Below are 56219 nucleotides of genomic sequence, written 5' to 3'. Positions count from 1 at the left end.
TGTCTCGCGTAACCACCTCACCCGCAGGTGCAGCTGCGCCGCGAAGGCGCGGGCGGCCAGTTCTTCGTGGAAGGTCAGCGCGCGCCGGCCAAGGCGTACGCGCCAGAAGGTCCAGCCGTCTTTTTCGAAGGGCTCGATCCGTACTTCAGCCATCTTTCCTCAGATCTCCCGTGCTCCGGGCCGGGCGGTCGCGGGTCTTCAACAAGGAGAGAATCACACCGCCGGCAAGTAGGCCGAAGGTTACGCCAAGGGATAGCACCGGGGGAATCTTGCCGATGAGTCCGTGCAGGAAAATCTTGCCGCCAATGAAGATCAGCACCAGGGCCAGGGCGTACTTCAGGTAGACGAAGCGGTGCATCAGAGCCGCCAGGGCGAAGTAGAGGGCGCGCAGGCCGAGGATGGCGAAGATGTTCGAGGTGTAGACGATGAAGGGGTCCTGGGTGATGGCGAAGATCGCCGGGACGCTGTCCACCGCGAACACCAGGTCGGCCAGCTCGATCAGCACCAGGGCCAGGAACAGCGGGGTGGCGTAGAGCAGGGGCTTGCTCTGGCCGGCCTGCTTCAGGCGTACGAAGAAGTGCGCGCCATGCAGGTCGTCGGTGACCCGGATATGCCGGCGGACGAACTTCAGCACCGGGTTCTGCGCCAGGTCCGGATGGGACTCTTCCCGGGCGAAGAGCATCTTCACGCCGGTGAACAGCAGGAACGCGCCGAAGACGTAGAGGATCCAGTCGAACTCCTTCACCAGGGCGCTGCCCAGGCCGATCATGATGGCCCGCAGCACCACCACGCCGAGGATGCCCCAGAACAGCACGCGGTGTTGGTAACGGCGGGGGATGGCGAAGAAGCCGAAGATCATGGCCATGACGAAGACGTTGTCCATCGACAACGACTGTTCAATCAGGAAGCCCGTATAGAACTCCAGGGCGCTCTGCGCACCCAGCTCGAACCAGACCCAGACACCGAACAGCACGCCCACGCTGAAGTAGCCGCCGTAGAGCAGCAGGCTTTCGCGCATCTCGATTTCGTGCTGGTCGCGGTGCAGTACCCCGAGGTCGAAGACCAGCAGGGCGAGGACGATGCCGAGGAACACGAGCCACAACCACGTGGCAGTGCCGAGGAAGTCGGCGGTGAGAAAAGCATGTAGAGCTGCCATGAGCCCCTCCTTCTGTCGTTATAGAAAGGTGACTCCGACATGGCGGCTGGCAAGCCGTCAGAGGGGCCCGGCGTCACAGAAGGAAGCCTAACCGCTGGTCAGGACATGGAGATACGGGGCCGGTGTAACAAATCGTTGCCCTTCCTGATCCGGAAGGACAGGTGCGATCCCGCACCCGGAGCCGGTAGCCCGGCCGTAGGGTGCGCCGCGCGCACCAGACAGGGATGTCCGCGAACCCGGCGTCAGGCGCAGGCATCGAACCCGGTGCGTATGGCGCACCTGTAGGAATTGGCGCGGGGTTGAGCCCGCGCGACAGTTCCAGGATCGGAGTCGCGGGTCAGTACACCCAGACTTCCACGCGGCGATTGCGAATTCGCCCTTCTTCGGCCGTGTTGGCCGCCACCGGCAGTTCATCGCCGAGGCCGGTGACCTCACGCAGGTTCACGCCGCCCTTGGCCAGTTCGCGGCGCACCGCCATGGCGCGCAGCTTGGACAGCAGCGCGGCGCGCTGCGGGTCTGCCTTGGGATCGCCGAAGCCCACCAGCACCGCCTTCTGCTCCAGCTTTCCGGTCTGCTTCAGGTAGTCCAGCACCCGCTGCACATCGCGCAGGGCCTTGTTGTCGAGATTGGCGTTGCCTTCCTGGAAGCGGAAGTTCACCGACAGGCGCTGGGCATTGGTGGCGAGTTCGCGATAGCTCGGTGGCATGTCCTGCTGTGCCTGGACCTTGATCGCCTGGATCTGCTGGGCGACGAAGCCGTTTTTGTCGACGATCGCCTGGCCCCGCGGGCTCTGGGCGAACTGCACCAGGGCCTTGGCCCAGCGGTTCTGTTCGCCCGGCTTCACATAGAAGAAGAGCCGGCGTGACAGCGGATAGTCTTCGGTGGCGATCAGCTCGGTCTCCGGCAGCATGGCCTGGGAGTCGCCGTCGGCGATGGCCAGGGCGCGGGCCTGGTTGATCGAGGCCAGGCCGACGAAGCCTATGCCCTGCGGGTCGCCACTGACGGCGGCGGACAGCTTGTCGTTGGACTCGAAGCGCTGGGCGGAGGTTGCCAGGCTCTTGCCCTGGCGGGCCAGAACCAGCTCCTTGAAGGTGTCAAAGGTGCCGGACTGGTCATCGCGGGCATAGAGGTGGATGGCGCCACCCTTGCCACCGAGTTCTTCCCAGGTCTTCACCTCGCCGGTGAATACCGCGGCCAGTTGCGCGGTGCTCAGGGCGCGCAGCGGGTTGTCCGGGTGCAGGATGATGGCCAGGCCGTCGATGGCGATCACCTGTTCGGCGTGCTGGCTGCGCAGGTCGCCGAAGGCGGCCAGGTCGTGGGCTTCGGCATCCTTGATCGGACGCGAGGAGGCGGCCAGGTCGGCGCTGCCGTCCTTGAGCGCGACGAAGCCGGTGGACGAGCCATGGGCCGCCAGTTCCACCTGCACGGCCTTGCCCTCGGCGTCGAGACCGAGGATGTGCACTTCGTTCTCGCGGTCCCCTGGCGACTGGTGAATGGCGCGCAGACCTTGCTCTTCCATCATGCCCTTGACCAGGGCCGGCCCCAGTTTGGCGCCAATGGTGTTGGAGCCCTGGATGCGCAGGACGGCGGTGGGCAGGGCGGCGAACACCGACCAGGGAAAGGCATAGCAGATGAAACCGAGCAGCAACATGCTGAGGGCGCGGCCCCACAGATCCTTGTCACTGGCGGTCATGGCGCGCGGCATGGGCAGACACCTTGTTCGAGGGGGGTGGAAGGAGCCGCGAGATTAAGTCAGCAGGGTGACGGAGATATGACAGAAAGGCTCTGTCACGAGGCTTTGAGCTTAGGCAGTGAAATTTCCCTGAAAGTTGATTGGTTTCTCCTACGGCTCGATAAGTCCATTCCTACAGCCCGGCAATTCCTGGCGGGGTAGGGTAGCCCGCTGCTGAATGCATCCATTCGGCGGTGCTTTCAGCCAGCGCTTTGCGCATTCCCTGAAATCCGTGAAGGAGTGTTGTGATGAGTGGTTGGTTCGAGCTGCGCAGGAACAATGGTGGCAGCTGGCGCCTGCGTTTGAAGGCGGCCGACGCGCAGACCCTGCTGGACACTGGTGTCTATGAAGACCGCGACGCGGCGGAGGAGGCCATGGCCCTGTTCCGCGAGAACTGCGTGCATGAGGAGCGCTTTGTGCGGCGCATCGATTCGTGCGGCAAGAACTACTTCAAGCTGCGTGCGGCCAACAAGGAGGTCATCGTCCGGAGCCACCTCTACGACTCCGAGCCGACGCTGGATAAGGCCATCGAGACCATCATGCGGGTCGGCGCGACCCGGCAGGTGAAGGAAGCCTGAAGCAGGCGATGACTGAAAAAGGCCCATCAGTGATGGGCCTTTTTCATGGGCGCGGAGTGCAGCGGGGAATCAGGCCAGTTCCAGCCAGATCGGCGCATGGTCCGACGGTTTTTCCATTCCGCGCAGCTCGTAGTCGATGCCGGCCTCCTTGAGGCGGGCCTGCAGCGGCTGGCTGGCCAGGATCACGTCGATGCGCAGGCCGCGCTTGGGCTCGTCCTCGAAGCCGCGGCTGCGGTAGTCGAACCAGCTGAAGCGATCATTCACCTCGGGGTTGAGGTGGCGGAAGCTGTCCACCAGGCCCCAGCTCTTCAGGCGGGCCAGCCACTCGCGCTCTTCCGGGAGGAAGCTGCACTTGCCGGTCTTCAGCCAGCGCTTGCGGTTTTCTTCGCCGATCCCGATATCACAGTCTTCCGGCGAGATATTGATGTCGCCCATCACCACCAGCGGTTGGCTAGGCTGGAACTGGTTTTCCAGCAGCACCTGCAGGTCGGCGTAGAAACGCTCCTTGGCGGGGAACTTGACTGGGTGATCGCGGTTCTCGCCTTGGGGGAAGTAGCCGTTCATCACGGTCACCGGGTTGCCCTGGGCGTCGGCGAAGGTGCCATAGATGAAGCGGCGCTGGGCGTCCTCGCCGTCGCCGGGGAAGCCCTTGGAAAGCGACAGCGGTTCCTGGCGGGAGAGCAGGGCGACGCCGTAGTGGCCTTTCTGGCCGTGATAGTGAACGTGGTAGCCGAGCTGGCGGATCTCCGCTTCCGGGAACTGGTCGTCGGCGACCTTGGTTTCCTGCAGGCCGATCACGTCCGGCTGGTGCTTGGCGATCAGCGCTTCCAACTGGTGGGGACGCGCGCGCAGGCCGTTGATATTGAAAGAAACGATCTTCATCGGAAGGCATCCTGGGAAAAGGCGGATGCTAGCCCAAGGATGCCTGTCGGGCCAGTCGCGTGGCCGCTCCGGACATCTGGTGCTAATTTCCTTCTTGGCCCGAGACAACCCATAACAAATGAGGTGCCGCGAATGCCTGGTTACATCCCCACTGCGCCGGTCGAGGTGCGCATGCTGGACGGCGGCTATGCCCGCGAAGCCCGCTCCCTGCTGTACCACGCCTATCGCCACGAACCCACCTTCGGCTACCTGTTCGAGGCCGAGCGACCCGGCTACGACCAGCGGGTGCGTGCCACGGTGCGCGAACTGGTGCAGCAGCACTTCCTGGAGGATCTGCCGGCCATCGGCCTGCTGATCGAGGAGCGGCTGGTCGGGATCGCCCTGATCGCGCCACCGCAGCGTCGCCTGGACATCACCGAAAGCTGGGGCTGGCGCCTGCGCATGCTGCTGACCACCGGATTCCGCTGCACCCGCCGTTACCTCGACTACCACGACGCCGTGCTCGCCTGCCTGCCGCCCGGCCCGTATCACGTGCTGCCATTGCTGGGCATCCACCCGGAATTCCAGGGCCGTCACCTGGGCGAGCAGCTATTGGAGGCGCTGCACAACTGGTGCGCCGAGGACGACAGCTCCCAGGGCGTGGTGCTGGACACGGGCAATGTGCGCTACCTGGATTTCTACAAGCGCCAGGGTTACGAGGAGGTGGGGGAGGTGGCCTTGGGCCCGCTGGTGGAACATGTGTTCTTCCACCCCAATCCGCGTCCGGTGATGCGCGCCAGCGGCTGACAGGCATTTACGGCGGAAGCGGTGGGTTGCCGTGTTAGCATGCCGCGCATGAATTTCTGCCATGGATTGCGCGGACCGCTGCTGCTGGGTCTGCTTTGTACGAGCGGCCTGGCGCTGGCCAAGGCCACGCTGGACGTGAAGGTCGACCCTGCCAATGCGGCGCTGAAGGCCAATATCGAGGCCTATATCGGCGCGCTCGGCGATCGCAACGAAGAGGCCCTGCGGCGTTTTCGGCGCTCCGCCGAGGAGCAGGCGCGCCAGGCCGCACAGGCCCTCGGCTACTACCAGGCCGAGATCGACAGCCGCGTCGACGGCGGCAAGGACCCGTCCCTGCATCTGCTGGTGGTGCCCGGCGAGCCGGTACGTTTGCGCAACGTCACGCTGCGGATCGAAGGGGAAGCCGGTGCGCTGAAGTCTTTCCGGGTGCCCGAGAGCAAGGCCCTGAAGACGGGCGCCCAACTCAATCACAGCACCTATGACGACGCCAAGAAGCTGATCCAGAACCAGGCCCTGCGCTATGGCTTCTTCGACGGCCATTTCACCCGCCAGCGCCTGGACATCGACCCGCGCGCCGGCGTTGCCGATATCGAGCTGGTCTACGAAAGCGGCCCGCGCTACAGCCTGGGCGACGTCAGTTTCGATGGCGACACCCCCTTCGACCCGGACCTGTTGGCGCGACTGGTGCCGTTCCCGGCCAACACGCCTTACGACTCCGACCAGGTCGCCAAGCTCAACCAGAATCTCCAGGCCAGCGGCTATTTCGACGAGGTACGGGTGGACGCCAGCCCGGTGAAGGGCGGCGGCCGGGTGATACCGGTGAAGGTCAGGCTGGCGGCGGTGCAGCCGCGCACCGTGGGTCTGGGCGTTGGCTTCTCCACCGACGTGGGGCCGCGCGCCCGCGCCAACTGGACCCGTCACTGGATCAACCCGCAGGGCCATCGCCTCGGTGCCGAGACCGAGGTTTCCCCCGTACGCCAGAACGTCGGCACCTGGTACGAAATCCCCCTGGACCCGCCGCTCACCGACACCCTGCGGTTCTCCAGCGGCCTGCAACGGGAAAACCTGGTGGACGTGGACAGCCGCCGCTTCACCATCGGCGGCCAGTGGCAATCCAGGCTGCCCAGCGACTGGCTGCGGGTGGTTTCCCTGCGCTGGGAGCAGGAGACCTTCGATTTCGGCGATGGCAGCGACGATGGCCGCAGCAACTTCCTGATTCCCGGCATCAGCTACGGCGTGACCCGCAGCGACCACAAGCTCGACCCCAATCGCGGCTATTCGCTGCAGTTCGATGTGCGCGGCGCCAAGGAGGGCATTCTCTCCGATGCCGATTTCACCTACGCCAGCGCCATGGCCAAAGGGCTCTATACCTTGCCTGGCGGCCATCGTGTGCTTGGGCGAGTGCAGGCCGGCGGCATCGCCACCACCGATTTCGACGCCATCCCGCCGTCGTTGCGCTTCTTCGCCGGTGGTGACCAGAGCGTGAGGGGCTACGACTACCAGACCCTGTCCCCGGAAGACAGCAACGGCAACAAGGTCGGTGGCCGCTACCTGCTGGTGGGCAGTGCCGAGTACCAGTTCCCGATCACCGCAAAATGGCGCCTGGCGGCCTTCGTCGACCGTGGCAACGCCATGGATTCCCTCAGCGCCGCCATGAAGACCGGCGCCGGCCTCGGCGTGCGCTGGGTCTCCCCGGTGGGGCCGATCCGCCTCGACCTGGCCAAGGCCCTGGATGATCCGGGCGGCTTCCGTATCCATTTCTCCATGGGGCCGGAGCTGTGAGGCGCGCGCTGAAGTTCGGCCTGTCGGGCCTGGCCGTCATCCTCCTGGCCCTGGTGGCGGTCCCGGCCGTCCTGCTGTTCAGCGAAGCCGGCGGCCGCTGGTTGCTTGGCCAGGTACCGGGCCTGGAGGTGGAGGGCTTCAATGGCAAGCTCGGCGGCCGCTGGAGCGCCGCGCGGCTGTCCTGGCAACAGGACGGTACCGCGCTGCAACTGGAGGCACCGTTGCTGGACTGGTCGCCGGCCTGCCTGCTGCGCCGCACCCTGTGCATCGACGAGCTGGCCAGCGAGCGCATTCGGCTCGACCTGCCGCCATCACAACCTGCTGAAGACGAAGGCCCCATCAGCCTGCCGGAGCTGCGGCTGCCGCTGGCCCTGCAGCTCGGCCAGGTGCGCATCGGCCGTTTCGTTCTCGATGGCGACGACCAGATGCAGCAGCTGGACCTGGTAGCCCGCTGGCAGGCCGACGGCCTCCAGGTGGAGCGCCTCAGCCTGCGTCGCGATGACCTGGCCCTGGAGCTGCAGGGCAACCTGCGTCCGCAAGGCGGCTGGCCGCTGACCCTGCAGGGCAGCCTGCAGCTGCCCGCGCCTGGGGAGGTCCCCTGGAAGCTGGCGCTCAACGCCAATGGCGATTTGCAGGACGTGCTCAAACTCCAGGCGGACAGCAGCGGCTATCTGAATGGCCGCCTGGAGGGCGAGCTGCGCCCGCTGGCGGAGAACCTGCCGGCGAGCGCCACCTTGCGCGCCGATGGCTTCAAGGCCAGTGCCGAGCTGCCGGATACCCTGACCCTCAATCAACTGACGCTGAGCGCCAAGGGTGACCTCAAAGCGGGTTACGCCGTGCAAGGCAACGCCAGCCTGCCGGGAGAAGGCGGGACGGTGGCCCTGGGGCTTACCGGCCGCGTCGACGCCAAAGGCGCGGATATCCAGCAATTGCAGTTGACTGGCGAGCCGCAGCAGACCCTCGCCTTGCAGGGGCGGGTCGACTGGCAGCAGGCCCTGGCCATCGACAGCCGCCTGCAATGGCGCGAGTTCCCCTGGCAGCGGTTGTTCCCCCAGGAGCAACCGCCGCCGGTGGAGTTGCACCAGCTCGACGCCGACGTGCGCTATGCCGAAGAACGTTACCAGGGCCGCTTCGACGCCAGCCTCAAGGGCCCGGCCGGCGATTTCAGCCTGGCCAGCCCGGTAGCCGGCGACCTTGCCAGCGTCACCCTCGCCGACCTGCAACTCAAGGCGGGGCAGGGCAGGGCGAAGGGCCAGGTGAAGATCGAATTTGCCAATGGCGTCGGCTGGGACAGCCAGTTGGCCGTGAGCGATCTGGACCCTTCCTACTGGCTGGCCGAGTTGCCGGGCAAATTGGCCGGCCAGCTGCAGAGCAAAGGCGCCTGGCGTGACCAGCGCCTGGAGCTGAATGCCGACCTCGACCTCAAGGGGCAGCTGCGTGGCCAGGCGGCCGTGCTCCAGGCCAAGGCAGCAGGCGCCGGCGAACGCTGGGACCTGAATACCCTGCAGGTGCGCCTGGGGGACAACAAGGTCGAAGGCCAGGTCCGCCTGGACCAGAAACTCAGCGGCCATGCCGATCTCGCCCTGAACCGTCTCGGTCAGCTCTGGCCGAAGCTATTCGGCAAGCTCCAGGGTCGCCTTGACCTGGCCGGCACCCTGCAGGCACCGCAAGGCAAGCTGGCGTTGACCGGCGAACGCATGGGGCAGGGTGACAACCGGCTCGACCGCCTCAAGCTGGATGCCCAACTGGATGCGACGCAGCGTGGTCGCGTGCAGCTGCAGGTGGACGGCCTGGCCTCCGGCGGCAACGAGTTCGGCACCCTTGCCGCTGAAGGCACTGGCGATCGCCTGCGCCAGCAGTTGGAACTCAACCTCAAGGGGCCGATGTTGAACCTGCTGCTGGCCCTGGGCGGCCAACTGGATCGCGGTAACTGGCGCGGCCAGTTGGCGCGGGGTGAGATCCAGGCCGGCGGCCAGGACTGGCGCCTGGAAGCCCCGGCGAAGCTGGAGCGCCTGGCCGACGGCAAACTCAATTTCGGTGCCCATTGCTGGCGCTCCGGACCGGCCAGCCTCTGTGGCGGCGAGCAGCGCCTGCTGCCGGAACCGAAGCTGGACTACCGCCTGCGTGATTTCCCATTGGCCAGCCTGGCGCGCTGGTTACCGGAGGATTTCGCCTGGCAGGGCCAGCTCAATGCCGACGTCAAGCTCGACCTTCCCGCCAGTGGCCCCAACGGACGCATCACGCTGGACGCCGGCAGCGGTGTGCTGCGCCTGAAGGAGGAGGACCGCTGGGTCGACTTCCCCTACCAGCGCCTGCTGCTGGATAGCACCCTGCGCCCGCAGCGCATCGACAGCCAGCTGAGCTTCCAGGGCCAGGGTCTCGGCCAGTTGCAACTGGACGCGCACATCGACCCGCGCCCGGCGAAGAAGCCGCTCTCCGGCCAGTTCCGCCTGGATGGGCTGGACCTCACAGTGTTGCGCCCCTTCGTGCCCAAGGTGGAGCAGCTGGAAGGCCGCTTGCAGGGGGGCGGCAGCCTCAGCGGTACCCTGCAGTCGCCCTACGTTCTAGGCAACCTGCGCCTCGCCAACGGTCGCATCGGCGGTGGCGACCTGCCGATGAACTTCGAGGCCCTGGGCCTGGATGCCCGCATCGCCGGCGAGCGCCTGGAGCTGTCCGGCCAGTGGCGCAGCGGCGAGCAGGGGCAGGGCAGTCTGTCCGGCAGCCTGGCCTGGGCGCAGGGCCTGGACCTCGACCTGACATTGCGTGGCTCGCGCCTGCCGCTGGTGGTGGAGCCCTACGCCAACCTTGAAGTGGCACCGGACCTGCGCATCGGCCTGGCCGGCGAGCGCCTGGCAGTGGCCGGCAAGGTGCTGGTGCCGCGCGGCAAGATCAAGGTCCGCGAGCTGCCGCCACAGGCGGTCAAGGTCTCGCCGGACGCCCGGGTGGTGGGCGAGCAGCAGGCGGAACAGCAGCCATTGCAGATGGATATGGACGTGGATGTGGAAGTCGGTCAGGAGCGTCTGCAATTTTCCGGCTTTGGCCTGACGGCGGACCTTCAGGGCCATCTCAAGGTGGGCGACAACCTCACCGGCCGCGGTGAACTGGTGCTGAAGAAGGGCCGTTACCGCGCCTACGGCCAGCGCCTCGACCTGCGCCGGGCGCGCCTGCTGTTCGCTGGCCCGCTGGATCAGCCCTACCTCGATGTGGAGGCGGTGCGCACGGTCGGCGACGTCATCGCCGGCCTGCGCCTGAATGGCCGCGCCGACGAGCCCACCACCGAGGTTTTCTCCACCCCGGCCATGAGTCAGGAGCAGGCGCTGTCCTACCTTATCCTCGGCCGCCCGCTGAACAGCGAGAGCGATGACAATGCCGTGGGCCGCGCGGCGCTGGCCATGGGCCTGTCCGGCAGCGCGTCGCTGACCAGCGAACTGGCCCAGCGCCTCGGCCTAAAGGACCTGCAGCTGGATGACGACGGCGCAGTCGGGCAGATCACCGAACGCCTGAGTATCCGCTATGGCCTCGGCGTGGTGGATTCCACCAGCGTGGTGGCGCTGCGCTACGAGCTGACCAAGCGCCTTTACCTGGAAGCGGCCAGCGGCCTGGCCAGTTCCCTGGACCTGTTCTACAAGCGGGATTTCTAGGAGATGGGCAGCTGCGCTGCCCTTGGCGAGTGAATTCGCCCCTACAAGGCTGTGCCGACCCCTGTAGGGGCGACTTCAGTCGCCAAGCAGGACGAAGTTCTGCCATGCAAGGGTGGGTAGCTACGTGGCCATGATCGAATGGGCTAGCATCCCGTAATTTTCCTCGCACCGGCTGACCCGAAAGTCAGGACATTTTCCGCGGCCCGTGATTAACTCGGCGTTTTCCTGCAACACCACCTAGAACAAGGACCCATGCAATGGCTCAAGTAACCCTCAAGGGCAATCCGATCAACGTCGATGGCCAGCTGCCGCAGAAAGGCCAGCAGGCACCGGCATTCAGCCTGGTCGGTGGCGATCTGTCCGATGTGACCCTGGCCAGCCTGAGCGGCAAGCGCAAGGTGCTGAACATTTTCCCGAGCATCGACACCCCCACCTGCGCCACCTCCGTGCGCAAGTTCAACGTCGAAGCCAGCAAGCTGCCCAACACCGTGGTGCTGTGCATCTCCGCCGACCTGCCGTTCGCCCAGAAGCGTTTCTGCGGTGCCGAAGGCCTGGATAACGTGGTGAACCTGTCCACCATGCGTGGTGCCAACTTCCTCAAGGACTACGGCGTGGCCATCGCCAGCGGCCCGCTGGTCGGCGTAGCCGCCCGCGCCGTGGTGGTGCTGGACGAGAACGACAAGGTCCTGCACAGCGAGCTGGTGGGCGAGATCGCCAACGAGCCCGACTACGCGGCGGCCATCGCTACCCTGTAAGGGATGATGGAATGAAGAAGGGAGGCCGAGGGCCTCCCTTTTTTGTGTGGGAGATTTCATGTCAATCGGCGCGTAGGGTGGAAATCCCTTTGGGGATTTCCACCATCGGTGTCTTGCTCGGCCTCGATGGTGGATAGAAAAGCGCTATCCACCCTTGCATGTCCGTGCCTGTCCCCACCTACAACGTCAATTTCAACCTCCCCACCAGTGCCCCCGGCAGCAGCGCCGACAGGGTCTGGCGTTCGCCGTAGGTGCTGCTGGACAGCTTCAGCTGGCGCTCCAGGGTCAGGGCTTCGAGCTGGTCACCGAGCAGGCTGAACAGGCTGTCGTCGAAGCGCATGCTGTCCACCGGCGCCTGGATCTGGCCGTCCTCTACCCAGAAGGTGGCGAAGCGGGTCATGCCGGTCAGGCGCGCGGCGGGCAGGTCGGACCAGTTCAGGTACCAGAGGTTGCCGATATAGAGGCCAGTGCCCAGGTGTTGCAGTACCTGGTCCAGGGGCAGGGCGCCGGCCCCCATCACCAGCGATTGAGGGGCTTCGTTGGCATCGGCGCAGTTGGCGGCGAGGCCGTATTCGCGAGCGCTGCGGGGGTAGACCAACTGCCCGGCCAATTGGCCGTCGCGCACCAGGGCCACGTCGCTGCGCGGCGCGCCTTCCGGGCCGAAGGCCGGGGCCAGGGCGCCGGCCACCTGCTCGTCCAGGTTCAGCAGGGGGCTGAAGCGGGCGCTGCCGTCCCGCAGGCGCTGCAACGGGCTTTCCTTGTCGGCCAGGGCGCGGGCGGAAAAACCGCCCCAGGCGAGCATTCCCAGTACTTCGTCCATGGCCGCCGGCGCCAGGTAGGCGCGGTAGTCGCCGGGCTGCAGGCGGCGTAAAGGCTTGCCCAGGTGCTCCAGCTGCTGGCGCGCGCTGGCGAAGCGGTTGGCGAATTCGGCCGCATCCCAGCGGGTGCCGGCGTAGTCCGCCTTCACCGCCTGCTGGTTGGCGTGGAACAGGCTCCAGTCGAAATTGAAGCAATTGGCGGCGTGCCAGCCGAAGGCACCGAAGCTGTTGGCAAAGCCACGGTAGAGTGGCCCGGCGGCGTAGATACCCACCAGGTCGAGGCCGCTGGCGGCGGCGTCGATTTCCGCCAGGACCGTGGCGCAGTCGGGCAGGCTGGTCACCTCCGCCGAGCGCCGGTGCCAGGCCGAACGCTCCAGTTGCAGGTAAGGGTCGGGCGGCAGTTGGCCAACGACCAGCCGCAGCTGCACCAGGCCATCGGCCAGGAGCTGGCGGTCGCTTTCCAGCTCGCCGCTGAGGGTGATGGCGAGTTCCGCGCTGCGCTCCTCGCGAAACAGCCGCAGGCGCCCGGTGGCCTGGGTGACATGGCCGGCCTGGCGCACCCGGGCGCGGTTGAAACGGATGAACTCGGACTCCTCGGCGCTGTACCAGAGGCTGAAGTCCTCGCCTGGCTGCAGGCTGGCGCGCAGGCTTGCGGCCAGGGCGGTGAAGCGGGATTCGGCGTCGGCCATCAGTGGTCACCTCCAAAGACTTCCACCTGTCTGAACACGCAGGCCGGTGAGGCATGGCCCACGCGCACCACCTGGTTGGGCTCGCCCTTGCCGCAGAACGGTGTGCCATGCACCTGGACGGTGCTGGCATCGCCCACCGCCGCCAGGCTGCGCCAGAAGTGGGCGGACACGCCCCGGTAGTTGGGGTTCTTCAGCACACCCTTGAGCTCGCCGTCCTCGATCAGTCGGCCCCATTCGCAGCCGAACTGGAACTTGTTGCGCGCATCGTCGATCGACCAGGAGCGGTTGGTGCTCATCAGCACGCCGCGCTCGATGCCACCGATCAGCTGGGCCAGGCTCTGGCCGCCCGGCTCCAGGTTGAGATTGGCCATGCGGTCGATGGGCGCGCGGTTCCAGCTGTTCGCCCGGCTGTTGGCGACCCCCGCCAGGCCGCTGCGCAGTTGCGACAGGGCGCCGCCCAGGGGGCGCAGCAGCAGACCGTCCTTGATGAGCATTTGCTTGTGCGCAGGCGTACCGTCGTCATCGTGACTGTAGCTGGCCAACTCTTCGGGGATTCCAGGGTCAAAGCTGATGTTCAGCAGTTCCGAGCCGTACCGGTAGTGGCCGAAGTCTTCCAGGCCGATGAAGCTGGTACCGGCGTAGTTGCGCTCGTCGCCGAGGATGCGGTCCAGCTCCAGCGGGTGGCCGATGGATTCATGGATCTGCAGCATCATCTGGTCGGGCATCAGCAGCAGGTCGGTGACGTCGCTTGGGGTATTGGGCGCCAGCAGCAATTGCAGCGCCTCGTCCGCCACCCGTGCCGCCGCGCCGCCGAAGCCGAGGCGCTGGAGCACTTCGCCGCCACCTTGCTGGCCACTGCGGTAGCCACCGAAGCTGCGGGTCTGGCTGTCGTTGCCGTCGAAGGCGGTGACGCTGATGCCGGGGTAGGTGAAGCGCAGGTCCTGCCATTGTTCGGCGCCGGCGCTGTTGAGGTAGAGCTGTTCAGCGCGCTGTGTGTCGATGTAGAGGGTCCAACTGGCCAGGCGCGGGTCGGTGGGAATGTGCGCCGATTCCTCGGCCAGCAGCTCGAAGCGTTCGGCCAGGCTGGGAAAAGGCTGGTCCAACCCGGGTGACTGGTAGCGGGCGCTGCTCCGGGGCGGTTCCAGGCGGCTCTGGTCCACCAGGGCGTAACGGGCGATCTGCCGGGCCAGCGCCTCGGCCCGGTCCAGCGCCTGCTGCAGGCCCGCCGTGCTGAGATCGGCGGTGGCGGCGTAGGCTTCCACGCCGGCCAGGCGCACGCTGAGCATGGCGCCCAGGTCATTGCCCAGCGATGGCGGTTCGGCGACGCCACGGCGCAGCAGGGTATGCTCGGCGGTCTGGCGGACGACGCGCAGGGCGTGGAATTCGGCGCGGGTGGTGAGGGCGGCGAATCGTTGCCGGAAACATTCGAACACGGAATTTCCCCTGGTCGGTGACATCGCAGTTGGCGGCGCCCGGAAAGCGCCCGCCACTCAAAAGGATAGTAAGGCGCGTAAGCCCTAGGTAAATAGCCGGTAAATTGACTTTGCCTCCTGCTTTCAACTGCTTATCGTTCACGCTCTCGCACAGCTCGACCTGAATCATGTCCCCTATCTCTGAGAAAACCTCCAAATCCCGTTCCGTCCGCCACTGGCTGACCATCGCCATCGCGCTGCTGGCGCTCCTTGCTCTGATCTGGTGGCTCTGGCCGGAAACCGCTGCCAAGCCCGGCCAGCAGGGTGGCAGGGGCGGCGCGGGCCGCCCGGGCTTCGGCGCCTTCTCCGGCCCGGTGCCGGTGCGCGTGGCGACCATCACCCAGGGCGACTTCCCGGTCTACCTCAAGGCCCTGGGCACCGTCACCGCGCTGAACACGGTGAACGTGCGCGGCCGCGTCGACGGCGAACTGGTCAAACTGCAGTTCGAAGAGGGGCAACAGGTCAAGGCCGGCGACCTGCTGGCGTTGATCGATCCGCGCCCTTACCAGGTCGCCCTGCAACAGGCTGAAGGCACCCTGGCGCAGAACCGCGCCCAGCTGAAGAACGCCGAGATCGACCTGGCGCGCTATCGCGGCCTCTACGCCGAGGACAGCATCGCCAAGCAGACCCTGGACACCCAGGAAGCCCTGGTGGCCCAGTACCGCGGCACCGTCAAGACCAACGAGGCGGCGGTGGCCGAGGCCGGGCTGAACCTCGGCTTCACCCAGGTGCGCGCGCCCATCGCCGGCCGCCTCGGCCTGCGCCAGGTGGACCTGGGCAACCTGGTCAGCAGCGGCGACACCACGCCGCTGGTGGTCATCACCCAGACCAGGCCCATCAGCGTCGCCTTCACCCTGCCTGAAGGCCAGCTGCCGGAGGTGGTCAGCCGCTTCCGCGCCGGCCAGCCCCTGGTGGTCGAAGCCTGGGACCGCAGCGACAAGGTCAAGCAGGCCGAAGGCGTGCTGCAGAGCCTGGACAACCAGATCGACACCACCACCGGCACCCTCAAGCTGAAGGCGCGCTTCGCCAACGACGACGAGACGCTGTTCCCCAACCAGTTCGTCAACATCCGCCTGCGTGCGGAACTGCTGCCGCAAGCCGTGCTGATTCCCTCGGCCGCCGTGCAGTTCGGCAGCCAGGGCACCTTCGCCTACGTGCTGGACGGCGAGAAGAAGGTGAAGGTGCGCAAGCTGGAAACCGGCCCGGACGATGGCGAACGCACCGTGGTCAGGAGCGGCTTGCAAGCGGGCGAGCGGGTGGTACTGGAAGGCACCGACCGCCTGCGCGATGGCAGCGAGGTGGAAGTGGTGCACGACGCCGAGGAGGTTCCCGCCCAGGCCACCGAACAGCTGCAGGGCGTCAAGCCTGAAGCCCAGGACGCGAAAGACGGCGTATGAACCTCTCCCGCCTGTTCATCCTGCGACCGGTCGCCACCACCCTGAGCATGCTGGCGATCCTTCTCGCCGGCCTGATCGCCTACCGCCTGCTGCCGGTCTCCGCGCTGCCGGAGGTGGACTACCCGACGATCCGCGTCCTCACCCTGTATCCCGGCGCCAGTCCGGACGTGATGACCAGCGCGGTCACCGCGCCCCTGGAACGCCAGTTCGGCCAGATGCCGGGCCTGACCCAGATGTCCTCCACCAGCTCCGGCGGGGCCTCGGTCATCACCTTGCGCTTCAGCCTGGAAATCGAGCTGGACGTGGCCGAACAGGAGGTGCAGGCGGCCATCAACGCGGCCACCAACCTGCTGCCCAAGGACCTGCCGGCGCCGCCGGTGTACAACAAGGTCAACCCCGCCGACACGCCGGTGCTGACGCTCGCCATCAGCTCCAGGACCATGCCGCTGCCCAAGCTGCACAACCTGGTGGACACCCGCATGGCGCAGAAACTGGCGCAGATCAGCGGCGTGGGCATGGTCAGCATCGCCGGTGGCCAGCGCCAGGCCGTGCGCATCCGCGTCAACCCCGAGGCCCTGGCGGCCAACGGCCTGAACCTGTCGGACGTGCGCAGCCTGGTGGGCGCCTCCAACGTCAACCAGCCCAAGGGCAACTTCGACGGCCCGACCCGCGTTTCCATGCTGGACGCCAATGACCAGCTGAAATCCGCCGAGGAGTACGCCAACCTCATCCTCTCCTACAACAACGGCGCCGCCCTGCGCCTGAAGGACGTCGCCGAGATAGTCGATGGCGCCGAGAACGAGCGCCTGGCCGCCTGGGCCAACCAGAATGAGGCGGTGCTGCTGAACATCCAGCGCCAGCCCGGCGCCAACGTGATCGAGGTGGTGGACCGGATCCAGGCGCTGCTGCCGGCGATCACTGCCAACCTGCCGGCGGGCCTGGACGTGGTGGTGCTCACCGACCGCACCCAGACCATCCGCGCCGCCATCACCGATGTGCGGCACGAGCTGTTCCTCGCCATCGCCCTGGTGGTGATGGTGACCTTCCTGTTCCTGCGGCGGATGAGCGCCACCATCATTCCGTCCATCGCCGTGCCGCTGTCCCTGGTGGGCACCTTCGCGGTGATGTACCTGGCCGGCTTCTCTATCAACAACCTGACGCTGATGGCCCTGACCATCGCCACCGGCTTCGTGGTGGACGACGCCATCGTCATGCTGGAGAACATTTCCCGTCACCTGGAGGAGGGCGAGACGCCGCTCAATGCCGCGCTCAAGGGGGCGAAGCAGATCGGCTTCACCCTGATCTCCCTGACCTTCTCGCTGATCGCCGTGCTGATCCCGCTGCTGTTCATGGCTGATGTGGTGGGCCGGCTGTTCCGCGAGTTCGCCATCACCCTGGCGGTGGCCATCCTGATCTCGCTGGTGGTCTCCCTGACCCTCACGCCGATGATGTGCGCGCGCCTGCTCAAACGCGAGAAAACGGGCGAGGAGGGCGGTTTCTACAAGGCCAGTGGCGACTTCATCGACGGCATGATCGCCCGCTACGGCCGTGGCCTGACCTGGGTGCTCAAGCACCAGGGCCTGACCCTGCTGGTGGCCGTGGGCACCCTGGTGCTTACCGTGGTGCTCTATCTCGCGGTGCCCAAGGGCTTCTTCCCGGTGCAGGACACCGGCGTCATCCAGGGCATCACCGAGGCACCGCAGTCGGTGTCGTTCCGCGCCATGAGCGAGCGCCAGCAGAAGGTCGCCGCGCTGATCCTCAAGGACCCGGCGGTAGCCAGCCTGACCTCCTACATAGGCGTCGACGGCGACAACGTCACCCTCAACAGCGGCCGCATGCTGATCAACCTGAAACCCCACGGCGAGCGCGACGTCACCGCCAGCGAGGTGATCCAGCGCCTGCAACCGGAACTGGACAAGCAGAGCGACATCCGCCTCTACCTGCAGCCGGTGCAGGACCTGACCATCGAGGACCGGGTCAGCCGCACCCAGTTCCAGTTCAGCCTGGAATCCCCGGACGCCGACCTGCTCAACCAGTGGACCGGCAAGCTGGTGGACGCCCTGCGCCAGCAGCCGGAGCTGTCGGACGTCGCCAGCGACCTGCAGGACAAAGGCCTGCAGGTCTACCTCAACATCGACCGCGACATGGCCGGGCGCCTGGGCGTGGAAATCTCCGCCATCACCGACGCGCTCTACGACGCCTTCGGCCAGCGGCAGATCTCCACCATCTTCACCCAGGCCAGTCAGTACCGCGTGGTGCTGGAGTCCGCCGCCGGCGAAGTGATCGGCCCGCAGGCCCTGCAGCAGATCCACGTCGCCAACCGCGACGGCGGGCAGGTGCCGTTGTCCGCCCTGGCCCGCGTGGAGGAACGCCAGACCCAGCTGGCCATCAACCATATCGGCCAGTTCCCGGCCGTGACCCTGTCCTTCAACCTGGCGCCGGGCGTTGCCCTGGGCGAGGCGGTGGCGGTGATCGAGCGGGTGCAGCAGGACATCGGCATGCCCGAGGGCATCCAGACCCGCTTCCAGGGCGCGGCGGCGGCCTTCCAGGCCTCGCTGTCCAGCACCCTGCTGCTGATCCTCGCCGCCGTGGTGACCATGTACATCGTGCTGGGCGTGCTCTACGAGAGCTACATCCACCCGGTGACCATCCTCTCCACGCTGCCCTCGGCGGGCGTCGGCGCCTTGCTGGCGCTGCTGCTGACCGGCAACGACCTGGGCCTGATCGCCATCATCGGCATCATCCTCTTGATTGGCATCGTCAAGAAGAACGCCATCATGATGATCGACTTCGCCCTGGAGGCGGAGCGGAACCAGGGCATGAGCCCGGAGGCGGCCATCTACCAGGCGGCGCTGCTGCGCTTCCGGCCGATCCTGATGACCACCCTGGCGGCCCTGTTCGGCGCCATCCCGCTGATGCTCGCCACCGGCTCCGGCGCCGAACTGCGCCAGCCGCTCGGCCTGGTGATGGTGGGCGGCCTGCTGCTGTCCCAGGTGCTGACCCTGTTCACGACGCCCGTCATCTATCTCGCGTTTGATCGATTGGCGAGGCGCTGGGGCCGCTCAGCCGCTGGGGAGGTGGTGTGATGGGCGTCAGCGGCAAGCTTCAAGCCACAAGCTGCAAGTGGCCCCGCGTACGCGGTGAGGCCCACGCGGTCCTGCTCTTCTCTTGCAGCTTGAAGCTTGCAGCTTGGAGCTGGCTTCAGCCATGAATCTATCCGCCCCCTTCATCCGCCGTCCGGTGGCCACCATGCTGCTGAGCCTGGCGATCCTGCTGCTGGGCAGCGTCAGCTTCGGCCTGCTGCCGGTGTCGCCGCTGCCGCAGATGGATTTCCCGGTGATCACCGTGCAGGCCAGCCTGCCCGGCGCCAGCCCGGAGATCATGGCCTCCAGCGTCACCACGCCGCTGGAGCGGTCCCTCGGCACCATCGCCGGCATCAACCAGATGACCAGCCGCACCAGCCAGGGCTCGACGCGGATCATCGTGCAGTTCGACCTGGACCGCGACATCAATGGCGCCGCCCGTGACGTGCAGGCGGCCATCAACGCCTCGCGCAACCTGCTGCCCAGTGGCATGCGCAGCATGCCCACCTACAAGAAGGTCAACCCGTCCCAGGCGCCGATCATGGTGCTGTCGCTCACCTCGGACGTGCTGGAGAAAGGCCAGCTCTACGACATGGCGTCCACCATCCTGGCCCAGAGCCTGTCCCAGGTTAAGGGGGTGGGTGAGGTGCAGATCGGCGGCAGCTCCCTGCCGGCCGTGCGGGTGGAACTGGAGCCGCAGCTGCTGACCCAGTACGGCATCGCCCTGGACGACGTGCGCAGCGCCATCGCCGCGGCCAACCAGCGCCGTCCCAAGGGCGCGGTGGAAGACGCCGGCCGCCACTGGCAGGTGGGCGCCAACGACCAGTTGGAAAAGGCTGCCGACTATACGCCGCTGATCATCCGCTACCAGGATGGCGCGGCCCTGCGCCTGGGCGATGTGGCCAAGGTCCGCGACGCGGTGGAAGACCGCTACAACAGTGGCTTCTTCAATGACGATGCGGCGGTGTTGCTGGTGATCAACCGCCAGGCCGGCGCCAACATCATCGAGACCATCGAAAGCATCAAGCAGCAGTTGCCGGCGCTGCAGGCGGTGCTGCCGGGCAGCGTCAAGCTGGACCTGGCCATGGACCGCTCGCCGGTGATCCGTGCCACGCTGCACGAAGCGGAACGCACCCTGCTGATCGCCGTGGCCCTGGTGATCCTCGTCGTCTACCTGTTCCTCGGCAACCTGCGCGCCTCGCTGATCCCGGCGCTGGCGGTGCCGGTGTCCCTGGTGGGCACCTTCGCCGTGATGTACCTGATGGGCTTCTCGCTGAACGTGCTCTCACTGATGGCGCTGATCCTCGCTGCCGGCCTGGTGGTGGACGACGCCATCGTGGTGCTGGAGAACATCTCCCGGCACATCAACGACGGCATGGCGCCCTTCAAGGCGGCGCTGCAGGGCACCCGCGAAGTAGGCTTCACCCTGCTGTCGATGAACCTCTCGCTGGTGGCGGTGTTCGTTTCCATCCTCTTCATGGGCGGCATCATCGACCGGCTGTTCCGCGAGTTCTCCCTGACCCTGGCGGTGGCCATCCTGGTCTCGCTGCTGGTGTCCCTGACACTCACGCCGATGCTCTGCGCGCGCTGGCTCAAGCCCCATGTGCCGGACCGTGACAGCCGCCTGCAACGCTGGAGCGAAGCGCTGCACAAGCGCATGGTGGACGTCTACGACCGCACCCTGGGCGTGGCCCTGCGGCATCCGCGCCTGACCCTGGCCAGCCTGCTGCTGACCATCGCCTGCAACGTCGCCCTCTATGTACTGGTGCCCAAGACCTTCCTGCCGCAGCAGGACACCGGCCAACTGATCGGCTTCATCCGTGGCGACGACGGCCTGTCCTTCAGCGTGATGCAGCCGAAGATGGAAACCTTCCGCCGCGCGGTGCTCAAGGACCCGGCGGTGGAAAGCGTGGCCGGCTTCATCGGCGGCAGTGGCGGCATCAACAACGCTTTCATGATCGTGCGCCTGAAGCCGATCAAGGAGCGCAGGGTGTCGGCGCAGAAGGTCATCGAGCGGCTGCGTGCCAACCTGCCCAAGGTGCCCGGCGGCCGGCTGATGCTGATGGCCGACCAGGACCTGCAGTTCGGCGGCGGTCGCGAGCAGCGCAGCTCGCAATACGAGTACGTGCTGCAGTCCGGCGATCTCGCCGACCTGCGTACCTGGGGCCCGAAAGTCACCGCAGCGCTGAAGTCGCTGCCGGAGCTCACCGCCATCGACGCCAACGAAGGCGAGGGTGCCCAGCAGATCACCCTGCAGGTGGACCGCGACGCCGCCAAGCGCCTGGGCGTGGACATGGCCATGGTCAGCGCTGCGCTGAACAACGCTTACAGCCAGCGGCAGATCTCCACCATCTACGACACCCTGAACCAGTACCAGGTGGTGATGGAGGTCAACCCGAAATACGCCCGTGACCCCGAGACCCTCAAGCAGGTCCAGCTGATCACCGCCGACGGCCAACGCGTGCCGCTTTCCAGCTTCGCCCGCTACGAGCGCAGTCTGGAGGAAGACCGGGTCAACCATGAGGGGCAGTTCGCCGCCGAAAGCATCGCCTTCGACCTCGCCCCGGGCGTCAGCCTCGATCAGGCCACCGTCGCCATCGAGAAGGCGGTGGCCGCCATCGGCCTGCCCACCTCGGTGATCGCGCGCATGGGCGGCAGCGCCGATGCCTTCAAGACTACCCAGCAGAACCAGCCCTGGATGATCCTCGCCGCCCTGGTGCTGGTGTACCTGGTGCTGGGCATCCTCTACGAGAGCTACATCCACCCGCTGACCATCCTCTCCACACTGCCGTCGGCGGGTGTCGGCGCGCTGCTGGCGATCCTGCTCACCGGCGGGGAGTTCAGCCTGATCTCGCTGCTTGGCCTGTTCCTGCTCATCGGTGTGGTGAAGAAGAACGCCATCATGATGATCGACCTCGCCCTGCAACTGGAGCGCCAGGAAGGCATGTCCCCGGACGAGTCCATCCGCCGGGCGTGCCTGCTGCGCCTGCGGCCGATCCTGATGACCACCATCGCCGCCATCCTCGGCGCCGTACCGCTCTTGATCGGCGGCACGGAGGGTGCGGAAATGCGCCAGCCGCTTGGCCTGGCCATCATCGGCGGCCTGGTGCTGAGCCAGTTGCTGACCCTCTACACCACCCCCGTGGTCTACCTCTACCTCGACCGCCTGCGCCACCGCTTCAACCGCTGGCGCGGCATGCGCACCGACGTCGCTCTGGAAACACCGCTATGAATACTGCCGCCACCGCCCTCAACCCTCTGCGCCGCGCCGTTGCCCTGGCCCTCGTCGGCCTGTTGCTCGGCGGCTGCGCCGTCGGCCCGGACTACCAGCGCCCGGAGCAGACGGTGCCCGCGCAGTTCAAGCACGCCGAAGGCTGGACCCTGGCCAGCCCGGCGGACCTGGAGCACCGCGGCCGCTGGTGGGAGCTCTATGGCGACGCCACCCTCAATGACCTGCAGCTGCGCCTGGAGACTTCCAACCAGACCCTGGCCCAGTCGGTCGCCCAGTACCGCCAGGCCCAGGCTCTGGCCCGCGGCGCCCGCGCGTCGTTCTTCCCCTCGGTGACCGCTGCCACCAGCAAGACCCGCTCGGGGCAGGGCGGCGGCAGCAGCACAGTGCGCCTGTCCGACGGTTCCACCGTGACCAGCTCCGGGGGCGGCGGCATTTCCAAGAGCTACGACGCCAGTCTCGGGGTGAACTGGGAAATCGACCTCTGGGGCAAGCTGCGCCGGCAACTGGAAACCGACACCGCGAGCATGCAGGCCAGCGCCGCCGACCTGGCCGCTGCGCAACTCAGCCTGCAATCGGAGCTGGCGCAGAACTACCTGCAGCTGCGCGTGCTGGACGCCCAGAAGCGCCTGCTGGAAGCCACCATAGCCGGCTACCAGCGCGCCCTGACCCTGACCGAGAACCAGTACAGGGCCGGCATCGTCACCCGCGCCGACGTGGCCCAGGCCACCACCCAGCTGAAGAGCACCCAGGCCCAGGCCATCGACCTCAAGTTCCAGCGCGCCCAGCTCGAGAACGCCATCGCCGTGCTGGTCGGCGTGCCCCCCGCGCAGTTCAGCCTCGCCGAGGTCGATAGCGTGCCAGCGTTGCCCGCGATACCGACCCTGCTGCCCTCGCAGCTGCTGGAGCGGCGCCCGGACGTGGCCGCCGCCGAGCGTGACGTGATGGCCGCCAACGCCCAGATCGGCGTGGCCAAATCGGCTTATTTCCCCAGCCTCAGTCTGAGCGCCGCCGGCGGCTATCGTAGCGGCAGCCTGCACGACTGGATCACCACGCCCAACCGCTTCTGGTCCATCGGCCCGGAATTCGCCATGACCCTGTTCGACGGCGGCCTGATCCGCTCCCAGGTGGCCCAGGCCGAAGCCAGCTACGACCAGACCGTGGCTGTCTACCGGCAGACCGTGCTCGACGGCTTCCGCGAGGCCGAGGACTACATGGTCCAGCTCGACGTGCTGGAAGAGGAAAGCGGGGTGCAGCAGGAGGCCCTGGACGCCGCCCGCGAGGCCCTGCGCCTGATCACCAACCAGTACCGCGCCGGCACCGTGGACTACAACAGCGTGGTCACCAACCAGGCCACCGCGCTGAACAACGAGCGCACCGTCCTGACCCTGATGGGCACCCGCCTGACCACCAGCGTCCAGCTCATCGCCGCCCTGGGCGGGGGCTGGGAGCAGGGGCAACTGGAGAAGGTGGATTCGGATTCGGAAGAGTTGCCCTGATCGTCGATCCGTCCGGGCGCGGATCTTCCTTGTAGGGGCGAATTCATTCGCCAAGGGCGGCGCAGCTGCCCCAATTGGAGTTCACAGGGCAGACCTTCGGCCTGCTTGGCGAATGAATTCGCCCCTACAACGATTCATCAAGCTCCGCACAGAGCCTTCAACCTTCCCACCAACTCGTCACCGGCTTTCCCCAATCCCGCCCGCCCATATAGCGCCAACCGCAACCCCTGGATCTCCGGCAATCCTTCTTGCTCTCCCAGCAACCGGTGCTCCGGCCCCAGCACCCGTAGCGGCAACAGGCTGACGCCGAGGCCCGCCGCCACCGCCGCGCGCACGCTGGCCAGGCTGGCGCTGGAATAGGCGATGCGCCAGCGCCGGCCCTGCACGTCCAGGCCATGGAGCATCTCGTTGCGGTACAGGCCACCGCTGGGGAACACCACCAGCGGCAGCGGCTCGCGGCCAAAGGCCGGGCGGCTGGCGCTGTCCACCCAGCCCAGGGGCTCGGGCCATGAGGCCAGGCTGTCGCCGCCATCGCCCATGCGCTTGACCAGTAGCAGGTCGAACTCGCCGCCCTGGTACAGGCGCAGCAGTTCCGGGCTGAGGCCGCTGGTCACCTCGAGGCGTACGGCGGGGTGGGCGGCGGAGAATTCCGCCAGGACCGGCATCAACCGCTCGGCGGCGAAGTCCTCCGGCACACCGAGGCGCAGCACGCCACTGCCGGGCTGGTGGCGCAGTACCTCGGCCGCTTCCTCCTGCAGGGCGAGGATGCGCCGGGCGTAGCCCAACAGCTGTTCCCCTTCTGGCGTGGCCACCACCTGGCGCTGGCTGCGGTCCAGCAGGCGGCAGCCGAGGCTTTCCTCCAGCCGGCGCAACTGCTGGCTGACGGTGGACTGGGTGAGGTGCAGCCGTTCGGCAGCGCGGGTGAAGTTGCCGCAATCGGCCACCGCCACGAAGCTGCGCAGGAGGAGGGGATCGAACATGGGAGTATTCCGAGGTCCACTGGTAGGCATGGTTATATTTAATTTCAGAATACCTGACCAGGCGGACATAATTTCGCCCATTCGACCGAATGCGGAGGCGAACCGTGAAAGCATTGCTCTTCTCCAGCCTGTTGCTTGCTGGCGGTCTCCTGGCCGGACAGGCATTGGCCAGCGACCCGGCTCAGCGCTTGCTGAAAGCGGCCGGGGAGGGCGATCTCGCCACGGTCGAGCACATGCTGGCCCAGGGCGTGCCAGTGGACGTGCGGGACGACCAGGGCAATACGCCGCTGCTGTTGGCCACCGCCGCCAACCGAGTGGAGGTGGCGCGCCGCCTGATCGACGCCGGCGCCGACGTCAACCTGCAGAACCGTATCCAGGACAGCGCCTACCTGCTGGCCGGCGCCAGCGGCCACCAGCGGATACTCGAGCTGACCCTGGCCCACGGCGCCGACCTGCGCAGCACCAACCGCTACGGCGGCACCGCATTGATTCCGGCCTGCGAACGCGGCCATGTGGAGACGGTGCGCAGCCTGATCGCCGCGGGCGTCGACCTCGACCACGTCAACAAGCTGGGCTGGACCTGCCTGCTGGAGGCCGTGCTGCTGGGCGACGGCGGGCCGGCCCACCAGCGCATCGTCGAGCTGCTGATCGCCGCCGATGCCGACCTCGACCTGCCCGACAAGGACGGCGTCACCCCCTTGCAACACGCCGAGCAGCGCGGCCAGCAGGCGATTGCCGCCAAGCTGCGTGCCGCCGGCGCCCGCTGATTGATGGAGCAACCCGATGTCTGAAGATCGCAATTATCTGCAACAGGCCGTGGAACTGGCACGGCAGAACGTGGAGCAGGGCGGCCGCCCCTTCGGCGCGCTGCTGGTGCGCGACGGCCAGGTACTGGCCCGCGCGGTGAACGAAATCCACCTGACCCAGGACCCGACCTGCCACGCCGAACTCCAGGCCATCCGCGCCGCCAGCCGGCAACTGGGGCCGCGCCTGGATGGCTGTGTGATCTACGCCAGCGGCCAGCCGTGCCCCATGTGCCTGGCGGCCATGCACCTGTGCGGCGTCAGCCGCGTGGTGTTCGCCGCGGCCAATGCCGAGGGCGAGCCCTTCGGCCTGTCCACCGCCGCCGTCTACCAGCAGATGGCCCTGCCGCTGGAGGACCAGAAGCTGGACATCCAACACCTGCCGCAAGCGGTCATGACCGAGATCTATGCCCGCTGGAAGGCCCTGCATGCGGCGCGCTGATCGACTCGAACAGCTTGGCGCCTGGGCGTTGCTGGTGGTCCTGGGGTTGAACCTGCGGCCGATCCTCGCTTCGGTCAGCCCCTTGCTGGGGGATATCCGCAATGCCACCGGCATGGGCTTTCAGACCGCTGCGCTGCTCACCACCCTTCCTGTGGTCTGCATGGGCCTGGTGGCACTCCTGAGCAGCCGCCTTGGTGGACTGGGCGAGCGGCGGGGTATCGGCCTCGGTCTTGTGCTGATCGCGGGCGCCTGCCTGGCGCGGCTGCTCTGCGGCCAGGCCGGGCCGCTGCTGGCCACCGCCTTGCTGGGTGGCGCCGGGGTGGCGTTGATCCAGGCCCTGCTCCCGGCGGTGATCAAGCGCCGCTTCGAAGGCAAGGTGGCCCTCGCCATGGGCGTGTATTCGGCATCCCTGATGAGTGGCGGCGGCCTGGCGGCACTGTTCAGCCCGCTACTGGCCCAACGGTTCGAGCATTGGCAGGCGGGGCTTGGCCTGTGGCTGGTGCCGGCGTTGCTGGCCCTGTCGCTCTGGCTGTCACGCCCTTTGCCGAGCGCCGCGCCGGCGATTGCCGGCCGGGCGGAAAGCTTCCTGCGCAACCGCCGCGCCTGGCTGCTGGCGCTGTACTTCGGCCTGGTGAACTGCGGCTACATGAGCATGGTGGCCTGGCTGCCGGCTTACTATCAGCAGCTGGGCTGGAGTCCGACCCACAGCGGTTCGCTGCTGGCCTTCATGACCATCTTCCAGGTACTGGCGGCGCTGACCATGCCGGCCCTGGCCCAGCGCAGTACCGACCGCCGACCCCTGCTCGCGGTGAGCCTGCTGGCCCAGGCGATGGGCTACTGCGGCCTGATCTGGGCGCCGCTTGGCTCGGCCGCGCTCTGGGTGGCGCTGGTTGGCTTCGGCCTTGGCGCCTGCTTCGCCCTCAGCCTGATCCTGACCCTCGACCATCGCCGCGACCCCCGCGAGGCCGGCCGGTTGGCGGCCTTCGTGCAAGGCGTGGGGTTCCTGATCAATGCTGTCTCCCCCTGGCTCAGCGGCTGGCTGCGGGAACTCACCGGCGGCTTCACCGCCGCCTGGCTGGTGCTGCTGGTGGGCGTGGTGCTGATGCTGGGGGTGACGCGCCTGTTCAGCCCGGTCAGTTACAGGTCGGCAACCCACCAGGTGCAGGTGCCTGAGTTGGTGTAAGGCGAATCCGAAAGGCCACTCCGCGAATGAACGAACGCAGGAACAAGTTCCCGGATGTAGGGTGGAAAGCGTTTTTTCTTTCCACCTTCTGAGTTCGTGCCACCTCCGAAGGTGGATCGATGAAGCGTGATCCACCCTACTTGGCTGCATTGCAACCCGATCACGCATGATTGCGCCCCACCAGGTAGCGATCGCGCCTGATAACCGGTCCCGCACACCGCGCCAACTGCGGCTATACCACTGAAAAGGCCCCACAAGCGGCACCAGCCGCGGACCCGAGGGCCTGTTCGGGAGAACCGCATGCCAGAAACTGCCAGAACCGCGATTGTCACCGGGGCCTCCCGGGGCATTGGCGCCGCCATCGCGCGGCGCCTGGCCAGCGAGGGAATCCAGGTGGTGGTCAATTACGCCTCGCGCCCGGAAGCAGCCGAACAGGTGGTGGAGGACATTCGACGAGCCGGCGGGAGGGCCTACCCGGTGCTCGCCGATGTCAGCGACCCGGTGGCGGTCGCCGTGCTCTTCGACCAGACGGAAGTGGAGTTCGGCGCCGTCGATATCCTGGTGAACAACGCCGGGGTCATCCAGCCCGGCCTGGTGCCCCTCGCCGCCACCGATATGGCGCTATACGACCGCCTGTTCGCCATCAACACCCGCGGCACCTTCAACACCCTCAAGCTCGCCGCCACGCGGCTGCGCTCAGGTGGACGCATCGTCAACCTGTCCAGCAGCGTGGTGAACATGGCCTTGCCGGGCTATGCCATCTATGCCGCCTCCAAGGCCGCCGTGGAAACCATGAGCGCCATCTTCGCCCGTGAGCTGCGCGGACGAAACATCTCGGTCAACTGCGTGGCGCCGGGGCCCACGGCCACCAATCTGTTCCTCGAAGGCAAGCCGCCGGAGCTGGTCGAGCGCCTGATCAAGCAGGCCCCTCTGGAGCGCCTGGGCAATCCCGAGGACATCGCCAACCTGGTGGCTTTCCTGGTCGGGCCCGAGGGCGCCTGGGTCAATGGCCAGACGCTCAGGGTCAACGGCGGGATCGTCTAGGCCGCCACGCCCAGCGGGTTTCACGCGCGTCCAGCCTGCCCGGCTTGTCCCGCGCGGCGCCGACCATCGCCAAAGCGTCCGGCGTCGCGCTGCCGATGCCATGCTGGAACAGGACAGGAGGGGCAACCATGAAGGGTTATCAGCTCACGCTCTACACCCAGCAGAACCGCCGCCACCAGGGCAAGATGCTGGCGGACTGGATAGTCGGCCTGGCCATGGACATGGGCCTGCGCGGCGCCACCCTGGTGTCTGGTATCGAGGGGTTCGGCCACACGAAGCATTTTCACTCCCACCATTTCTTCGAGATGGCCGATCAGCCGATGCTGATCCTCATGGCCCTCACCGAAGCCGAGTGCGACGCCTTTCTCAAGCGGCTGGACGAGGAAGGCGTGACGCTGTTCTACGTCAAGGCGCCCGCCGAGTTCGGCCTGCTCGGCGCGCCGGTGGATGGCTGAGCCCGGGCTCTGCGACAATCGCCTCGTCCGATCGCTCACAAGGCCGCCCGATGAATCCTGAAGACCTGCTGCTCCTGGTCACCCGCGAAATGCCCTACGGCAAGTACAAGGGCCGGCTGCTCGCCGATCTGCCCGGGCATTACCTCAACTGGTTCGCCCGCGAGGGTTTTCCCAAGGGCGAGATCGGGCGGCTGCTGATGCTGATGCAGGAAATCGACCACAACGGGCTGAAACCCTTGCTGGAGCCGTTGCGCAAGAAGCATTGAGCAGGCTGCGATCCGCTTTTCCTGTGGGGTGCCGAGGTAGGTTGGCGTAGAGCGCAGCGAAACCCAACATTCGGGCGTAATCGTTGGGCGCGATCCTCTCAGCGCCGCCGCAATGCCAGCAGCACCAGCGTCGCCACACAGAAGCACGCTCCGGCGAGGAAGGTACTGGCGGCGCCCAGGTTCTGCCAGAGCCAGCCCGCCATCAGGCTGGCGAGCAGCAGGGCGGCGCCGCTGGCCAGGTTGAACAGGCCGAAGGCGGTGCCCTTGAGATCGGCTGGGGCGGTTTGCGCCACCAGTGCGGCGAGGATGCCCTGGCTGAACCCCATGTGCAGGCCCCAGAAGGCCACTCCGGCGAGCAGCAGGGTGGGAGAATCGGCCCGCGCCAACAGCAGGTCGGCGACGATCAGCAGCACCAGGGAACAGGCCAGGAGCCCGGTCGGGCCGACGCGATCGGACCATTTGCCGGCAGGGTAGGCCGAGAGCATGTAGAAGCCCGCCATCACCACCATCACCAGGGGTACCCAGGTGGTGGAGAAACCGGCGTCCTGCGCGCGCAGCACCAGGAAGGCCTCGCTGAAACGGGCCAGGCTGAACAGCGCCCCCAGGCCCACCACCCACCAGTAGGCCGCTGGAAAGCTGCGCCAGGCGCGGAAACGAATCGGCGAGCGCAGGCGCTGGGGCGGATGGGCGCCGGCGGGTTCCTGCACGCCGACGACGATCAGCCCCACCGATAGCAGGGCCGGCAGCACGGCGAACCAGAGCACCAGGCCGATATCGCCTGCCAGCAGCGTCATCAGCAGGATGGCCAGCAGCGGACCGAGAAAGGCACCGACGGTGTCCATGGCCTGGCGCAGGCCAAAGCAGGCGCCGCGGATTTCCACCGGGGCGACATCGGCCACCAGGGCGTCCCGTGGCGCACCGCGGATGCCCTTGCCGACCCGGTCCAGCAGGCGGGCGACGAGCACCTGTTCGGCGGAGGCGGCAAGGGGGAACAGCGGCTTGGTCAGCGCCGCCAGGCCGTAGCCGAACAACAGCAGCGCCTTGCGCTTGCCGAGCCAGTCGCTGATGGCGCCGGAGAAGACCCTGACGATCAGTGCCGTGGCCTCGGCCAGCCCCTCGATCAGCCCGACGGCGACCATGCTCACGCCGAGGCTGCCGACCAGGAACAGCGGCAGCAGGCTGTGCACCAGCTCGGAGGACAGGTCCATGAACAGGCTGACGAAACCCAGGGCCCAGACTGTGCGCGGGATGCGGTGAACGGTGGCGGAAGCGGGCATATCCCTGTCCTGTCGGTGCTGCCTGAGTGGTTTCAGGTTAGGCGGAAATTGGCGGTCGCCCTGTAGGGTGGATAGCGCTTTTCTATCCACCCTGGGCGCTGTACCGGGCCCTGGTGGAAATCCGCTACCGGGATTTCCACCCTACAGGCTGGTGCGCGATGTTCAGCTCTTCTCGTCCAGCTCCGCCAAGCGATAGCCGACGCCGTGGATGGTGTGCAGCAGGGGCTTGTCGAAGGGCTTGTCCAGTACCTGGCGCAGCTGGTGGATGTGGCTGCGCAGGGCGTCGCTGTCCGGGCAGTTGTCGCCCCAGAGGGCTTCTTCCAGCACCTCCCGGCGCACTACTCCCGGACTCTTGCGCATCAGGATGGTCAGCAGCTTGTGGCCGATGGGGTTGAGCTTCAGCGGCTGGCCGGAGCGGACGGCCTGGAGGGTATCCAGGTCGTAGCTGAGGTCGCTCACTTGCAGCCGGCTCTTGCGCCCGCCGTGGCTGCGGCGCACCACGGCCTCGATGCGCGCCACCAGCTCGGAAAGGGCGAAGGGCTTGACCAGGTAGTCGTCGGCGCCGGATCGCAGCCCGGCCAGGCGGTCTTCGAGGGTGTCGCGGGCGGTGAGCATGATGATCGGCGTATCGCGCCGGGCGTCCTGGCGCAGGCGGTTGCACAGCTGCAGGCCGTCGATGCCGGGCAGCATGATGTCCAGCACGATGAGGTCGTAGTGCTCCGTGGTGGCCAGGTGCAGGCCACTGAGGCCGTCCTGGGCGCAATCGACGCCGTAACCCTTGAGCTGGAGATAGTCCAGCACGTTGGCGAGGATGTCGCGGTTGTCTTCGATGATCAGTACGCGCACAGCTTGCCCCCTGTCCGGCGGCCAGGCGCCGTTGATGGTTTTTTCACAAGTCCTTTACCAGTTGCTCACGCGCCGCCTGGCAGACTGCCGGTGCCCCCACTGTAAAAGGACCTCTGGATGCCGCCTTCCCGTCCCTTCAACTTCCTGCTCTGGAGTGGTCTGCCGCTGGCGGCCATGGCCCTCCTGCTGCTGGTGGATACTCCCCGGCTGGACTTCGCCCTGGCCCACCTGTTCTACGATTCGCAAACCGGCTTCATCGGCCGACATAGCTTCTTCCTGGAAGACGTGCTGCACGACCGCGCCAAGCAAGTCGTGATCCTCCTCGGCCTGCTGGCGGTGGCGGGCTTCGCCGCCAGTCTGCTGGCCAAGCGACTGCGTCAATGGCGCCGACCGCTGGGCTATCTGGTGCTGGCCCTGGGGCTGTCCACCGCCATCGTCACGCCGCTGAAGGCGGTCACCGCCGTGCAGTGCCCCTGGAGCCTGACCGAGTTCGGCGGGGTGGAACCCTACGCGCCGTTGCTGGGCCACCACCCCTATGTCGATAAACCCGGCCGCTGCTGGCCCGGCGGTCACGCCTCGGCCGGCTTCTCCCTGCTGGCGCTGTTCTTCGCCCTGCGTGATCGTCGTCCGCGCCTGGCCAGGGCGGCCCTGGTGGGTGCCCTGGTGCTAGGTAGCGTGTTCTCCGTCGGCCGCATGATGCAGGGTGCGCATTTCCTCTCTCACAACCTCTGGACCCTGCTGTTCGACTGGATGATCTGCCTGGTCTGCTACCGTCTGTTGCTCTATCGCCGGGCGCCGGCGGAGTCGACCGTTACCTTGGGCGAGACGCTGGAGGTCAGTTCTTCCTGAAGCGGTAGAACAGGTTCGGTTCGCTCACGACATACAGGGTGCCTTCGTCATCCAGGGTCAGGCCTTCGGCCTGGCCCGCACTCTTCTTCAGGTCGCTGAAGTGCCCGAGCAGGGTGCGGAAGCTGACCATCTCGCCGTTCTCGCCCAGTTCGATCACCAGCCTGGACTCATGGCTGAGCACCAGCAGGTGCCCGGTTCTGGCGTCGAAGTGCAGGTCGGAAATGTCCGTGGCGAAGACGCTTCGCTCGATCCAGTCGCTGAGGTCTTCCACCTTGAGCTGCAGCTTGCCGCCGAGGCTCGCCTTGACGCCCGATATCGCGTAGAGCTGGCGCGGGTCGCGCTCCTTGGCGACGAAGATGCGGTCGTGGGCGGGATCGTAGGCCACGCCTTCGAAGCCCTTGTTGTGGGCGCTGGACTTGAGGGGAAGGGCCAGGGTCTGGCTGTCCTGCTTGTCGATGGCCTGTCCCGGCTGTTCGGGCATGCGGAAGAACACCAGCTGCTGCTGGGTTTCATCGGTGACCACCACCAGGCCGTCACCCATGTAGGCCAGGCCTTCCACATCCTCGAAACCATTCATCGGGTACTGCGCGGTGATGGTGCCGTCGCGGTCCATTTCCACCAGCTTGATCGGCGGGGCGTTGGTCACTGCCAGCAGGCGCTTGCGGTCCGGGGCGAAGTCGATGGCCGACAGGTCATCGTCGATTCCGGCGACGGGCCGAGCCTCGACGTCCACGCGATAGTCCGGCAGCCAGACGCTGCGGCTCTTCCACTGATCGGCGTTGAGGCTGCTGGTGACGTAGAACCAGGCCCGCTCATGCCAATGGAAGTTGGCGGATGCCACGCCAACCAGCGCCAGGGCGGTCAGGCCGAAGCCAAAGAGGCCGAGCGTGCGCAGTTTGTGCCTTGGCTTGATGTTGTATTTGTTGTGTTCAACTGCACTGTTCATGGGTGTTCTTCCAGTCATACGGGCGAGCGCCGGCCGCGAGCCCCTCCAGGAGAGGGGCCGGAGTCCGTTCAGGGTCCATCAGTCGAGCGGTTGCTTCCAGGCGAAGCGATAGGGTTGTGGGTTGGCGGTCGGGTCGTGGCACTGGCCGTTGTCGGCGTCGGCCTGCACCAGGTACCAGTCTTCGTCGTCGCCATCGCCGACGCGATCCGCCTTGTCCGGCTTGAAGCAGCGCGGCATCTCGGCGGCCTGGATCAGCGCATGGCTGCCGGGATGGCCGCGCAGCCATTCGACGGCCTTGTCGACCTGGTTCGGCGCATCCACGCCGAAGTGCACCAGGGGTTGGCGGGCGAACAGCCAATGCCCTTCGCGCCAGTTGGTCAGCACCAGTTCACCGCCGCCGGTGGCATCGGCCACCTCTTGCATCAAGGTCTGGCGTGGATTGACGCCTTCCTTGACGGGTTCGACGAAGCCTCGGGCGAACCAGACGAAGAACCAGAACAGGGCGAGTCCGATGAAGATCTTCCTGCCGCGTGGACGCTGGGCGAACCAGCGGCGCAGCAGCCAGGGCACCAGGGGCGCCATGATCAGAACCAGGGCGGGAACGGCCGGGAAGATGTAGAGCTTGCGCTTGCCGCTGCTGAGGCTGAAGAAGATCAGCACCAGGACTACCCAGCCGAGCAGCACCAGGTAGCGGCCATCCTGCTTGGCCAGCTGGCGGCGCCAGGCCGGCACCATCCAGGGCAGGGCCAGCACCAGGGGCAGCCAGTTCTTGGGAATCACATTGGTGAAGAAGAACCAGAACGGTTCCCGGTGATGCCAGGCAGCGGCATAGCGCTTGGCGGTCTGCTTCAGGAGGATCTCGTTGAGGTAGGCGCGGCTGGCTTCGTCGCCGTACAGCGCCACCTTGATCACCAGCGGCAGCAACCAGGTGGCGATGGCCGCCAGGGCCACCAGCAGGCCGAGCGCCCAGGCGCGGCCCGCGCCGGGCATTCGCGCCACGCCGCTCCAGCCACGGCGGACGGCATAGGCGTAGGGGATGAGCATCAGCGCCGGAAGGAAGCCCACGCCCTTGCTGATGATGCCGAAGCCCATGGCCGCACAGGCCAGGTAGAACCATCCCCAGGCCGGGCCGAGCAGCAGGTGGCGGACCATGCCGTAGAGCCCCAGGGAGATCCAGAGCAGGAGGAAACCATCGATCTGCCCGGCGCGCTGGATGCTGTAGGTCTGGTAGGTGGCGAGGAACAGCAGGCCGGCGATCATGCCCACGCGGCGGTTCCACAGGCGCGAGCCGAGGTCGTGCAGGCAGGCGGTGGCCACCACGCCGGCCAGCAGCGCCGGCAGGAACAGGGCGATGGTCGGGGCGATGCCGATCCGGGTCAGCAGGGCGATGGCCCACATGAACAGCGGCGGCTTGTCCGGGTAGATCTCGCCAGCGCGATGGGGAATCAGCCAATCGCCACCCTGGAGCATTTCCAGGGCCACGCCGAGGAAGCGTTCCTCGTCCACGTTGGACGGATGGCGCATACCGAGACCGGCGCTGATCATCGCTGCGGCGAGCAGCAGCAGGAGCAGCAGCGAGGTGCGCTGGGACGTGATCAGGCGCATGCGCTCGGCACTCCTGCCTGCGACTGGCGAGATTCGGCCCATGCTCAATCCTCCAGCTCTCGGGGGCTGGCGTTGAAGCGGGTGCGGCGGATCAGCCACCAGACACCGAACAGGTCGAGGATGCCCACCAGCGCGCGATCCAGGTTGCCGTACTTGGACACGCCGGCGCTGCGTGGACGGTGGTTCACCGGGTGCACCAGCATGCCGCCCTGGTGACGCTGGATCAGCGCCGGAATGAAGCGGTGCATGTGGTCGAAGTAGGGCAGGCGGAGGAAAGCGTCGCGCTCGATGAGCTTGAGGCCGCAACCGGTGTCCGGGGTGTTGTCCTTGAGCAGGCGACCGCGCAGCCGGTTGGCGAAGCGCGATGCCCAGCGCTTGCTGGCTGTGTCGCGGCGGTTTACCCGGTGGCCGGCGATCAGCTTGAGGTTGATCGGCGCTTCCGGCGCGCGAACGATGGCCAGCATGCCAGGAATGTCCGCCGGATCGTTCTGCCCGTCGCCATCCAGCGTGGCCAGCCAGGTGCCTTCGGCGGCCTGGGCGGCGTGGTAGATCGAGGTGCTCTGACCCAGCGAGCGGTCGTGGCTGAGGATGCGCAGCTGCGAGTAGCCACCACGCTTGAGGGCGAGCAGGTGCGCGGCGGTGTTATCGGTGCTGCCGTCGTCGACCACTATCACCTCGAACGACTCGCCGGAAAGCGCCTGGCGAATCTCTTCCAGCAGGGTGGGCAGGTTCTCGGCTTCGTTCTTGGCCGGGATCAGTACTGAGAGGTAGGGCCTGTTCGACATTCTGGGTCCATTGCTTGATGTGGTCATTCGAATCATCCGAGCCATTGCGGTGTCCGCGGGCTCAAGTGGCGTCGGCCGGGGGCGCCGGCGAGCGGGCGTCCTGCGGATGATCCATTGTGGCGTTGTCGCTAGTTCCTGGCGACTGCGGCGTGTGCGGCTCGGTTGCCGCACTGACAGGGTTACGGGTGGCCGACGGTTGCTGGACAACCGCGACGCCTGTCTTGCCTGCTGTTGTCTGGCGTTCTTCCGGTACCAGCAGGGCGAGGGCCGTGGGCGCGTCGAGCAGCGCGGCCACGCTTCCGCGATAGTGCTGGACAGCCCGGGTCGGCAATCCATCGAGTTCGGATGGGTTCTTGAGGTAGATCACGGCGCTGTCGTTCGGGTGCGCCCGTAGCCAGGCCACCAGACCCTCCTTGCTTTCGATCTCCGCCAACGATTCCTGGAGGCGCCCGGCGAAGTGGAACTGGTCGTGGTACTGGGCGCCGTTGGCCACGATCCGGCCGGCAGCCTGTGCCTGGTGAATCGCGGTGGCCAGCGGGGTCACGTCATAGTCGGCCCGGATGGCGGCCGATAGTGACGATTGCAGCAGCGCCGCGAGGCTCGAGCCGAACAGGGCGAGCGCTGTCAGCGCGCGTGTTCGGCTCGCGAGCGCCCAGGTGGCGGGGCCGAGAAGGATCAGCGCGAATGCCGACCAAAGCCCGGGCGGCGCCGCCAGACCGCCTTTCGGCAGCCGGATCCAGTCGAGGCCGAGCGCCACCAGGGCCGCACCGGCGGCAATGGCCACCAGGGGAATCCAGGCGATGCCCTCCGTCCTGTCGTCGATGGCGCGCGCAGCAAACAGCGCGAAAGCGGGGAACAGCGGTATCAGGTAATGGACCTGCTTGCCGCTGATCAGCGAGAAACCAATGAAGACCGGCACCATCCAGGCCAGGCAGAAACGCGAGGCCGGGTCCGGGCCATCACGGAACAGCCCTCTGGCGCCGCGCCAGAATGCCGGCCAGAACAACCAGGGGAACAGGACCAGCGGTACCAGCGGCAGGTACCACCAGAGCGGACGCCGGTGGGCAAAGGAGTGGACCATGCGCTCGGCGGTCTGTTGCCAGAAGATGTCGCGGCGATACTCTTCACCGCCGCCGAGGCCCGCGGCGATGGCCCAGGCCAGTGCGATCGCCACGCCGGCCAGGGTGGCGATGGCCAGCCCCGCATACCAGCGTCGGGCGGCCAGGCCAGGGCGCCACCAGGGTGCGAGCAGCGCAACCGGGATGCTGTGCAGCAGGATCACCGGCCCTTTGGCCAGCAGGCCGAGGCCAAGCGCGACGCCGAACAGCATGAAGCCGCGCCTGGCGTCGCCGCCGGCCGCGAGCACTATGCCGAAGATGGCGAGCAGCGCGAGGCAGGCCAGCATCACGTCGAACATCGCCGAGGTTGAAAACAGGATCCACAGCAGGCAACTGGTCAGGATCAGGGTCGCTGCCCCTGGCAGTCCGAGCCGCTGCGGCCATAAGCGGCGACCCAGGGCAAAGGTCAGCAGCAGGCTGGCGCAGGAGAACAGCGGGGAGACCAGGCGCGGCCACCATTCGTTGACGCCGAAGATGGCCCAGCCGGCCTGGTACAGCCACATCAGAAGCGGCGGCTTGTCGCTGTATGGCAGGCCATTCTTGATCGGCAACAGATACTCGCCGCGCAACCACATTTCCCAGGCAACGCTGATGTAGCGCGTCTCGTCGATGGGCGTCAGCGGTCGCGTATGCAAGCCGACCAGGGTCAACATGCCCAGCAGGCCGAGGGCAAGGAGCAACCGCTGGCGATCGAGCGACAGTGCGTGTGTGTTCCGTATCACGATTGCCCTGTCTCGCCCAGCGCCGAGTCGACCCTGTCGTCGATGCTCAGGCCATGGCGGTGGCGGTGATACAGGTAGGCACCGAGCATTCCGGACACCAGGAACAGCACCGACGCAGTGGCGATCCGCAGCATTGGCGCGACATTGATGCCACTGCCCACCAGGGCGAACACCAGGGTCTGTGGCAGGAAGCCGATGAAGCTGGCGGCCAGGAACGGCGCCAGGCGTGCACTGGAGATGCCGGCGGCGAGGTTGGTCAGCACATTGCTGCCGACCGGCAACATGCGGATCAGCAGCGTCATCGAGAAGGGATGTTCGTGGATGAAACGGTCGAAGCGCGCGGCACGCTTGCCCAGTCGGTTGCGAAGCAGGCTTCTGCCGAACAGCCGGGCATAGAGGAAGGTGACCAGGCAGCCGAAAAGCGCTGCCAGGGTGCCGAGCAGGGTGCCGGGGAGCAGGCCGAAGGCGTAGCCGGCGAGAAACGCGATGATCTGCCGGGGCAGGCCGACCGCCGTGAACAGCGCGCCCATGGCGAGGAACAGCAGGGTGCCTTCGAGGCCGTGGCCACGGATGTGGGCGTCGATCCAGGTCTCGTTGATGGCGTTGCCCAGGTCGCTGCTGTCGAACAGGTAACCGATCAGCGCCAGGCTGAGAATCAGCCCCAGGCCCTTGAGCATCACCCGTGGGTTCATCATGGCTGCGCCCTGTCGCGGCTGGCCCGGTTCATGTCCCATCACCTCAGACTCCGTAGAACGCGCGGTACCAGTCGACGAAGCGGGCGACGCCTTCCTGCAGCGGTGTTGTCGGGCGGAAGCCGGTCCGCTGGGCCAAGGCGCTGACATCGGCCCAGGTCTGCGGGACGTCGCCCGGTTGCATGGGCTTCATATGCTTGATGGCCTGCACGCCGGTGGCCGATTCGATGCAGCCGACGAAGTCGAGGAGCCGAACCGGCGAGCCCAGGCCGATGTTGAACAGACGGTCGGTGGCGCCCTCGCGGGCCTGTTCCGGCTCGTCGGCGTAGGGTGGCGGGCAGTCCTGGATGCGGACGATGCCTTCGACGACATCGTCGATGTAGGTGAAGTCCCGCGACATGTCGCCACCGTTGTAGATGTCGATCGGCTGGCCTTCGAGAATCGCCTTGGTGAACTTGAACGGCGCCATGTCCGGGCGCCCCCAGGGGCCGTACACGGTGAAGAAACGCAGTCCGGTGGTGGGGAGCCGATAGAGATGGGCGTAGGTGTGGGCCATCAGCTCGTTGGCGCGCTTGGTGGCGGCGTAGAGCGAGATGGGGTTGTCGACGGCGTCCTCGATGGCGAAGGGCACCTTGGCGTTCATGCCATACACCGAGCTGCTGGAGGCGTAGACCAGGTGGCCGACGTGGTTCTGGCGGCAGCCCTCCAGCACATTGACGAAGCCGGTCAGGTTGGAATCGGCATAGACGTGGGGGTTGTCCAGCGAGTAGCGCACGCCGGCCTGCGCCGCGAGGTGGATGACACGCTCGAAATGCTGCTCGCGGAACAGCGCCTGCATGGCTTCGCGGTCGGCGATATCCAGCTTCTGGAAGGAGAAACCGGGGGTTGCGTGCAGCCGTTCCAGGCGGGCGAGCTTGAGGTCGACGCTGTAGTAGTCGTTCAGGTTATCGACACCCACCACCTGGTGCCCGGCCTGGCACAGGCGCATGGCGGTGTGGAAGCCGATGAAGCCGGCAGCGCCGGTGACCAGGAATTTCATGGCTGGTCCAGCCCTACGGCGGCGCGGCCGATCGGGTAGTAGGCCAGGCCTTCGCGCTCCAGGTGCGCTGGCTCGAAGATATTGCGGCCGTCGAAGACCACCTTGTCGCCCAGGCGCTGGCGGATCAGGCCGAAGTCGGCGACGCGGAAGTTCAGCCACTCGGTCAGGATGACCAGGGCGTGGGCGTCGTCCAGGGCCGCCTCCTTGGAATCGGCGAGGTGCAGGTCGCCGCGCTCGCCGTAGATGCGCCGGGCCTCCGCCATGGCCTCGGGGTCGAAGGCGCGGACCTGCGCGCCGGCGGCCCAGAGGGATTCCAGCAGTACACGGCTGGGCGCTTCGCGCATGTCATCGGTGTTGGGCTTGAAGGACAGGCCCCAGAGGGCGAAGGTCTTGCCGCTGAGGTCGCCGTTGTAATGGCGGTTGATCTTCTCGAAGACCTTGTGCTTCTGGCGGTGGTTGACCGCCTCCACTGCTTCCAGCAGTTGCGGGTGATACCCCACCTCCGCTGCGGAGCGCTGCAGTGCCTGGATGTCCTTCGGGAAGCAGGAACCGCCGTAGCCGCAGCCGGCGTAGATGAAGTCGTAGCCGATGCGCGAGTCGGAGCCGATGCCCTTGCGCACCATCTCGATATCGGCACCCAGCCGCTCGGCCAGGTTGGCCATCTCGTTGATGAAGGAAATCTTCGTGGCGAGCATGCTGTTGGCCGCGTACTTGGTCAGCTCGGCGCTGCGGCTGTCCATGATGATCAGCTTCTCGTGATTGCGGCTGAAGGGCTTGTAGAGCTCGCGGAACAGGTCCACGTCGCAGTCGCCGTCCAGTCCGACGATGATGCGCTCGGGGCGCATGCAGTCCTCGACCGCAGAACCTTCCTTGAGGAACTCGGGGTTGGACACCACCTGCATGTCGAGCGTGCGGCCCTGGCGTGCCAACACGTCGTGCAGGCGCGCCCTGACGCGCTGGGCGGTGCCGACCGGGGATGTGGACTTGTTGATCACCACCTTGGGCTCGGTGGCATGCTCGGCGATGGTTTCGGCCACCTGGAACACGTACTTCATGTCCGCGCTGCCGTCTTCATCGGGCGGCGTGCCTACGGCAATGAAGATGACCCTGGCGAAATCGACGCCTTCGGCGGCGCTCGTGGTGAAGCGCAGGCGTCCGGCGGCGAGGTTGCCTTGAAGCAGGGCGTCAAGGCCGGGTTCGTAAATGGGGGAGTTGCCTGCGTTGAGCTGGGCAATCCGTCGCTCGTCGATGTCCACGCAACAAACTGAGTGGCCGACTTCCGCCAGGCATGCCGCCTGGGTCAGACCGACGTAGCCGGTCCCGAATATGGTGATCTTCATTGAGTGCCTGTTTGTTCTTTTCCTTAGGCTAGCCCGCTACCCGATAGGGTGATCGGGCCCGGTCCCTCCCGACCGGCCTGGCTATCGGGCGCATAAGCTAACCTAACGAAACAATTGTGAAAATTGTGTGGAAACTTTTTTTTCCGAGCGGGCGTCGTTTGCCGCTCGTCCTCGTCGACGCTTTCAGCGACGGGTACTTTCCCGTTTCAGTTCCAGCACGCGATTACGCCCCTGTTCGGCGACCAGGTATTGGCCCGGGGCGGTCTCGACTATGGTTTGCGGCGAGCGCAGGTGGGAAAGCACGACATTCAGCTCGCCCCGGGCATCCAGCAGCAATACGCGCGCTGTGTGAGTGGCATCTTCGGTGATCCACAGGCCTTCTTTGTTGCACAGCAGGAATCCGGGCTGATTCAGGCCGTCGAGGACCACGGGGTCGTGGCCGTCAGGTCGCAGTTCGCGGACATGGCCAAGTTTCTTTTCGCTGTAGAACAGCCGGCCATCCGGGCAGGAGGCAACCGCCTCGGCTTCGTCCAGGCCGCTGCGCAGGGTAGTGACGCTGTCTGTTTCCGGGTCGTAGCGCAGCAGGCGCCCGTCGCCGTGGAGGTCTTCTATGGCGTAGAGGAAGTGGCCGTCGGAGGCCAGGCCTTCGACGCTGTTGGCGGAGAACAACTGGCGGGTGCCCTGGCTGTTCATCCAGTAGACAGGGTGCTCGCCCTGTTCCTGGCTGAAGGCGACCCCGCCACGGAAGGGCGCCATTCCGTCGGGCTTGGACAGGCCCGTCTCCACCGCGCGGCGGTCGTCGCCGGGTCCGATGCGCAGGATGCGGCCCTTGCCATCCTGAATTTCCTGGCTGACGTAGAGCCCGCCCTGGTCGTCGGGAAGCAAGGCGCTGACCCGCTCGATGGAATCGAGCAGCACCCGGTAGCTCCAGCCAGGCGCGGCAGTGGCCGGATAGAGGTGGCGCCAGGCCGGCACGGCGGCCCCGGCGAGCAGGGCAAGCGCGAAGGCCACCAGCAACCAGCGAGCGGCGCGCCGGTCGAGCAGCAGCGTCAGCAATTGCGGGCGGGGACGGGGCCCCTTGCCGGCAGGTGCCTGGCGACGCGGAAGTGGGGCGATTTCTGCGGGCATGGGTAGTTCCTTCGCTCAGGACGCCTTGCGCAGGACGTAGACCCGCCACATGGCGACGCCCGGCAGCAGGTCCAGGTGGGAGAGGATGTTGAAGCCGACACTGCGGAACTCCTTTTCGATCTGTCCTCGCGGCACCACGAAGCGTCCGGGCCGGCGGCCCGCGGGGCCGCTCGATTCCCGATGGCGTTCCAGGCGCTTGCGGCGCCAGGCCTGGTAGTTGCCGTCCACCCAGAGTGACACGATCAGGGTGTCGCGGGTAACCCGGTGGAACTCCCGCAGCACTTCCAGGCGCCGTTCGGCGCCTTCGAGCCGATGCAGGAAACGCATGCAGAATATGGCATCCACGGCGTTTGCGCCGAGATCGATGGAGAAGGAGGGGGTGCGCAGCACACAAATGCGCTCGGCAATTTCCACGCCTTGCGTGGAGCGGGGCCGGGCCAGGGAGTCCGCCGGGTCGTCCGCGGCCAGCACCAGACGGTTGGGGTGACGCGTCAACATCGGCCAGTAGCGACCATTGCCGCATGGCAGGTCGAGCACCAGGTTGGGCTCGCCAGCGATACGCAAGGCATGGCGCGCCACGCGCTCTTCGCGCCAGGCGGATAGCCGGCTGGCCAACCCCGCGCCGCTCTGGTTCGGCTGGGGCGCGCAGCGTTCGCGGTCGTGGGCACCTGAGCTGTCCAGCTCGAAAGGCTTCGGCCGAGGTTGTGGCATGTGTGCACCGACTCCATTTGGGAAGTGGGTCAATCTAGGTGGCGGGCTGTATTGGCGAGGTCAAAAGCCCGTGAAAAAAATGTCATCTGCCGTTGCCAAGGGTCACCGAAAAGCAGCTTCCCGAAGCCGGACTGGAGTCTACCCGCACCGTCCAGCCCTGCTGCTGGCAGACTCGCTTGACCAGGGAAAGCCCCAGGCCCAGGCCTTCGCCACGGGCTTGCTGGCCGCGCACGAAGCTCTGGAAGATGCGCTCCTGTTCATCGTCCGGGATGCCCTGGCCGCTATCTTCCACCCGGAAGCCGTCCGCTCCCAGGATCAGCCGGACCGCACCCTGCTCGGTGTAGTGCAGGGCATTGCGCAGCAGGTTGGACATCACCGTACGCAGTTGCGCGGCCTCGTAGCGGTCGGCGCCGGCGCCGTCGTCGATGAGGTCGAAGGCCAGGCCCTTGGCCTGGAACTGCGGTGCCCACTGGCGATACTGCTCGGCGGCGAGGCCGGCCAGGGTGACCTTTTCGGCGATGCCTCCGTCCTCCTGGCCGGCCCGAGCCAGGCGCAGGAAGGTCTGCACCAGGTCGTGCATGTCGGCGCTGGCGCGGGCAATACGGACCACCTGGGCGCGTTCGCCGGCGGTCAGATGGGGAGCGCCGAGCAGCAGTTCGCAGGAGGTGGCGATCACCATCAGCGGCGTGCGTAGCTCGTGGCTGACATCGCTGGTGAACAGCCGCTCACGCTCCAGCGAATGGCGCAGCTGGCCCAGGGTTTCATCGAAGGCCGCGGCCAGGCGTCCCACTTCGTCGTCCGGGTAGTCGGGCGCCAACCGGGGCGCCATGGGCAGCAGTTGGTCGCGATGGCGGACCTGCTGCGCCAGGCGTCGCACCGGCGCCATCACCCGGCGTGCCAGCAGGCGTCCCAGGCCCCAGGCGCCGAACACGCTGAGCAGGAAACCCGCCAGGACAACGTCGAACAGCGCCCGCTCGCGGGCCTCGAATTCATGCTGCTCTTCCACCAGCACGTCTTCATGGCCGTCGTGGCTGCGCTTGAACACGTAGTAGGCCTCGTCGCCGTCCAGCACTTCCGAAAAGCCTTCCGGCAGGCCGCTGAAGCGGGGCGGTACGGCCATCTGGCCAGTGTGGGAGCTGAAAAAGCGGGTATTGGCGTCGATCTGCGTCGCCTGCTCGAGCTTGAGCTCTTCATTGATCGCGAAGTCCAGTTCCCGGCCCAACTCCTCGGACACCAGGTGCTCTTCAATGAAGTGCACGATAGCGACTATTCCCAAGGAAAAGGTGCCGCTGACGATCAGGGTCATCAGCACGAAGGCGAAGATGATCCGCCGCTCCAGCGGCTGCTTGTTAGGCATGGGGCCGACCTAGCGTCTGGCCACTGCCGAGCCGATGGCGCGGCAGGAGGCGAACATGTCCAGGCCGGGCTTGTATTCGTCGGTCTGCAGTTGCAGCAGACCCAGCACCGAGTGGAAGAAGTTGTCCTGGCTGAGCGGCTTGTCGCGCTCCCGTGCCAGGCAGCCGGTGTCGAGGGCGAAATCCTGCCGGTAGCTGTCGGAGAACCAGCCGAGCATGGCCACGTGCTTCTGCTGGTCAGGGGCGAGCAGGTAGGGCGTGCCGTGGAGGAAGAGGTTGTATTCGCCGAGGGACTCGCCGTGGTCGGCAATGTAGACCATGGCCGTGTCGACCTTGTCCTGGTTCTTGCGCAGCAGGTCGATCAGGTTCGAGAGCACGTAGTCGGTGTAGATCAGGGTGTTGTCGTAGGCGTTGACGATGCTTTCCTGGCTGCAGTCGTTCAGCGCGTTGCTGTTGCACACCGGGGAGAACTTCTCGAAGCGCTTGGGGTAGCGCTTGGCGTAATCGGGGCCGTGGCTGCCCATCTGGTGCAGGACCAGCACGGAGTCGTCCTTGAGCTGGTCGATGTAGGCCTGCAGGTCTTTCAGCAGGATTTCATCGTGGCACTCGCCGCCGCTGCACAGCACGGGGTCCTTGCGGTGACTGAGGTCTTCCTGGGCAACCCGGTCGCACGTGCCCTTGCAGCCGGACTGGTTGTCGCGCCAGTCGACCGAGAGGCCGGCATGTTCAATCACATCCAGCAGGCCCTCCTGGCTGCGGGCCCGTGCGGCGTCGTAGTCGGCGCGGCCCATGTTGGAGAACATGCAGGGCACGGACACGGCGGTTTCGGTGCCGCAGGAGCGCACATTGCTGAAGGCGACGACGCCTTGCTGGGCCTTGAGCCGGGGCGTGGTATCGCGCGGGTAGCCGAGGATGCCGAAGTTTTCCGCCCGCGCACTTTCGCCGATCACCAGCACGGTCAGCGACTTGCGCTGGTGGTCCTGCCAGGCCGGGGCCTTCCGGGCGTCGAGGCCGATCTGCCGCAGCGGCGTCTTGGCGACCGCCAGTTGTTCGCGCATATAGCCATAGGAGGCGTTCAGGTAGTTGCTGGGCACCACCAGCAGACGCAGCTCATGATGGTTGCGGAACAGTGACGCCAGGCCCTGGTAATTGGCCAGGGCGACCCCGCCGAGCACCGCCACCGAAGCGATGGCGAGCACGAGTTTGCCGAGCAGTTCACGGCGCAGCGGCTGGTGGCGCACCGGCAGCTTCCACAGCAGCCAGCTGGGCAGCACGCCCAGCAGCAGAACGAATAGCAGCAGCTTTACGGAAAGCAGGTCACGCACCTCGTTGACGTCGGTTTCGGCGACGTTGCGCAGCATATTGGCGTCGATGAGCACGCCATACTGGCTCATGAAGTAGGCGACACCGGAGCTGGCCAGGAACAGCAGGATCAGGACCGGCTTGAAGACCCAGCGGAACGACACCAGCACCAGGGCGAAGTTGAAGACGGCCAGCACCATCAGGCCGAAGGCCAGGCGCATGCCCAGGCCGCCGGCATCCGCCGGGACTATGGAGGAGAGGTGTTGCCAGAGCGGGACGTTGTACAGCGAGAGCAGCAGCAGGCTGGTCAGGAGGGTGAGGCTTTCAGGACGAACCGAGATGCGTTTGAACATGAACCAGGCGGCTCCCAATTGGAGTACCTATCCATCAAGGATAGGGCGCCGAGAATAGGAACGCCCGTATCAAACTTTCGTGAAAAAAACCTCGGGAAATTGTTGGGTTTGTGAAGGGGATGTCGGGGCGGCGATGGCATTGGTCGGAGGGTGGAAATCGCGAAGCGATTTCCACCTTTCGGTGGCCCGGTTCAATTCCGTCTGGTGGACAGAAGAGCGCTGTCCACCCTACGGGGCGGCCACTTCCGGCAGCACCGGCACGTACTCCAGCTGCAGGCGCTCGCTGCTCCAGGCACGGACCTGGTTGGTCAGCTCCAGGTCATTGTTCAGCTTGCGGCCGTAGGAGGGGATGATTTCCTTCAGCCTGGCTTGCCACTCGGGGGTCTGGACCTTGTCCTTGAAGGTCTTCTCCAGGACGCTGAGCATGATCGGCGCGGCGGTGGAGGCACCCGGCGAGGCGCCGAGCAGGGCGGCGATGCTGCCGTCGGCGGAACTGACGACCTCGGTGCCGAACTGCAGGATGCCGCCCTTGTCGGCGTCCTTCTTGATCACCTGCACGCGCTGGCCGGCGGTCAGCAGCTCCCAGTCCTCGTCCTTGGCTTGCGGGAAGTACTCGCGCAGCTCGTGCATGCGGTCGGCCTGGCTCAACATCAGCTGGCCCATGAGGTAGGTGCTGAGCGGCATGTTATCCAGGCCGGCATGGGTCATCGGGCCGATGTTGTCGGTGGTCAGAGCGCTGAACATGTCCAGCAGCGAGCCGTTCTTCAGGAACTTGGTGGAGAAGGTGGCGAAGGGTCCGAACAGCAGCACCTTCTGGCCATCGATCACGCGGGTGTCCAGGTGCGGCACGGACATGGGCGGGGAGCCCACGGATGCCTTGCCGTAGAGCTTGGCCTGGTGCTGGGCGACCACTTCCGGGTTGCGGGTGACCAGGAACTGGCCGCCCACCGGGAAGCCGGCGTAACCCTCGGCTTCCGGGATGCCGGACTTCTGCAGCAGCTTGAGGGCGCCACCGCCGGCGCCGATGAAGACGAATTTCGCCTTCACGCTGGTTTCCGCGCCGCCATTGCCGAGGTCGGCCACGGTAACGGTCCAGGTGCCGTCATCGTTGCGCTGGATGTCGCGAACTTCGTGCTTGAGGTTCAGCCTGACCTTGTCGCTCTGGCTAAGGGAGCCGATCAATTGGCGGGTGATCTCGCCGAAGTTCACGTCGGTACCGATGGCCATGCGGGTGGCGGCGACTTTCTGGTCGGCCGGGCGTCCTTCCATGATCAGCGGGACCCACTTGCTGATCTGCTCATGGTCCTCGGAGTACTCCATGCCCCTGAACAGCGAGCTGTGCTGCAGGGCGGCATGGCGCTTCTTGAGGAAGGCGATGTTGTCGTCGCCCCAGACGAAGCTCATGTGCGGCACACCGTTGATGAAGGATTTCGGGTTACTCAGCACATTGCGCTCGACCTGGTAGGCCCAGAACTGCTTGGAGATTTCGAAGGATTCGTTGATCGCCACCGCCTTGCTGATATCGATGCCGCCATCGGCGGTTTCCGGGGTGTAGTTCAGCTCGCAGAAGGCGGAGTGGCCGGTGCCGGCGTTGTTCCAGGGGTTGGAGCTTTCCGCGGCGACCTGGTCCAGGCGCTCATAGATGTCGATGGTCCAGTCCGGCTCCAGTTCATGGAGATAGGTGCCGAGGCTGGCGCTCATGATGCCTGCGCCGATCAGCAGCACGTCGACCGACTTCTCCGGCTCTTCATGCTTGGCACAGCCGAGCACGATGAGGCAGAGGAGCCCTAGGAGGAGTTTTTTCATGGGACCGTCCCTTTGCGTTTCTCGAAAAGGTCGGGGCGTAGGCAAAGAGCGTGCCGAAATCGTCGGAGGCCGGAAAATCCGCGCGTCACCGGAGCTGGCAGCCAACTGGGGCGGGTCGAGAGTGGCGAAAGTCCGCCATCAGGGTTGGATATTTCGCTCGGAGAGGGCGGAAATCCGCCAGCGTGCTAGGCCTTGCGGTTGATCCGGAAGCGGCATACTTGGCCCTCACGGACCATGCACTCGAGGTGTTCCACCTCGCCGCCGCCGAGGGTGCCGAGCAGCGCCAGGTCCAGCTCGCAGACTTCCGGGTGGGCGGCCGCAAGGTGGTGGAACACACAGTTGTGGGCGACGATTTCCGGCTCGCCGGTGGAGCGGAAGAACACCTCGGCCTCGTAGCCTGCCTGGTTCATGTGCTCGGCGATGCGCGCTTCGTCCACGGTTTCCCGTTCCAGTTCGGCGGCCAGCTTCTCACCCAGGCCGCGCATCAGGCGCAGCAGGGCGTCCTGGCCAATGAGGCTGGCGACCTCGCCGATCAGCAGGTTCGCCAGCAACTGGTATTGGCGGGGGAAGAGTTCCCGGCCGCGCGGGCTGAGCTGATAAAGCTGTTCGGGACGGCGGCCGGTGGGCCGCGTTTCGCCCCGCAGGATCAGCCCGTCGCGCTCCAGCGCGGCCAGGTGCTGGCGGATCGCCGTGCGGGTCACCGCCAGATGGCTGGCCAGGTCGTCGATGCTCATGCCGTCCGGCTGGTAGAGCAGGGCGCCGAGCAGGTCCTGCTGGGTTCTTCCCATTCCTTGAAGCATTGATTTACCTCGACAGGCCGATTTCAGAACTTGTCCGGGAACTGCTTGACCAGCGCAGCGGTCAGGGTGTCCGCCAGGACCAGCATATGCTGGCGCATGGCTGCCCAGTTCTTCGCTTCGCCTGCGAAGTCGCCTTTGGCCAGGGCGTCGATCTGCGCCACGTGGTGTCCGCCATGGGCACCCAGCATGCTGACCAGGGCATCCTCCGGCAGGTTGGGGTTGGCGCTGGACAGGAACTTGGCGATGCCCTTGGCATTACGGGTCAGGTCGCTGACAGCCGCTTTCTTGCCATCGGCATCCTTGGCCACGCTGGCATCGCTGTAGTGCTTTACTGCGCCCCAGTGACCGGCCAGCAGTTCCAGCAGTTGGTCCGCCGCCGGCTGGCCGTAGAGCGGGGCGATGCTGTTGGCGATGGACTTGGCGTTGGCGACCACTTCGGTGGCGGCTGCTTCGGCTTCCTTCTTCTGGTGCTGCTGATTGGCGAAGGCGTAGTTCCGGGTCCAGAAGATGTGTTCCACCCAGAGATCCCGCAGGGCCAGGCGGGTGGTCAGGGCGGGGGTGTCGGCAGTGGCCTTGGCCGGTTCCTGGGCGGCCTGGGTCCAGAGGGGTTGAACGAGCGTGACAAGCAGCAGTAAAGCCAGTGTCCTGAGTTTCATGACGGGCTCCTCGCGTTGCGGATAAACCTACAAAAACAATTAAAGCATAAAAAAATGCCATTATTGATTTTGTCGGAAAATCCGCCGAACGGCTGTCCCTATTGTTTCTTGTGCAACCAGCTGAGGAAGCCACCTTTCTTGATTGCCTGGGGCTTCTGCAGCAACAGGTTGCGGCTGGCCTGCTCGCGGAAGCTGCGCAGCCGCGTGAGGGCGGTGCGGACTTCCACGCGCTGGTCCAGGCAGGTGCGGATGGCGTCCTTCTCGATGCGGTAGAGCACGCAGGAACTGAGGGCGGTGAACTGCGCCTGGGACGGCGCGTCGTTGGCGATGCCTTCTTCACCGAGGATTTCCCCAGGCCCCATGCGACCGGCCTCGACCATGCGGGCACCGTCCGGCACCGCCGCCGAGACCACGCCGGTACCTATCACCAGCAGGCTCTCGGAGACTTCGCCCAGGGCCAGCACCACCTGTCCGGCGGAAAACGACAAGGGCGCCATGAGTTGGCTCAGCTGGTCTTTTTCCTCGCTGCTCAGGGCGCGGAAGACTTTCACCTCCTCCAGCAGCAGGCGCGGCCGCGACCAGGGCTGCGGCGTCGCGCCGGTGTTGAAGGCGATGCCGGCGGCTTCCAGGTGGCGGTGCGCCAGGTCGTACATGAGGTTGCGGATCTCGGTCTTGTTCTCGCCGGTGCGGATGAAGCCGCTGGCTTCGTATTCCATGGACTCCAGATCCGAGCCCTTGATGGCTACCTTGGGCTTGGGCGTGGCGAGCAGGGCGCTGATGCCTTGCACTGTTTTCTCCAGGGCGTCCAGCACCCGGCGCGGGCGCACCTGGGTCGAGACCTTGAGGCTGATGGAAACCCCCGTGATGTCGTAGGGGCGGCTGAAGTTGTGCACCTTGGTCTTGGCGGCCACCGAATTGGGAATCACCACCGTGCTGCCCTGGTTGGTGAGCAGATGGGTGGAGCGCCAGTCGATCTCCACCACCTTGCCTTCGGTGCCGTCGATGGCGATCCAGTCATCCAGCTGGTAGGGCTTGGTGGTGTTCAGGACGATGCCGGAGAACACGTCGCTGAGGGTGCTCTGCAGCGCCAGGCCGATGACGATGGCCATGACCCCTGAAGTGGCCAGCAGGCCCTTTACCGGCAGTTGCATCACATAGGCCGCCGCGGCGACCGCCGCGACCAGGAAGATCACCGCACCGAGCAGGTCCTGCAGCAAGCGCCCGGCATGGCCGAAGCGCGGCATCAACAGGCCCAGCGCCACGGTCAGGGTCCTTGCGCAGAACAGCCACCAGACGATCTCCAGCGCCGTGGCCACCAGGTTCAGCGTGCTGTCGGGCCAGGGCGGCGGCTGCAGGGGATTCAGGCCGGCCTCGAAGATCACCGCGCTGAACAGCAGGAACAGCGTGGTGCGACACAGCACCCGCCAGGACCGTTGCTCGGAGGGGATGAGGCGCCACGTCAGCAGGTCGAGCAGCAACAGGAACGTGCCGGTTACCAGGGGGTGGTTCTGGATGATGGCGAGCATGAATTCCCTTCCGTGATTTTTCCGCATCACGTTAGCAGAGCCTGGCATCGGCCTGATACGGGGCCGTCTGGCGGATCGATGGCGCCATCGGTGCTGGCGCGGGGTCTGAGCCAGGTGAGGTCGCGCATGCAGGGGAGGGGCCTATGGCCAGCCTGGTTCCAAGGGTCGCGATGCTGCTGGGTGCCTGTTGCCTGGGCCTTCCGGCACAGGGTTGTCCGCCAGGGCAGTACGAGGTCTGCGTCACCTCCTGCATTTGCCTGCCCGATGCCCGCGAAGTGCTCGGTCCGCTACCCGGCGAGGCGACCCGGGTGGCCGCCGATGCCTTGCAGCAATGGCTGCTGCAGTCCCGCGCCGATGCCCTGGCTGGCGGCGTCGAGGCGATGCCGGCCGGCATCCGCCGTCAGCTGGTGCCTTACTTCGATGCCGCACTGCTGGATGCGGTGCGCTATCGGATCGGCGACAGCAGCGAACTCGGAACCGCCAGCGCCATGCTGCATGACCCGGATATCAAGGCGGCGACCCTGATCGACATCATCGTCTTCCGCGACGCCGAGAGCGCCGAGGGTGACACGGCGCTCTGGGCCCATGAACTGACCCACGCGCGGCAGTTTCGGGAGTGGGGCGTGGAGGGATTCGCGGCGCGCTACAGCCGGGACCCCGACAGCGTGGAAGGGCCGGCCTACGAGGTGCAGTTCAGGGTGGCGAAGGTGTTGCGGGGGAAGGGCGGATGACAGGGCTGCTGCGCAGCCCTTCGCGATTGAAATCGCTCCTACAGGAACAGCATGGCGCCTGGTCGAGGGGGAGATGCCCTGTCAATCGACGCGTAGGGTGAAAATCCCTTTTGGGATTTCCACCATCGGTGCATTGCTTGGCCTCGCTGGTGGATAGAAAAGCGCTATCCACCCTACACGGCTGACATTGCACCGCCCTGTGGGAGGGAATCCATTCGCGAACGCAGGCCACAGGCCGGGCCTGGTCAATCCCGCTTCGGAATCCCCAGGCCGCGAATGACCGCCGGGCGCGCCAGGAAGGCGTCCAGTACCCGCTTCACCTGGGTGAAGCGCTCGAACTGCACCAGCTCGCCCGCTTCGTAGAAGCCGACCAGGTTGCGCACCCAGGGGAAGGTGGCGATGTCGGCGATGCTGAAGTGCTCGCCCATGATCCAGTCGCGGCCTTCCAGGCGCTGGTCCAGCACCGCCAGCAGCCGCGCCGATTCCTGCACATAACGCTCAAGGGGACGCTTGTCCTCGTAGTCCTTGCCGGCGAATTTGTTGAAGAAGCCGAGCTGGCCGAACATCGGGCCGATGCCGCCCATCTGGAACATCAGCCACTGGATGCATTCGTAGCGGCCGGAGGCGTCCTGCGGGATCAACTGGCCGGTCTTGTCCGCCAGGTAGATGAGGATGGCGCCGGATTCGAACAGCGGCAGCGCGCGGCCGTCCGGCCCGTTGGGATCGATGATCGCCGGAATCTTGTTGTTCGGATTGAGGGAGAGGAACCCCGGCGACATCTGATCAGAGCGCTCGAAGCTCACCAGGTGCGGCTCGTAGGGCAGGCCGGTTTCCTCCAGCATGATGGAAACCTTGACGCCATTGGGCGTCGGCAGGGAATAGAGCTGCAGCACGTCCGGCCGGGTGGCGGGCCATTTGCGAGTGATGGGGAAAGCCGACAGATCGGTCATGGGAACTCCCTGTTCAAGGTTGCAAGCGGATGGGCAACCATACCCGCCCTTGGCCGGCGAGCGAAAGGCTCTGATTCAAGGCCCGGCGCGCCGCAGCCGATGCAGGGCGACGGCGCTCGACAGCACGCCCAGGGCGATGGCCAGGGACAGCCAGAGCATGGCCATGTCGCCGGCCTGGCTGCGCACCAGCGCGTAGACCCAGGGTGCCACTGCGGCAAGGAGGAACGCCGGCGCCAGCAGGCGTCCCAGGGCCTGGGCGTAACCCTCGGTGGCGAAGAGCTCCAGCGGCAGGCTGGCGCGCAGCAGGGTCGCCAGGCCGTTCAGGGCACCGTAAGCCAGCACGAACAGCCCTGCCAGCGGCGCCGAGCCGAGCCCGACAAGGCCCAGGGCGAAGCACGCCGGCAGCGCCACGCCCACCCAGAGATTGAGGTGCAGGGCCGGAAGCGAGCGGCGTTGCAGGCAGTCCGCCAACCTGGCGCCCACCTGGCCGACGCCCCAGAGCGCCGCAAGGGCTGTGGGCAGGCCGTGGCTGGCCAACAGCGAGGTCATATGGGCGGACAGCCCCGAGGCGAGGAAGGCGGTGAGCGCCATGGCCAGCCCATAGAGCCGCGCGGGAACCCGGGGCAAAGGCATGGCCGCAATTGCCGTGGGCTGCTTCGCCTGGGCTGGCGGCTGGCCGGGAAGACCCAGCAGCAAGGCCCAGCCCAGCAGGGCGGAAACGGCGAAGCAAGTGAGGCCGGCGCGCCAGCCGAAGGTGTCGGCCAGCCAGCCGCCGAGGGGCCAGAACAGGCTGGTGGAGAGCCCGCCGAACAGGGTGACCTGGACCATGGCCTTGCGGCCGTCCGGCCCGAGGAGCGCCGCCAGGGTGGCGAAGGCCGCATCGTAGAGCGACAGACGCATGCCCACGCCCAGCACCAGCCAGGCCGCGAGGTACTGGCACGCTGTGCCGCTGCCGGCCAGCAACAGGCAGCCGGCGGCGTTCAGCAGGCTGCCTGCGCACATCACCCGGCGTCCGCCCCAGCGTTCGATCCAGCCCCCGCTCAGGGGCGAGACCAGCCCCATCACCAGCAGGGCCAGGGACAGCCCGGCGTGGACCAGGCCGGCCTGCCAGCGGGTGTCCTGGATGATGGCGGCGGCGAAGGCGCCGGGAATGTAGAAGGAAACGCCCCAGTTGATCAGTTGGGCGAGTCCCAGCCGCAACACCAGCCGGCGCTTCATCTCATGGGCCGGGCAGGCTGCCGGCGCCATCGCCCAGGCTGCGCTGCAGGATCACGCAATCGAGCCAGCGGCCATGCTTGAAACCCACCTTCTCCAGGACGCCGACGCGGCGAAAACCCAGGCGCTCGTGCAGGCCCACCGAGGCGAGGTTCTCGCTGTTGCCGACCATGGCGATCATTTGCCGCCAGCCGCCCGTTTCGCAGCGCTGGATCAGGCGTTCCAGCAGCAGACGGCCGATGCCGCGCCCCTCCAGGCCGTCGCGCACGTATACCGAATCTTCCACGGTATAGCGGTAGGCCGGGCGGGGGCGGTAGGGCGTGGCATAGCCGTAGCCCGCCAGGTCGCCGTCCAGCTCGGCCACCAGGTAGGGCAGCCCGAGTGCCTGCACCTTGGCCATGCGCTGACCCAGTTCGGCCAGGTCGGGCACTTCGGTTTCGAAACTGGCCAGGCCCTGAAGGACGTGGGGCCGGTAGACGGACTGAATGGCGGGTAGGTCGGCCGGGGTGGCGTCACGCAGGAGGATCGGGCTCATGGCAGGGCTCGTTGGGATGGGATGGCGGAATGATGGAGCGGGACTTAGTCTTAGAGAAGCTTTGGCTGGTTATACGACTCATAAGCAGAGCTTTTAGATGAAACGCCTCAACCTGGATCAATTGCACACCTTCATCGAAGTGATCACCGCCGGCAGTTTTTCCGCGGCGGCGGAGCGCCTGGGTCTCACCCAGCCCGCCGTCAGCCTGCAGATTCGCCAGTTGGAGAATCGCCTGAACCTGCGCTTGATCGAGCGGGTGGGCAAGCGCCTGAAGGCCACCGCCGCCGGTGCCCGGCTGCTGGAACATGCCCGGCGCATCGACGACCTGGTGGAAGAGGCGCTGCAGGACATGTCCAGTCATGCCCAGGGCGTCGCCGGGCAGGTGGCGATCGGCACCGGCGCCACGGCCTGCATCCATCTGCTGCCGCCGCTGCTCCAGGCCATGCGCCGGCGTTATCCGGCGCTGGATATCCGGGTCAGCACCGGCAATACCGACGATATAGTCGCAGCCGTGGTGGAAAACCGTCTGGACATCGGCCTGGTGACACTGCCGGCCAGTGGCCGCAGCCTGCATGTGACGCCACTGTTGCGGGACGAGTTCGTGGCCATTGCCGTTGCGGGGGAATTGCCCGAGCGTATTTCTGTGCAGGATCTGAGCGAGCAGCCCCTGGTGCTCTTCGAGCCGGGCAGCAGCACCCGGCTGCTGATCGATGACTGGTTTCTCCAGGCCGGCCTGCGGCCGCGTGCGGTCATGGAGCTGGGCAGCATCGAGGCCATCAAGGAAATGGTCGCCGCCGGCCTCGGCTGGAGCATCGTGCCGCGCATGGCGGTGGACGCGCCGCACCACAGGCGTGGGCTGGAGGTACGTCCGCTGGCGCCTGGCCTGTCCCGCACCCTGGGTCTGGTGCTGCGCCAGGACAAACCCCTCGGCGCGAGCTTGCGCAAGGTACTGGCGGCGCTCGAAGGGTTGGCGCCGTAAGTGATTTCGACGGGCCGCTTGCCGGGCTTCGCGCAGCTCGGCCACGGCCTGCAAGGTGGATGCTCCGTCAGCGGCTGAAAGCTTGCCGACAGCCAGGGTGTTTATCCTGCGAGCGCCCGGCGACACAATCTCCGGGCGTTTTCTCTACGTCTCGTGCGGTACCGGCGGCGGTCGCGGGCCAAAAGCCTGTGGCAGTCCGCCCGGATCAATCGTCCCGCGTCAGGACTTCCAGCAGCTCGATCTCGAACAGCAGGTTGGAGTTGGGCTTGATGTGTTCGCCGACCTGGCGCTCGCCATAGGCCAGGTGCGCCGGCACGAAGAGCCTGCGTTTGCCGCCGACCTTCATGCCCATGAGGCCGATATCCCAGCCCCGGATCACGCGCCTGGTGCCGATCACGCACTGGAACGGCTTGCCACGGGCATAGGACGAGTCGAACTCCGTGCCGTCTTCCAGGGTGCCCCGGTAGTGGGTGGTGATCAGGGCGCCCTTGACCACCTCCTTGCCATCGCCCAGTTGGATATCGGTGATCTGCAGTTCTTGGCTCACGGCTCATGCTCCTGGGTTCGTCGGCCAAGTATGGCCATTGGGGGCAGCCTTTTCGCAGGAATCGGACGCACTGGCAACAGGGGACCGGCCAACTGGCCCAGGCGAGTCGGGCAACTTGCACGGTGCTGCGCAGGGCAATCGTGCAAGTCTCCCGCTGTCAGCGCTGAAGATCCGTTCCATGTGCCTGATTCCAAAGGATTCGCCTGAGGCGTCGATTCGGGCACGCGTGCTGCTAGGAACCAGAACTCAGGAAGCAAGGCAGGAGTGTCCCGCATGAAGCTGCCATTCACCGCGTTCTACGACGCCTTCCCGCAGCACAAGGTGATCATCAAGCCGCGCCCCGACGGTTCGTTGCTGCTTACGCTGGTCGCAAAGGACCGCAAGTCCGTATGCAAGGCCATCGACAGTGAAGCGTTGTACAGCGATGAGCGCGTGCGCCAGGTGATCCGCGAACTGCAGCGGGACATGAAGCTGGAGGCGGGGGAGGCGCTCTGGCACGGCACGGGTGTCGACTGGGTATCCCGTGACCTGCCCACCTACCTGGGCGGGCCCGTACGGATGACGGCGGCCAAGACCCTGGTGGCCCGGCGCAAGCGGGAGCTGGAGCAGCAGAGCCTTCGAGCCCCGGCGGCCTGAAGGCCGGTCAGCCGGCCCAGACGCCATGGGCGCGCAGGACGCTGTCGGCGTCCATATCCAGCCATTCGGTGCGGGTTTCCAGCAAGTGCGCCAGCAGCCTGGCGATCGCCTGGCGTTGGGCGGGCGAGCAGTGCCTGAAGAAGCGATTCTCCGCACCGCCGTAGTCGAGGTGGAAGACCAGTTGCCAGCCGTACCAGTCCAGTTCCGGCACCGGCTCGGCCAGGGCGAATCGCGCCAGGGCGGGAATGTAGTAGGCGATGCCTTCGGCGGAGCAGAAACACATCGGGTCCCAACCGGCATTGCCGACATCGGCGTGCAGCAGCGTGGCGCGGTCACGGCTGCGCAGCAGTTCGTCGTGTTCGGCGCATTCGCAGCAGTGCCGGTAGTCGGTGAAGTGCTCGGGGCGTGGGCAGTCGCCGAAGGCGGCATCTATGGCGGCGAGGATCTGGGCGTCAGTGGGCATGGGGCTGGCTTCGTCGATTCTGGGCATGACGCTAGCCGGATGTCGCGGGACAGACAATGGCGCCGGGGACGGGCGGCGCTGCGCGGGTGATGGGTATCGTGCGGGGCTTCAGGGAAGGGGCGGGCGAACCCACCCCTTCCTTGTACCTCAGCCACGTTTGGCTTTTTCGGCGAGTTCCTCCTGGGCGACGGCGTCTTTCGCCTCGCGTTGCTGTTTCTCGATCTGGGCGAGTCGCTTTTCGTAGCGGGTGACGGTGCGATCGCCGCCGCCCGAGGCCATGGCCGAACCGGCGGCAAGGGCTACGGCAAGAAGGGTCGCTGTGGTGATCAGGGTTTTCATGGAAGGTCTCCTGTAGAGATCAAGGGTTGGGGTATTCAGAGCTGGCTCTGAATTCGGTAATGCCATCCTTGACGAGGTCAGGGCTCCTGGTTCCCGGCTGTGCCGGTCGTCCATGGCAATCCCTGCGGACTCAAAAAGAGCCCCGCGGCGAGGAGCTCAGCTCCGCGGGGCAAGGTGGCCGGCCGGGCAGGCCGGACCGGGAGGAGAAGGTCAGGCCTGGGGTTGCCAGCCGCCGCCCAGGGCCTTGTAGATGGCGACGATGCCGCGATAGACATCCACTTCGGCCTGGGCCTGGGCGT

The 56219-nt window shown here is 66.4% G+C and carries 50 protein-coding genes (2 of these 50 running past the window's edge); 19 read left to right on the top strand and 31 right to left on the bottom strand.

The features are described 5' to 3' along the window. The 3 genes from ACFW0H_RS02145 to ACFW0H_RS02135 all read right to left on the bottom strand — a co-directional run. On the bottom strand, positions 1 to 153 hold the 5' portion of the coding sequence (locus ACFW0H_RS02145) for a hypothetical protein (protein ID WP_422912240.1). Its footprint begins 21 nt before the window's first position; the window shows 153 of its 174 coding nt (coding positions 1-153); the start codon lies at positions 151 to 153; the stop codon falls past the left edge of the window. Beyond that, a complete protein-coding gene (locus ACFW0H_RS02140; RefSeq protein ID WP_422912239.1) occupies positions 146 to 1156 on the bottom strand; it encodes a TerC family protein in 1011 nt (336 codons plus the stop codon). Before ACFW0H_RS02140 ends, ACFW0H_RS02145 begins: the two co-directional genes overlap by 8 nt. Before the next feature lie 337 nt (positions 1157 to 1493). Beyond that, positions 1494 to 2861 (bottom strand): substrate-binding domain-containing protein, encoded by a 1368-nt coding sequence (locus ACFW0H_RS02135; RefSeq protein WP_422912238.1) that lies wholly within the window; start codon positions 2859 to 2861, stop codon positions 1494 to 1496. A 275-nt stretch (positions 2862 to 3136) separates the two neighbouring features. On the opposite strand from ACFW0H_RS02135, the gene ACFW0H_RS02130 reads away from it, so the two are divergent. After that, positions 3137 to 3466, top strand: coding sequence for a YegP family protein (locus ACFW0H_RS02130; RefSeq protein ID WP_422912237.1), 330 nt, complete (start codon positions 3137 to 3139; stop codon positions 3464 to 3466). 69 nt (positions 3467 to 3535) lie between these two features. Here the strand turns inward: ACFW0H_RS02130 and xthA are convergent, their stop codons facing one another. Beyond that, positions 3536 to 4348 carry an exodeoxyribonuclease III gene (gene xthA, locus ACFW0H_RS02125; RefSeq protein ID WP_422912236.1) on the bottom strand — a complete coding sequence of 271 codons (813 nt, stop codon included), beginning with the start codon at positions 4346 to 4348 and terminating at the stop codon, positions 3536 to 3538. 132 nt (positions 4349 to 4480) lie between these two features. On the opposite strand from xthA, the gene ACFW0H_RS02120 reads away from it, so the two are divergent. The 4 genes from ACFW0H_RS02120 (at position 4481) to tpx (ending at position 11309) form a co-directional block, all read left to right on the top strand. After that, on the top strand, positions 4481 to 5134 hold the full coding sequence (locus ACFW0H_RS02120) for a GNAT family N-acetyltransferase (RefSeq protein WP_422912235.1): 654 nt from the start codon (positions 4481 to 4483) through the stop codon (positions 5132 to 5134). A 48-nt stretch (positions 5135 to 5182) separates the two neighbouring features. Continuing rightward, positions 5183 to 6913: an autotransporter assembly complex protein TamA gene (locus tag ACFW0H_RS02115; protein ID WP_422912270.1), complete on the top strand. Its 1731-nt coding sequence runs from the start codon at positions 5183 to 5185 to the stop codon at positions 6911 to 6913. Beyond that, the gene (locus tag ACFW0H_RS02110) at positions 6910 to 10554 is read left to right on the top strand and encodes a translocation/assembly module TamB domain-containing protein (protein WP_422912234.1); all 3645 of its coding nucleotides are present in this window, start codon (positions 6910 to 6912) and stop codon (positions 10552 to 10554) included. The genes ACFW0H_RS02115 and ACFW0H_RS02110 overlap by 4 nt, the downstream gene beginning before the upstream one ends. Before the next feature lie 257 nt (positions 10555 to 10811). Beyond that, positions 10812 to 11309 (top strand): thiol peroxidase, encoded by a 498-nt coding sequence (tpx, locus tag ACFW0H_RS02105; RefSeq protein WP_422912233.1) that lies wholly within the window; start codon positions 10812 to 10814, stop codon positions 11307 to 11309. A 178-nt stretch (positions 11310 to 11487) separates the two neighbouring features. On the opposite strand, the gene ACFW0H_RS02100 is transcribed toward tpx, so the two are convergent. Next, positions 11488 to 12816: a TldD/PmbA family protein gene (locus ACFW0H_RS02100; RefSeq protein ID WP_422912232.1), complete on the bottom strand. Its 1329-nt coding sequence runs from the start codon at positions 12814 to 12816 to the stop codon at positions 11488 to 11490. Continuing rightward, positions 12816 to 14249: a TldD/PmbA family protein gene (locus ACFW0H_RS02095; protein ID WP_422912231.1), complete on the bottom strand. Its 1434-nt coding sequence runs from the start codon at positions 14247 to 14249 to the stop codon at positions 12816 to 12818. Before ACFW0H_RS02095 ends, ACFW0H_RS02100 begins: the two co-directional genes overlap by 1 nt. A 167-nt stretch (positions 14250 to 14416) precedes the next feature. Between ACFW0H_RS02095 and ACFW0H_RS02090 the strand changes: the two genes are divergently transcribed. The 4 genes from ACFW0H_RS02090 (at position 14417) to ACFW0H_RS02075 (ending at position 23496) form a co-directional block, all read left to right on the top strand. Further along, complete coding sequence (locus tag ACFW0H_RS02090) at positions 14417 to 15685, top strand: MdtA/MuxA family multidrug efflux RND transporter periplasmic adaptor subunit (RefSeq protein ID WP_422912230.1); 1269 nt, start codon at positions 14417 to 14419, stop codon at positions 15683 to 15685. Continuing rightward, a complete protein-coding gene (locus ACFW0H_RS02085; RefSeq protein ID WP_422912229.1) occupies positions 15682 to 18771 on the top strand; it encodes an MdtB/MuxB family multidrug efflux RND transporter permease subunit in 3090 nt (1029 codons plus the stop codon). The genes ACFW0H_RS02090 and ACFW0H_RS02085 overlap by 4 nt, the downstream gene beginning before the upstream one ends. A 121-nt stretch (positions 18772 to 18892) precedes the next feature. Next, a complete protein-coding gene (locus ACFW0H_RS02080; RefSeq protein WP_422912228.1) occupies positions 18893 to 22000 on the top strand; it encodes a multidrug efflux RND transporter permease subunit in 3108 nt (1035 codons plus the stop codon). Further along, on the top strand, positions 21997 to 23496 hold the full coding sequence (locus ACFW0H_RS02075; RefSeq protein WP_422912227.1) for an efflux transporter outer membrane subunit: 1500 nt from the start codon (positions 21997 to 21999) through the stop codon (positions 23494 to 23496). The genes ACFW0H_RS02080 and ACFW0H_RS02075 overlap by 4 nt, the downstream gene beginning before the upstream one ends. Positions 23497 to 23633: 137 nt before the next feature. Here ACFW0H_RS02075 and ACFW0H_RS02070 read toward each other — a convergent pair whose 3' ends face one another. After that, positions 23634 to 24476, bottom strand: a complete 843-nt coding sequence (locus ACFW0H_RS02070) for a LysR substrate-binding domain-containing protein (protein WP_422912226.1) — start codon at positions 24474 to 24476, stop codon at positions 23634 to 23636. Positions 24477 to 24607: 131 nt separating this feature from the next. On the opposite strand from ACFW0H_RS02070, the gene ACFW0H_RS02065 reads away from it, so the two are divergent. From ACFW0H_RS02065 to ACFW0H_RS02040, 6 genes are all read left to right on the top strand, one after another. Continuing rightward, positions 24608 to 25243 carry an ankyrin repeat domain-containing protein gene (locus ACFW0H_RS02065; RefSeq protein WP_422912269.1) on the top strand — a complete coding sequence of 212 codons (636 nt, stop codon included), beginning with the start codon at positions 24608 to 24610 and terminating at the stop codon, positions 25241 to 25243. A 16-nt stretch (positions 25244 to 25259) separates the two neighbouring features. Next, positions 25260 to 25721 carry a nucleoside deaminase gene (locus tag ACFW0H_RS02060; RefSeq protein WP_422912225.1) on the top strand — a complete coding sequence of 154 codons (462 nt, stop codon included), beginning with the start codon at positions 25260 to 25262 and terminating at the stop codon, positions 25719 to 25721. Further along, complete coding sequence (locus ACFW0H_RS02055; RefSeq protein ID WP_422912224.1) at positions 25708 to 26904, top strand: CynX/NimT family MFS transporter; 1197 nt, start codon at positions 25708 to 25710, stop codon at positions 26902 to 26904. Before ACFW0H_RS02060 ends, ACFW0H_RS02055 begins: the two co-directional genes overlap by 14 nt. Positions 26905 to 27204: 300 nt before the next feature. Beyond that, positions 27205 to 27948 carry an SDR family oxidoreductase gene (locus ACFW0H_RS02050; protein ID WP_422912223.1) on the top strand — a complete coding sequence of 248 codons (744 nt, stop codon included), beginning with the start codon at positions 27205 to 27207 and terminating at the stop codon, positions 27946 to 27948. Between the two features lie 128 nt (positions 27949 to 28076). Beyond that, the gene (locus tag ACFW0H_RS02045; protein WP_422912222.1) at positions 28077 to 28403 is read left to right on the top strand and encodes a DUF190 domain-containing protein; all 327 of its coding nucleotides are present in this window, start codon (positions 28077 to 28079) and stop codon (positions 28401 to 28403) included. A 50-nt stretch (positions 28404 to 28453) separates the two neighbouring features. Continuing rightward, positions 28454 to 28669 carry a DUF3820 family protein gene (locus ACFW0H_RS02040; protein WP_422912221.1) on the top strand — a complete coding sequence of 72 codons (216 nt, stop codon included), beginning with the start codon at positions 28454 to 28456 and terminating at the stop codon, positions 28667 to 28669. Positions 28670 to 28767: 98 nt separating this feature from the next. On the opposite strand, the gene ACFW0H_RS02035 is transcribed toward ACFW0H_RS02040, so the two are convergent. Together ACFW0H_RS02035 and ACFW0H_RS02030 are read right to left on the bottom strand one after the other, a co-directional pair. Continuing rightward, on the bottom strand, positions 28768 to 29946 hold the full coding sequence (locus ACFW0H_RS02035) for an MFS transporter (protein ID WP_422912220.1): 1179 nt from the start codon (positions 29944 to 29946) through the stop codon (positions 28768 to 28770). Between the two features lie 162 nt (positions 29947 to 30108). After that, a complete protein-coding gene (locus ACFW0H_RS02030) occupies positions 30109 to 30792 on the bottom strand; it encodes a response regulator transcription factor (RefSeq protein WP_422912219.1) in 684 nt (227 codons plus the stop codon). Positions 30793 to 30909: 117 nt separating this feature from the next. On the opposite strand from ACFW0H_RS02030, the gene ACFW0H_RS02025 reads away from it, so the two are divergent. Beyond that, positions 30910 to 31641 (top strand): phosphatase PAP2 family protein, encoded by a 732-nt coding sequence (locus tag ACFW0H_RS02025; RefSeq protein WP_422912218.1) that lies wholly within the window; start codon positions 30910 to 30912, stop codon positions 31639 to 31641. Here the strand turns inward: ACFW0H_RS02025 and ACFW0H_RS02020 are convergent. The 15 genes from ACFW0H_RS02020 to ACFW0H_RS01950 all read right to left on the bottom strand — a co-directional run bounded on the left by ACFW0H_RS02020 (position 31628) and on the right by ACFW0H_RS01950 (position 49525). Continuing rightward, the gene (locus ACFW0H_RS02020; RefSeq protein ID WP_422912217.1) at positions 31628 to 32587 is read right to left on the bottom strand and encodes an SdiA-regulated domain-containing protein; all 960 of its coding nucleotides are present in this window, start codon (positions 32585 to 32587) and stop codon (positions 31628 to 31630) included. The genes ACFW0H_RS02025 and ACFW0H_RS02020 overlap by 14 nt on opposite strands. Positions 32588 to 32665: 78 nt before the next feature. Then, entirely contained in the window at positions 32666 to 34192 is a 1527-nt protein-coding gene (locus ACFW0H_RS02015; protein ID WP_422912216.1) for an ArnT family glycosyltransferase, read from the bottom strand. 44 nt (positions 34193 to 34236) lie between these two features. Then, entirely contained in the window at positions 34237 to 34977 is a 741-nt protein-coding gene (locus ACFW0H_RS02010) for a glycosyltransferase family 2 protein (RefSeq protein ID WP_422912215.1), read from the bottom strand. A 61-nt stretch (positions 34978 to 35038) separates the two neighbouring features. Beyond that, positions 35039 to 36748, bottom strand: a complete 1710-nt coding sequence (locus ACFW0H_RS02005) for an ArnT family glycosyltransferase (RefSeq protein WP_422912214.1) — start codon at positions 36746 to 36748, stop codon at positions 35039 to 35041. A 65-nt stretch (positions 36749 to 36813) separates the two neighbouring features. Next, a complete protein-coding gene (locus ACFW0H_RS02000) occupies positions 36814 to 37551 on the bottom strand; it encodes a TVP38/TMEM64 family protein (RefSeq protein WP_422912213.1) in 738 nt (245 codons plus the stop codon). Positions 37552 to 37555: 4 nt separating this feature from the next. Then, on the bottom strand, positions 37556 to 38548 hold the full coding sequence (locus tag ACFW0H_RS01995; protein ID WP_422912212.1) for an NAD-dependent epimerase: 993 nt from the start codon (positions 38546 to 38548) through the stop codon (positions 37556 to 37558). Further along, positions 38545 to 39888, bottom strand: coding sequence for a UDP-glucose dehydrogenase family protein (locus ACFW0H_RS01990; protein ID WP_422912211.1), 1344 nt, complete (start codon positions 39886 to 39888; stop codon positions 38545 to 38547). The genes ACFW0H_RS01995 and ACFW0H_RS01990 overlap by 4 nt, the downstream gene beginning before the upstream one ends. A gap of 183 nt (positions 39889 to 40071) precedes the next feature. After that, positions 40072 to 41016 carry an NHL repeat-containing protein gene (locus ACFW0H_RS01985; protein ID WP_422912210.1) on the bottom strand — a complete coding sequence of 315 codons (945 nt, stop codon included), beginning with the start codon at positions 41014 to 41016 and terminating at the stop codon, positions 40072 to 40074. A gap of 15 nt (positions 41017 to 41031) precedes the next feature. Beyond that, positions 41032 to 41727: a class I SAM-dependent methyltransferase gene (locus tag ACFW0H_RS01980; RefSeq protein ID WP_422912209.1), complete on the bottom strand. Its 696-nt coding sequence runs from the start codon at positions 41725 to 41727 to the stop codon at positions 41032 to 41034. A gap of 82 nt (positions 41728 to 41809) precedes the next feature. Continuing rightward, positions 41810 to 43084, bottom strand: a complete 1275-nt coding sequence (locus ACFW0H_RS01975; RefSeq protein WP_422912208.1) for a sensor histidine kinase — start codon at positions 43082 to 43084, stop codon at positions 41810 to 41812. Positions 43085 to 43093: 9 nt separating this feature from the next. Then, positions 43094 to 44737, bottom strand: coding sequence for a phosphoethanolamine transferase (locus ACFW0H_RS01970; protein ID WP_422912207.1), 1644 nt, complete (start codon positions 44735 to 44737; stop codon positions 43094 to 43096). Between the two features lie 228 nt (positions 44738 to 44965). Then, positions 44966 to 46543, bottom strand: coding sequence for a malate:quinone oxidoreductase (locus tag ACFW0H_RS01965; protein WP_422912206.1), 1578 nt, complete (start codon positions 46541 to 46543; stop codon positions 44966 to 44968). A 185-nt stretch (positions 46544 to 46728) separates the two neighbouring features. Next, positions 46729 to 47343 carry a helix-turn-helix transcriptional regulator gene (locus tag ACFW0H_RS01960; protein WP_422912205.1) on the bottom strand — a complete coding sequence of 205 codons (615 nt, stop codon included), beginning with the start codon at positions 47341 to 47343 and terminating at the stop codon, positions 46729 to 46731. Positions 47344 to 47366: 23 nt separating this feature from the next. After that, entirely contained in the window at positions 47367 to 47999 is a 633-nt protein-coding gene (locus ACFW0H_RS01955; protein WP_422912204.1) for a hypothetical protein, read from the bottom strand. A 98-nt stretch (positions 48000 to 48097) separates the two neighbouring features. Beyond that, a complete protein-coding gene (locus ACFW0H_RS01950) occupies positions 48098 to 49525 on the bottom strand; it encodes a mechanosensitive ion channel domain-containing protein (protein ID WP_422912203.1) in 1428 nt (475 codons plus the stop codon). 143 nt (positions 49526 to 49668) lie between these two features. On the opposite strand from ACFW0H_RS01950, the gene ACFW0H_RS01945 reads away from it, so the two are divergent. Beyond that, entirely contained in the window at positions 49669 to 50256 is a 588-nt protein-coding gene (locus tag ACFW0H_RS01945) for an eCIS core domain-containing protein (protein WP_422912202.1), read from the top strand. Positions 50257 to 50501: 245 nt separating this feature from the next. Here the strand turns inward: ACFW0H_RS01945 and ACFW0H_RS01940 are convergent, their stop codons facing one another. The 3 genes from ACFW0H_RS01940 to ACFW0H_RS01930 form a co-directional block, all read right to left on the bottom strand. After that, the gene (locus tag ACFW0H_RS01940; RefSeq protein ID WP_422912201.1) at positions 50502 to 51206 is read right to left on the bottom strand and encodes a glutathione S-transferase N-terminal domain-containing protein; all 705 of its coding nucleotides are present in this window, start codon (positions 51204 to 51206) and stop codon (positions 50502 to 50504) included. A gap of 75 nt (positions 51207 to 51281) precedes the next feature. Beyond that, positions 51282 to 52454, bottom strand: coding sequence for an MFS transporter (locus tag ACFW0H_RS01935; protein ID WP_422912200.1), 1173 nt, complete (start codon positions 52452 to 52454; stop codon positions 51282 to 51284). Further along, entirely contained in the window at positions 52426 to 52956 is a 531-nt protein-coding gene (locus ACFW0H_RS01930; protein ID WP_422912199.1) for a GNAT family N-acetyltransferase, read from the bottom strand. The genes ACFW0H_RS01935 and ACFW0H_RS01930 overlap by 29 nt, the downstream gene beginning before the upstream one ends. 97 nt (positions 52957 to 53053) lie before the next feature. Between ACFW0H_RS01930 and ACFW0H_RS01925 the strand changes: the two genes are divergently transcribed. After that, the gene (locus tag ACFW0H_RS01925; RefSeq protein ID WP_422912198.1) at positions 53054 to 53935 is read left to right on the top strand and encodes a LysR family transcriptional regulator; all 882 of its coding nucleotides are present in this window, start codon (positions 53054 to 53056) and stop codon (positions 53933 to 53935) included. Between the two features lie 205 nt (positions 53936 to 54140). On the opposite strand, the gene ACFW0H_RS01920 is transcribed toward ACFW0H_RS01925, so the two are convergent. After that, positions 54141 to 54482 (bottom strand): FKBP-type peptidyl-prolyl cis-trans isomerase, encoded by a 342-nt coding sequence (locus tag ACFW0H_RS01920; RefSeq protein ID WP_422912197.1) that lies wholly within the window; start codon positions 54480 to 54482, stop codon positions 54141 to 54143. Between the two features lie 273 nt (positions 54483 to 54755). Between ACFW0H_RS01920 and ACFW0H_RS01915 the strand changes: the two genes are divergently transcribed. Next, a complete protein-coding gene (locus ACFW0H_RS01915) occupies positions 54756 to 55118 on the top strand; it encodes a DUF3509 domain-containing protein (RefSeq protein WP_422912196.1) in 363 nt (120 codons plus the stop codon). A gap of 7 nt (positions 55119 to 55125) precedes the next feature. On the opposite strand, the gene ACFW0H_RS01910 is transcribed toward ACFW0H_RS01915, so the two are convergent. From ACFW0H_RS01910 to ACFW0H_RS01900, 3 genes are all read right to left on the bottom strand, one after another. Continuing rightward, complete coding sequence (locus tag ACFW0H_RS01910; protein ID WP_422912195.1) at positions 55126 to 55608, bottom strand: hypothetical protein; 483 nt, start codon at positions 55606 to 55608, stop codon at positions 55126 to 55128. Positions 55609 to 55728: 120 nt separating this feature from the next. Next, positions 55729 to 55920, bottom strand: coding sequence for a hypothetical protein (locus ACFW0H_RS01905; RefSeq protein ID WP_422912194.1), 192 nt, complete (start codon positions 55918 to 55920; stop codon positions 55729 to 55731). Between the two features lie 210 nt (positions 55921 to 56130). Continuing rightward, positions 56131 to 56219 carry the 3' portion of an efflux transporter outer membrane subunit gene (locus tag ACFW0H_RS01900; RefSeq protein WP_422912193.1) on the bottom strand. 1306 nt of this gene lie beyond the right edge of the window, so the window shows 89 of its 1395 coding nt (coding positions 1307-1395); its start codon lies off the right edge, out of view; it ends in the stop codon at positions 56131 to 56133.

It is taken from the genome of Metapseudomonas cellulosilytica, from assembly GCF_049334135.1.
Taxonomy (GTDB): domain Bacteria; phylum Pseudomonadota; class Gammaproteobacteria; order Pseudomonadales; family Pseudomonadaceae; genus Metapseudomonas.
This window is presented reverse-complemented; position numbering and strand designations above follow the sequence as displayed.

Coding starts and splice junctions, on each gene's coding strand:
- ACFW0H_RS02140 (WP_422912239.1), bottom strand. CDS start 1,156: ATGGCAGCTCTACATGCTTTTCTCACCGCCGACTTCCTCGGCACTGCC.
- ACFW0H_RS02135 (WP_422912238.1), bottom strand. CDS start 2,861: ATGCCGCGCGCCATGACCGCCAGTGACAAGGATCTGTGGGGCCGCGCC.
- ACFW0H_RS02130 (WP_422912237.1), top strand. CDS start 3,137: ATGAGTGGTTGGTTCGAGCTGCGCAGGAACAATGGTGGCAGCTGGCGC.
- xthA (WP_422912236.1), bottom strand. CDS start 4,348: ATGAAGATCGTTTCTTTCAATATCAACGGCCTGCGCGCGCGTCCCCAC.
- ACFW0H_RS02120 (WP_422912235.1), top strand. CDS start 4,481: ATGCCTGGTTACATCCCCACTGCGCCGGTCGAGGTGCGCATGCTGGAC.
- ACFW0H_RS02115 (WP_422912270.1), top strand. CDS start 5,183: ATGAATTTCTGCCATGGATTGCGCGGACCGCTGCTGCTGGGTCTGCTT.
- tpx (WP_422912233.1), top strand. CDS start 10,812: ATGGCTCAAGTAACCCTCAAGGGCAATCCGATCAACGTCGATGGCCAG.
- ACFW0H_RS02100 (WP_422912232.1), bottom strand. CDS start 12,816: ATGGCCGACGCCGAATCCCGCTTCACCGCCCTGGCCGCAAGCCTGCGC.
- ACFW0H_RS02090 (WP_422912230.1), top strand. CDS start 14,417: ATGTCCCCTATCTCTGAGAAAACCTCCAAATCCCGTTCCGTCCGCCAC.
- ACFW0H_RS02085 (WP_422912229.1), top strand. CDS start 15,682: ATGAACCTCTCCCGCCTGTTCATCCTGCGACCGGTCGCCACCACCCTG.
- ACFW0H_RS02080 (WP_422912228.1), top strand. CDS start 18,893: ATGAATCTATCCGCCCCCTTCATCCGCCGTCCGGTGGCCACCATGCTG.
- ACFW0H_RS02075 (WP_422912227.1), top strand. CDS start 21,997: ATGAATACTGCCGCCACCGCCCTCAACCCTCTGCGCCGCGCCGTTGCC.
- ACFW0H_RS02070 (WP_422912226.1), bottom strand. CDS start 24,476: ATGTTCGATCCCCTCCTCCTGCGCAGCTTCGTGGCGGTGGCCGATTGC.
- ACFW0H_RS02060 (WP_422912225.1), top strand. CDS start 25,260: ATGTCTGAAGATCGCAATTATCTGCAACAGGCCGTGGAACTGGCACGG.
- ACFW0H_RS02055 (WP_422912224.1), top strand. CDS start 25,708: ATGCGGCGCGCTGATCGACTCGAACAGCTTGGCGCCTGGGCGTTGCTG.
- ACFW0H_RS02050 (WP_422912223.1), top strand. CDS start 27,205: ATGCCAGAAACTGCCAGAACCGCGATTGTCACCGGGGCCTCCCGGGGC.
- ACFW0H_RS02045 (WP_422912222.1), top strand. CDS start 28,077: ATGAAGGGTTATCAGCTCACGCTCTACACCCAGCAGAACCGCCGCCAC.
- ACFW0H_RS02040 (WP_422912221.1), top strand. CDS start 28,454: ATGAATCCTGAAGACCTGCTGCTCCTGGTCACCCGCGAAATGCCCTAC.
- ACFW0H_RS02035 (WP_422912220.1), bottom strand. CDS start 29,946: ATGCCCGCTTCCGCCACCGTTCACCGCATCCCGCGCACAGTCTGGGCC.
- ACFW0H_RS02025 (WP_422912218.1), top strand. CDS start 30,910: ATGCCGCCTTCCCGTCCCTTCAACTTCCTGCTCTGGAGTGGTCTGCCG.
- ACFW0H_RS02020 (WP_422912217.1), bottom strand. CDS start 32,587: ATGAACAGTGCAGTTGAACACAACAAATACAACATCAAGCCAAGGCAC.
- ACFW0H_RS02015 (WP_422912216.1), bottom strand. CDS start 34,192: ATGCGCCTGATCACGTCCCAGCGCACCTCGCTGCTGCTCCTGCTGCTG.
- ACFW0H_RS02010 (WP_422912215.1), bottom strand. CDS start 34,977: ATGTCGAACAGGCCCTACCTCTCAGTACTGATCCCGGCCAAGAACGAA.
- ACFW0H_RS02005 (WP_422912214.1), bottom strand. CDS start 36,748: ATGTTGACCCTGGTCGGCTTGCATACGCGACCGCTGACGCCCATCGAC.
- ACFW0H_RS02000 (WP_422912213.1), bottom strand. CDS start 37,551: ATGGGACATGAACCGGGCCAGCCGCGACAGGGCGCAGCCATGATGAAC.
- ACFW0H_RS01995 (WP_422912212.1), bottom strand. CDS start 38,548: ATGAAATTCCTGGTCACCGGCGCTGCCGGCTTCATCGGCTTCCACACC.
- ACFW0H_RS01990 (WP_422912211.1), bottom strand. CDS start 39,888: ATGAAGATCACCATATTCGGGACCGGCTACGTCGGTCTGACCCAGGCG.
- ACFW0H_RS01985 (WP_422912210.1), bottom strand. CDS start 41,016: ATGCCCGCAGAAATCGCCCCACTTCCGCGTCGCCAGGCACCTGCCGGC.
- ACFW0H_RS01980 (WP_422912209.1), bottom strand. CDS start 41,727: ATGCCACAACCTCGGCCGAAGCCTTTCGAGCTGGACAGCTCAGGTGCC.
- ACFW0H_RS01975 (WP_422912208.1), bottom strand. CDS start 43,084: ATGCCTAACAAGCAGCCGCTGGAGCGGCGGATCATCTTCGCCTTCGTG.
- ACFW0H_RS01970 (WP_422912207.1), bottom strand. CDS start 44,737: ATGTTCAAACGCATCTCGGTTCGTCCTGAAAGCCTCACCCTCCTGACC.
- ACFW0H_RS01965 (WP_422912206.1), bottom strand. CDS start 46,543: ATGAAAAAACTCCTCCTAGGGCTCCTCTGCCTCATCGTGCTCGGCTGT.
- ACFW0H_RS01960 (WP_422912205.1), bottom strand. CDS start 47,343: ATGCTTCAAGGAATGGGAAGAACCCAGCAGGACCTGCTCGGCGCCCTG.
- ACFW0H_RS01955 (WP_422912204.1), bottom strand. CDS start 47,999: ATGAAACTCAGGACACTGGCTTTACTGCTGCTTGTCACGCTCGTTCAA.
- ACFW0H_RS01950 (WP_422912203.1), bottom strand. CDS start 49,525: ATGCTCGCCATCATCCAGAACCACCCCCTGGTAACCGGCACGTTCCTG.
- ACFW0H_RS01945 (WP_422912202.1), top strand. CDS start 49,669: ATGGCCAGCCTGGTTCCAAGGGTCGCGATGCTGCTGGGTGCCTGTTGC.
- ACFW0H_RS01940 (WP_422912201.1), bottom strand. CDS start 51,206: ATGACCGATCTGTCGGCTTTCCCCATCACTCGCAAATGGCCCGCCACC.
- ACFW0H_RS01935 (WP_422912200.1), bottom strand. CDS start 52,454: ATGGCGCCGGCAGCCTGCCCGGCCCATGAGATGAAGCGCCGGCTGGTG.
- ACFW0H_RS01930 (WP_422912199.1), bottom strand. CDS start 52,956: ATGAGCCCGATCCTCCTGCGTGACGCCACCCCGGCCGACCTACCCGCC.
- ACFW0H_RS01925 (WP_422912198.1), top strand. CDS start 53,054: ATGAAACGCCTCAACCTGGATCAATTGCACACCTTCATCGAAGTGATC.
- ACFW0H_RS01915 (WP_422912196.1), top strand. CDS start 54,756: ATGAAGCTGCCATTCACCGCGTTCTACGACGCCTTCCCGCAGCACAAG.
- ACFW0H_RS01910 (WP_422912195.1), bottom strand. CDS start 55,608: ATGCCCAGAATCGACGAAGCCAGCCCCATGCCCACTGACGCCCAGATC.
- ACFW0H_RS01905 (WP_422912194.1), bottom strand. CDS start 55,920: ATGAAAACCCTGATCACCACAGCGACCCTTCTTGCCGTAGCCCTTGCC.